This window comes from Pseudomonas sp. 2 (assembly GCF_056627435.1).
This window is the reverse complement of the sequence record NZ_JBWXNG010000002.1, coordinates 1-55,241: the sequence shown is the minus strand read 5'-3', so window position 1 is coordinate 55,241 and position 55,241 is coordinate 1. Positions and strand designations below refer to the sequence as shown.

54 protein-coding genes and 1 riboswitch (1 of these 55 running past the window's edge) are annotated in these 55,241 nt (G+C 62.7%); of the genes, 29 read left to right on the top strand and 25 right to left on the bottom strand.

The window, feature by feature from the left end; translation table 11 throughout:
• Positions 1-173 carry the 5' portion of a Yip1 family protein gene (locus AC1MEK_RS03245; RefSeq protein ID WP_480394832.1) on the bottom strand. It extends 430 nt beyond the left edge of the window, so only the first 173 of its 603 coding nucleotides appear in the window; its start codon is at positions 171-173; the stop codon falls past the left edge of the window.
• Positions 174-591: 418 nt separating this feature from the next.
• On the opposite strand from AC1MEK_RS03245, the gene ttcA reads away from it, so the two are divergent.
• Positions 592-1,416: a tRNA 2-thiocytidine(32) synthetase TtcA gene (ttcA, locus tag AC1MEK_RS03240; protein ID WP_480394831.1), complete on the top strand. Its 825-nt coding sequence runs from the start codon at positions 592-594 to the stop codon at positions 1,414-1,416.
• A 142-nt stretch (positions 1,417-1,558) separates the two neighbouring features.
• Here ttcA and AC1MEK_RS03235 read toward each other — a convergent pair whose 3' ends face one another.
• The 10 genes from AC1MEK_RS03235 to arsC form a co-directional block, all read right to left on the bottom strand.
• Positions 1,559-2,596: a trans-3-hydroxy-L-proline dehydratase gene (locus AC1MEK_RS03235; RefSeq protein WP_480394830.1), complete on the bottom strand. Its 1,038-nt coding sequence runs from the start codon at positions 2,594-2,596 to the stop codon at positions 1,559-1,561.
• A gap of 170 nt (positions 2,597-2,766) precedes the next feature.
• Positions 2,767-3,489 (bottom strand): amino acid ABC transporter ATP-binding protein, encoded by a 723-nt coding sequence (locus AC1MEK_RS03230; RefSeq protein WP_480394829.1) that lies wholly within the window; start codon positions 3,487-3,489, stop codon positions 2,767-2,769.
• The gene (locus AC1MEK_RS03225) at positions 3,482-4,132 is read right to left on the bottom strand and encodes an amino acid ABC transporter permease (protein WP_480394828.1); all 651 of its coding nucleotides are present in this window, start codon (positions 4,130-4,132) and stop codon (positions 3,482-3,484) included. Before AC1MEK_RS03225 ends, AC1MEK_RS03230 begins: the two co-directional genes overlap by 8 nt.
• 10 nt (positions 4,133-4,142) lie before the next feature.
• The gene (locus AC1MEK_RS03220; RefSeq protein WP_480394827.1) at positions 4,143-4,808 is read right to left on the bottom strand and encodes an amino acid ABC transporter permease; all 666 of its coding nucleotides are present in this window, start codon (positions 4,806-4,808) and stop codon (positions 4,143-4,145) included.
• Positions 4,801-6,579 carry a cis-3-hydroxy-L-proline dehydratase gene (gene lhpI / locus AC1MEK_RS03215; protein WP_480394826.1) on the bottom strand — a complete coding sequence of 593 codons (1,779 nt, stop codon included), beginning with the start codon at positions 6,577-6,579 and terminating at the stop codon, positions 4,801-4,803. Before lhpI ends, AC1MEK_RS03220 begins: the two co-directional genes overlap by 8 nt.
• A 159-nt stretch (positions 6,580-6,738) precedes the next feature.
• Complete coding sequence (locus AC1MEK_RS03210; protein WP_480394825.1) at positions 6,739-7,557, bottom strand: ABC transporter substrate-binding protein; 819 nt, start codon at positions 7,555-7,557, stop codon at positions 6,739-6,741.
• A 376-nt stretch (positions 7,558-7,933) separates the two neighbouring features.
• Positions 7,934-8,605: a DNA-3-methyladenine glycosylase I gene (locus AC1MEK_RS03205; RefSeq protein ID WP_480394824.1), complete on the bottom strand. Its 672-nt coding sequence runs from the start codon at positions 8,603-8,605 to the stop codon at positions 7,934-7,936.
• Between the two features lie 113 nt (positions 8,606-8,718).
• Positions 8,719-9,138 (bottom strand): DUF2069 domain-containing protein, encoded by a 420-nt coding sequence (locus tag AC1MEK_RS03200; protein ID WP_480394823.1) that lies wholly within the window; start codon positions 9,136-9,138, stop codon positions 8,719-8,721.
• Positions 9,131-9,736: an NAD(P)H:quinone oxidoreductase gene (gene wrbA / locus AC1MEK_RS03195; RefSeq protein ID WP_480394822.1), complete on the bottom strand. Its 606-nt coding sequence runs from the start codon at positions 9,734-9,736 to the stop codon at positions 9,131-9,133. Before wrbA ends, AC1MEK_RS03200 begins: the two co-directional genes overlap by 8 nt.
• Complete coding sequence (gene arsC / locus AC1MEK_RS03190) at positions 9,733-10,086, bottom strand: arsenate reductase (glutaredoxin) (protein ID WP_480394821.1); 354 nt, start codon at positions 10,084-10,086, stop codon at positions 9,733-9,735. Before arsC ends, wrbA begins: the two co-directional genes overlap by 4 nt.
• Before the next feature lie 101 nt (positions 10,087-10,187).
• Here arsC and AC1MEK_RS03185 point away from each other — a divergent pair, with 101 nt between their 5' ends.
• The gene (locus AC1MEK_RS03185) at positions 10,188-10,655 is read left to right on the top strand and encodes a TlpA family protein disulfide reductase (protein WP_480394820.1); all 468 of its coding nucleotides are present in this window, start codon (positions 10,188-10,190) and stop codon (positions 10,653-10,655) included.
• Positions 10,656-10,805: 150 nt separating this feature from the next.
• Here AC1MEK_RS03185 and AC1MEK_RS03180 read toward each other — a convergent pair whose 3' ends face one another.
• The 4 genes from AC1MEK_RS03180 to AC1MEK_RS03165 form a co-directional block, all read right to left on the bottom strand.
• The gene (locus AC1MEK_RS03180; RefSeq protein ID WP_480394819.1) at positions 10,806-11,213 is read right to left on the bottom strand and encodes an META domain-containing protein; all 408 of its coding nucleotides are present in this window, start codon (positions 11,211-11,213) and stop codon (positions 10,806-10,808) included.
• Positions 11,210-11,647, bottom strand: coding sequence for a hypothetical protein (locus tag AC1MEK_RS03175; protein ID WP_480394818.1), 438 nt, complete (start codon positions 11,645-11,647; stop codon positions 11,210-11,212). Before AC1MEK_RS03175 ends, AC1MEK_RS03180 begins: the two co-directional genes overlap by 4 nt.
• Positions 11,648-11,850: 203 nt before the next feature.
• On the bottom strand, positions 11,851-12,834 hold the full coding sequence (locus AC1MEK_RS03170; RefSeq protein ID WP_480394817.1) for a 2-hydroxyacid dehydrogenase: 984 nt from the start codon (positions 12,832-12,834) through the stop codon (positions 11,851-11,853).
• Between the two features lie 179 nt (positions 12,835-13,013).
• A complete protein-coding gene (locus AC1MEK_RS03165; RefSeq protein WP_480394816.1) occupies positions 13,014-15,767 on the bottom strand; it encodes a response regulator in 2,754 nt (917 codons plus the stop codon).
• 247 nt (positions 15,768-16,014) lie between these two features.
• Here AC1MEK_RS03165 and AC1MEK_RS03160 point away from each other — a divergent pair, with 247 nt between their 5' ends.
• From AC1MEK_RS03160 to AC1MEK_RS03130, 7 genes are all read left to right on the top strand, one after another.
• A complete protein-coding gene (locus AC1MEK_RS03160) occupies positions 16,015-16,746 on the top strand; it encodes a response regulator transcription factor (protein ID WP_480394815.1) in 732 nt (243 codons plus the stop codon).
• Positions 16,739-18,118 (top strand): histidine kinase sensor domain-containing protein, encoded by a 1,380-nt coding sequence (locus AC1MEK_RS03155; protein WP_480394814.1) that lies wholly within the window; start codon positions 16,739-16,741, stop codon positions 18,116-18,118. Before AC1MEK_RS03160 ends, AC1MEK_RS03155 begins: the two co-directional genes overlap by 8 nt.
• A gap of 243 nt (positions 18,119-18,361) precedes the next feature.
• Positions 18,362-19,264 carry a cysteine synthase CysM gene (cysM, locus tag AC1MEK_RS03150; protein ID WP_480394813.1) on the top strand — a complete coding sequence of 301 codons (903 nt, stop codon included), beginning with the start codon at positions 18,362-18,364 and terminating at the stop codon, positions 19,262-19,264.
• Positions 19,264-20,619 (top strand): 23S rRNA (uracil(1939)-C(5))-methyltransferase RlmD, encoded by a 1,356-nt coding sequence (gene rlmD / locus AC1MEK_RS03145; RefSeq protein ID WP_480394812.1) that lies wholly within the window; start codon positions 19,264-19,266, stop codon positions 20,617-20,619. Before cysM ends, rlmD begins: the two co-directional genes overlap by 1 nt.
• A gap of 160 nt (positions 20,620-20,779) precedes the next feature.
• The gene (relA, locus tag AC1MEK_RS03140; protein ID WP_480394811.1) at positions 20,780-23,023 is read left to right on the top strand and encodes a GTP diphosphokinase; all 2,244 of its coding nucleotides are present in this window, start codon (positions 20,780-20,782) and stop codon (positions 23,021-23,023) included.
• A gap of 124 nt (positions 23,024-23,147) precedes the next feature.
• Positions 23,148-23,981, top strand: a complete 834-nt coding sequence (gene mazG / locus AC1MEK_RS03135) for a nucleoside triphosphate pyrophosphohydrolase (protein WP_480394810.1) — start codon at positions 23,148-23,150, stop codon at positions 23,979-23,981.
• Positions 23,982-24,013: 32 nt separating this feature from the next.
• Positions 24,014-24,556: a DUF2058 domain-containing protein gene (locus AC1MEK_RS03130; protein ID WP_480394809.1), complete on the top strand. Its 543-nt coding sequence runs from the start codon at positions 24,014-24,016 to the stop codon at positions 24,554-24,556.
• A 189-nt stretch (positions 24,557-24,745) separates the two neighbouring features.
• Here the strand turns inward: AC1MEK_RS03130 and AC1MEK_RS03125 are convergent, their stop codons facing one another.
• The 4 genes from AC1MEK_RS03125 to purM all read right to left on the bottom strand — a co-directional run bounded on the left by AC1MEK_RS03125 (position 24,746) and on the right by purM (position 27,820).
• Complete coding sequence (locus AC1MEK_RS03125; protein WP_480394808.1) at positions 24,746-24,937, bottom strand: hypothetical protein; 192 nt, start codon at positions 24,935-24,937, stop codon at positions 24,746-24,748.
• Positions 24,938-25,348: 411 nt separating this feature from the next.
• Positions 25,349-26,065 carry a DUF3108 domain-containing protein gene (locus AC1MEK_RS03120; RefSeq protein WP_480394807.1) on the bottom strand — a complete coding sequence of 239 codons (717 nt, stop codon included), beginning with the start codon at positions 26,063-26,065 and terminating at the stop codon, positions 25,349-25,351.
• 34 nt (positions 26,066-26,099) lie between these two features.
• Entirely contained in the window at positions 26,100-26,753 is a 654-nt protein-coding gene (purN, locus tag AC1MEK_RS03115; RefSeq protein ID WP_480394806.1) for a phosphoribosylglycinamide formyltransferase, read from the bottom strand.
• Positions 26,754-26,761: 8 nt separating this feature from the next.
• A complete protein-coding gene (gene purM / locus AC1MEK_RS03110) occupies positions 26,762-27,820 on the bottom strand; it encodes a phosphoribosylformylglycinamidine cyclo-ligase (protein ID WP_480394805.1) in 1,059 nt (352 codons plus the stop codon).
• Between the two features lie 312 nt (positions 27,821-28,132).
• Between purM and AC1MEK_RS03105 the strand changes: the two genes are divergently transcribed.
• The 6 genes from AC1MEK_RS03105 (at position 28,133) to AC1MEK_RS03080 (ending at position 33,472) form a co-directional block, all read left to right on the top strand.
• Positions 28,133-29,194 (top strand): DUF2066 domain-containing protein, encoded by a 1,062-nt coding sequence (locus AC1MEK_RS03105; protein ID WP_480394804.1) that lies wholly within the window; start codon positions 28,133-28,135, stop codon positions 29,192-29,194.
• 55 nt (positions 29,195-29,249) lie between these two features.
• A complete protein-coding gene (locus AC1MEK_RS03100) occupies positions 29,250-30,323 on the top strand; it encodes an AI-2E family transporter (protein ID WP_480394803.1) in 1,074 nt (357 codons plus the stop codon).
• A 272-nt stretch (positions 30,324-30,595) separates the two neighbouring features.
• Complete coding sequence (gene hda / locus AC1MEK_RS03095) at positions 30,596-31,300, top strand: DnaA regulatory inactivator Hda (RefSeq protein WP_274135360.1); 705 nt, start codon at positions 30,596-30,598, stop codon at positions 31,298-31,300.
• 2 nt (positions 31,301-31,302) lie between these two features.
• Positions 31,303-32,082 carry an NAD-dependent protein deacylase gene (locus AC1MEK_RS03090; RefSeq protein WP_480395258.1) on the top strand — a complete coding sequence of 260 codons (780 nt, stop codon included), beginning with the start codon at positions 31,303-31,305 and terminating at the stop codon, positions 32,080-32,082.
• A 66-nt stretch (positions 32,083-32,148) separates the two neighbouring features.
• Positions 32,149-32,841 carry a C40 family peptidase gene (locus tag AC1MEK_RS03085; protein ID WP_480394802.1) on the top strand — a complete coding sequence of 231 codons (693 nt, stop codon included), beginning with the start codon at positions 32,149-32,151 and terminating at the stop codon, positions 32,839-32,841.
• Positions 32,842-32,935: 94 nt separating this feature from the next.
• The gene (locus AC1MEK_RS03080; protein WP_480394801.1) at positions 32,936-33,472 is read left to right on the top strand and encodes a C40 family peptidase; all 537 of its coding nucleotides are present in this window, start codon (positions 32,936-32,938) and stop codon (positions 33,470-33,472) included.
• 193 nt (positions 33,473-33,665) lie between these two features.
• On the opposite strand, the gene AC1MEK_RS03075 is transcribed toward AC1MEK_RS03080, so the two are convergent.
• Positions 33,666-35,003, bottom strand: coding sequence for a PQQ-dependent sugar dehydrogenase (locus AC1MEK_RS03075; RefSeq protein WP_480394800.1), 1,338 nt, complete (start codon positions 35,001-35,003; stop codon positions 33,666-33,668).
• A 124-nt stretch (positions 35,004-35,127) separates the two neighbouring features.
• Positions 35,128-35,344, top strand: a riboswitch (cobalamin riboswitch).
• Between the two features lie 108 nt (positions 35,345-35,452).
• On the opposite strand from AC1MEK_RS03075, the gene cobO reads away from it, so the two are divergent.
• The 11 genes from cobO (at position 35,453) to AC1MEK_RS03020 (ending at position 45,151) form a co-directional block, all read left to right on the top strand.
• A complete protein-coding gene (gene cobO, locus AC1MEK_RS03070; protein WP_480394799.1) occupies positions 35,453-36,064 on the top strand; it encodes a cob(I)yrinic acid a,c-diamide adenosyltransferase in 612 nt (203 codons plus the stop codon).
• On the top strand, positions 36,061-37,356 hold the full coding sequence (locus tag AC1MEK_RS03065; protein ID WP_480394798.1) for a cobyrinic acid a,c-diamide synthase CobB: 1,296 nt from the start codon (positions 36,061-36,063) through the stop codon (positions 37,354-37,356). The genes cobO and AC1MEK_RS03065 overlap by 4 nt, the downstream gene beginning before the upstream one ends.
• 171 nt (positions 37,357-37,527) lie before the next feature.
• Entirely contained in the window at positions 37,528-38,178 is a 651-nt protein-coding gene (gene bluB / locus AC1MEK_RS03060; RefSeq protein WP_480394797.1) for a 5,6-dimethylbenzimidazole synthase, read from the top strand.
• A 10-nt stretch (positions 38,179-38,188) separates the two neighbouring features.
• On the top strand, positions 38,189-39,097 hold the full coding sequence (gene cbiB, locus AC1MEK_RS03055) for an adenosylcobinamide-phosphate synthase CbiB (protein ID WP_480394796.1): 909 nt from the start codon (positions 38,189-38,191) through the stop codon (positions 39,095-39,097).
• Entirely contained in the window at positions 39,090-40,082 is a 993-nt protein-coding gene (gene cobD / locus AC1MEK_RS03050) for a threonine-phosphate decarboxylase CobD (protein ID WP_480394795.1), read from the top strand. Before cbiB ends, cobD begins: the two co-directional genes overlap by 8 nt.
• The gene (locus AC1MEK_RS03045) at positions 40,079-41,551 is read left to right on the top strand and encodes a cobyric acid synthase (protein ID WP_480394794.1); all 1,473 of its coding nucleotides are present in this window, start codon (positions 40,079-40,081) and stop codon (positions 41,549-41,551) included. Before cobD ends, AC1MEK_RS03045 begins: the two co-directional genes overlap by 4 nt.
• On the top strand, positions 41,551-42,072 hold the full coding sequence (gene cobU / locus AC1MEK_RS03040) for a bifunctional adenosylcobinamide kinase/adenosylcobinamide-phosphate guanylyltransferase (RefSeq protein WP_480394793.1): 522 nt from the start codon (positions 41,551-41,553) through the stop codon (positions 42,070-42,072). The genes AC1MEK_RS03045 and cobU overlap by 1 nt, the downstream gene beginning before the upstream one ends.
• Positions 42,069-43,121 (top strand): nicotinate-nucleotide--dimethylbenzimidazole phosphoribosyltransferase, encoded by a 1,053-nt coding sequence (cobT, locus tag AC1MEK_RS03035; protein WP_480394792.1) that lies wholly within the window; start codon positions 42,069-42,071, stop codon positions 43,119-43,121. Before cobU ends, cobT begins: the two co-directional genes overlap by 4 nt.
• Positions 43,118-43,699, top strand: a complete 582-nt coding sequence (cobC, locus tag AC1MEK_RS03030) for an alpha-ribazole phosphatase family protein (protein ID WP_480394791.1) — start codon at positions 43,118-43,120, stop codon at positions 43,697-43,699. The genes cobT and cobC overlap by 4 nt, the downstream gene beginning before the upstream one ends.
• Positions 43,700-44,431, top strand: coding sequence for an adenosylcobinamide-GDP ribazoletransferase (locus tag AC1MEK_RS03025; protein ID WP_480394790.1), 732 nt, complete (start codon positions 43,700-43,702; stop codon positions 44,429-44,431).
• A gap of 168 nt (positions 44,432-44,599) precedes the next feature.
• The gene (locus AC1MEK_RS03020; RefSeq protein WP_480394789.1) at positions 44,600-45,151 is read left to right on the top strand and encodes a glutathione peroxidase; all 552 of its coding nucleotides are present in this window, start codon (positions 44,600-44,602) and stop codon (positions 45,149-45,151) included.
• Positions 45,152-46,038: 887 nt separating this feature from the next.
• Here the strand turns inward: AC1MEK_RS03020 and AC1MEK_RS03015 are convergent.
• From AC1MEK_RS03015 to AC1MEK_RS03005, 3 genes are all read right to left on the bottom strand, one after another.
• Positions 46,039-47,331 carry an OmpP1/FadL family transporter gene (locus tag AC1MEK_RS03015; RefSeq protein ID WP_480394788.1) on the bottom strand — a complete coding sequence of 431 codons (1,293 nt, stop codon included), beginning with the start codon at positions 47,329-47,331 and terminating at the stop codon, positions 46,039-46,041.
• A gap of 140 nt (positions 47,332-47,471) precedes the next feature.
• A complete protein-coding gene (locus AC1MEK_RS03010; RefSeq protein ID WP_480394787.1) occupies positions 47,472-47,963 on the bottom strand; it encodes a hypothetical protein in 492 nt (163 codons plus the stop codon).
• 277 nt (positions 47,964-48,240) lie between these two features.
• Entirely contained in the window at positions 48,241-48,465 is a 225-nt protein-coding gene (locus AC1MEK_RS03005; protein ID WP_480394786.1) for a hypothetical protein, read from the bottom strand.
• A gap of 1,109 nt (positions 48,466-49,574) precedes the next feature.
• Here AC1MEK_RS03005 and AC1MEK_RS03000 point away from each other — a divergent pair.
• The 3 genes from AC1MEK_RS03000 to AC1MEK_RS02990 all read left to right on the top strand — a co-directional run bounded on the left by AC1MEK_RS03000 (position 49,575) and on the right by AC1MEK_RS02990 (position 53,081).
• Positions 49,575-50,939: a DNA recombination protein RmuC gene (locus tag AC1MEK_RS03000; protein WP_480395257.1), complete on the top strand. Its 1,365-nt coding sequence runs from the start codon at positions 49,575-49,577 to the stop codon at positions 50,937-50,939.
• 371 nt (positions 50,940-51,310) lie between these two features.
• Positions 51,311-52,762: an NCS1 family nucleobase:cation symporter-1 gene (locus tag AC1MEK_RS02995; protein ID WP_480394785.1), complete on the top strand. Its 1,452-nt coding sequence runs from the start codon at positions 51,311-51,313 to the stop codon at positions 52,760-52,762.
• Between the two features lie 193 nt (positions 52,763-52,955).
• Positions 52,956-53,081, top strand: coding sequence for a PA1414 family protein (locus tag AC1MEK_RS02990; RefSeq protein ID WP_256601618.1), 126 nt, complete (start codon positions 52,956-52,958; stop codon positions 53,079-53,081).
• A gap of 174 nt (positions 53,082-53,255) precedes the next feature.
• Here the strand turns inward: AC1MEK_RS02990 and AC1MEK_RS02985 are convergent, their stop codons facing one another.
• Positions 53,256-53,546 (bottom strand): hypothetical protein, encoded by a 291-nt coding sequence (locus AC1MEK_RS02985; protein WP_480394784.1) that lies wholly within the window; start codon positions 53,544-53,546, stop codon positions 53,256-53,258.
• A gap of 255 nt (positions 53,547-53,801) precedes the next feature.
• Complete coding sequence (locus AC1MEK_RS02980; protein ID WP_480394783.1) at positions 53,802-55,181, bottom strand: sodium:solute symporter family protein; 1,380 nt, start codon at positions 55,179-55,181, stop codon at positions 53,802-53,804.
• Between the last annotated feature and the right edge of the window lie 60 nt (positions 55,182-55,241).

The following is a 55,241-nucleotide window of genomic DNA, read 5'->3' as shown; positions in this document are numbered from 1 at the left end:
CCGATGACCCAGCCGACCTGCGTGGTGCCGATGTAGGCGGAAATCGCCGGTATCGCCGCCAGGACCAGCGTGTGGGTGAGGTACATGTGGCCGATGGTTTCTTCCTTATCGCCACGTATCTGTTGCCATTCCTGATCGGGGTGCGTGAACAACCCCCAAACGTGATGGATCATGCCCGTAACTCCTCATGGTGGACCGTCGCACCTGACCGGCCGCATGCCGCCAGGGCAAGGCCACAATCTCAACAGGAAAACGGCTGCGACCTCAATCGCAGTATAGAAAGCCACAAGCCCCGAAAACCGTGGCCTTTAGAGTAATTGGGTCATTCAGAGGGGCTGTTAATAGCCGTTGGCGATCAGCACGTGTTTCAGGCGGATGAACGGCACATTTCAACTGTGGGAGTGAGCTTGCTCACGAATGCGGCATGTCAGATACGCAGATGGGTCAGGCACACCGCATTCGCGAGCAAGCTCACTCCCACAGCGATGGCGGTTATCTCAAACCACGCGATCAGCAGCCATTACCACTGGCAAGGTTTATGCGTAAAATACCGCCCCTTTCCTCAAGTTACAGCGAGCGGACACCAGCGCCATGGGCACCCTTTCAGTCAATCAGAACAAACTGCAGAAGCGTCTGCGCAGGCTCGCGGGCGAAGCGGTGGCCGATTTCAACATGATTGAAGAGGGCGACAAGGTCATGGTCTGCCTGTCCGGCGGCAAGGACAGCTACACCATGCTCGACGTGCTGCTGCACCTGCAGAAGGTCGCGCCGATCAAGTTCGACATTGTCGCCGTGAACATGGACCAGAAGCAGCCGGGCTTCCCCGAGCACGTGCTGCCGGCCTACCTGAAGGAACTGGGCGTCGAGTACCACATCGTCGAGAAAGACACCTACTCGGTGGTCAAGGAACTGATTCCGGAGGGCAAGACCACCTGCTCGCTGTGCTCGCGCCTGCGTCGCGGCACGCTGTACACCTTCGCCGACGAAATCGGCGCGACCAAGATGGCCCTTGGGCACCATCGCGACGACATCGTCGAAACCTTCTTCCTCAATATGTTCTTCAACGGCACGATCAAGGCCATGCCACCCAAACTGCGCGCCGACGACGGCCGTAACGTGGTGATTCGCCCGCTGGCCTACTGCGCCGAGAAAGACATCCAGGCCTATTCGGACATGAAGCAGTTCCCGATCATTCCGTGCAACCTGTGCGGCTCGCAGGAAAACCTGCAGCGTCAGGTGGTCAAGGACATGCTCCAGGAATGGGACCGCAAGACCCCGGGCCGTTCCGAGATGATCTTCCGCGCCTTGCAGAACGTGGTGCCGTCGCAACTGGCCGACCGCAACCTGTTCGACTTCGCAAGCCTGACCATCGACGAAACCGCCGCTTCGCGGTTTGTGAATGTGGTGAATCTCTAAAGCGGTCGCTGATCGGGTGGGAGTGAGCTTGCTCACGAAAAGGCCTGTACGTGCGCACGATCTCCAGCGGTGGATATGCGCATTCGTGAGCAAGCTCACTCCCACGGTTAATGGGGGTCGCGTTCCCGTATCAACTTCAAATCTACAACTGCAACCCGATCGGCCAGGTATCGGTCAGCTTGTAGCCTTCCGGCCACGGATCGCTCGGATCGAGCATGTGCTGGTGGGTGCCGGTGATCCAAGCCCGCCCGCGCAGGCTCGGTACGATCGCCTTGCGCCCGGCGATCTCGGTCTCGCGCTGGATCTGGCAGTGGAACTCGGAGCCGATGATCGAGCGCCCGATAAACCGGTCGCCCACCTTCAGCACACCCTTGGCATGCAACACCGCAAGCCTGGCCGAACAGCCGGTGCCGCAGGGTGAGCGGTCGATCTTGCCCGGGCGGATCACCACAGCGTTGGCGGCATTGGCCACGCCACCGTCGAAGTTCACCGGCGCAGCGATCTGGCAGAACGAGATGTGATTCCAGTCCTTGTTCTGCGGATGGCTGAAGCCCAGTTGTTCGTTGGCGGCCTGGGTGATTTTCAGGCCGGTTTCCACCAGATCCTTCGCTTCGTCGGCCTTCAGGGAAAAGCCCAGTTTGGTCGAGTCGACGATGGCAAAGCTGTCGCCGCCGTAGGCGGTGTCCACCTGAATCGAGCCGATCCCCGGTACTTCGATCCACATGTCCAGCTGGTCGGCAAAAGAGGGGTGGTTATGCACTTCGACGCTTTGCACCTTGCCGTCGCGGCATTGGGCGATGGCTTCGATCAGGCCACCCGGGGCTTCGAGCACCAGCCGGGTTTCCGGCTCGGTCATGGGCAGGATGCCGCTGTCGAGCAGCACCGTGGCCACGCACAGGGAGTTGGAGCCGGACATCGGCGGCACGTCGGCCGGTTCCATGATGATCCAGCCCATCTGCGCCTTGGGGTTCTTCGGCGGCACCAGCAGGTTGACGTGGCGGAACACCCCGCCGCGCGGTTCGTTGAGCACGAAGTTGCGCAGCACGTTGTCTTTCTCGATCCAGCGCGACTGCTCCCAGATCGTCTCGCCCGGCGGCGGCGCGACCCCGCCGACGATCACATCGCCGACCTCGCCTTCGGCGTGGCAGCTGACCACATGAATCACTTTCGATGAGCGCATGGTGCAAAGTCCTCCTGTCTGAATATCTGCCAACGGTGCTCTGACGGGCGACGCATGATCCGTGGGAGTGAGCTTGCTCACGAAGAAATCTCAGCATCTGCAGAATTATCAGCGGCATTCGTGAGCAAGCTCACTCCCACAGGTCTGTGGTGGGTGTCGCCCCGCCACCGCTATTTAATGGATTTCAGAAAATCCGCCGTCTCCGGCCGCTGCGGGTTGCCGATGACCTGGTCGGGCGAGCCGATTTCGTGGACCAGGCCGTTGCGAAAGAACGCCACGCGGTCGGACACGTCGCGGGCGAAGCGGATTTCGTGGGTCACCAGGATCATGGTCATGCCGTCTTCGGCGAGCATGCGCATGGTGTCCAGCACTTCGCCCACCAGTTGTGGGTCCAGCGCCGAGGTGGCTTCGTCGAACAGCATGTAGTTGGGCGACATGGCCAGCGCCCGGGCAATCGCCATGCGCTGTTGCTGGCCGCCCGAGAGCTTGCCGGGGAACACCTTGAGCTTGTCGCCGAGGCCCACGTGGGTCAGCTGCTTGACCGCGATCGCCTCGGCTTCCTCCTTGCTTTTGCCGAGCACCGTGCGCGGGGCGAGCATGACGTTTTCCAGCACGGTCAGGTGCGGGAAGGCGTTCCACTGCTGGAACACGATGCCGATCTTCTGCCGCAGCTTGTTGATGTCGGTGCCCTTGGCGTGCACTTCGGTGCCGTCGACGCGGATGCTGCCGCTCTTGATCGACTCAAGGCCATTGATGCACATCAGCAGGGTCGACTTGCCCGAGCCCGAACCGCCGATGATCGACACCACTTCGCCTTTTTCCACCTGCAGGCTGACGCCCTTGATCACTTCAAGCTCGCCAAATGATTTGTGTACGTTGTCGATCTCAATCATTTTCTTGCCACCTTGTTTCCAGCCGGGCGCCGATACGGGCGATGACCAGGCTCATGACGTAGTAAATGGCGCCTGCGATGCACAGCACCAGCAGCGGTTCCTGAATGCGCGTGACGATGGTCTGCGAGGCGCGCAGCAACTCGACGATGCCGATCCACATCACCAGCGCGGTGTCCTTCATCACCCCCAGCAGCAGGTTGACCCAGCCGGGGAAGGCCACGCGGGTGGCCATCGGCAGGACGATCTGGCGGATGTCCTGCCAGTAGCTCAGGCCCAAGGAGCGGCTGGCCCGGCGCAAGCTCATGGGCACCGACAGCACGCCGCTGCGCACAATCTCCGTACCGTACGCCGTCACATACAGCCCCAACACGATGCAGGCCACGGTGAACGCGCTCCAGTTCAGGCCCGCGATGCTTTTCAGGGCGTTGAACAGCACGAACTGAATCAGCAGCGGCACGCTGCGAAACACGTCCAGAATCCACGCCAGCGGGATCGTGCTGCGCGGCAGCAGCGCCCGGGCGAAGCCGCAGATCACCCCGGCGATGGTGCCGATGAACATCGAGATGACGGTTAAAAGAATGGTGACCCAGGCGCCTTGCAGCATGAACTGCAGGTCGTTCCAACTGAAGCTGCTCTCGAACATGCTCGACTCCTCAGTACCGGAACAGGCGCCAGGACAGCAGGCGTGCAAGGCCCACGATCAGCTTGGCGATCAGGTAATAGAGCACCGCCGCGATGGCGAAGAACTCGAAGGTGCGGAAGGTCATGACGTTGTAGTTCTGCGTCACGCCGGTGAGGTCGTTGTTCAGGCCCACGACCACGCCCATGGAGGTCATCAGCACGGCCCAGACCATCTGGTTGGTCATCGGGTAGAAGACGATGCGCAGCAATTGCGGGATGACGATCAGCCGATAGGCCTGCGGCGCGCTCATGCCCAGCGAGCGGGCGGCGCGCAGTTGGGTATCGGGCACCGCCTTCAGCCCTCCGCGAAAGTTCTCCGCCAGATACCCCGCGTTGTTGATGGTGATCCCCGCCAGCAGCGCCAGCCACGAATTGACGTGAATGCCGAACGAGCCCAGGCCGAAGTAGAGGATGTACACCTGGAACAGCGAAGGGGTGTTGCGCGCAATCGAGATCCAGGTGGCGGCGAAGCCTTTGAGGATCAGGTTCTTGCCCTGGCGCATGAACACCAGAAACAGCGCGATGATCACGCCCAAGATCATCGACAGCGCGGCGGTTTCGAACGTCACCCAGGCGCCTTGCAGCATGTCCGGCAGCGCCTTGAACGCGGCGCGCCATTGGAAGGTGTAATCAAACATGAGCCAGTGCCTCTTGTTTTGCTGCCGCTTGTAACCACACCGGCAAGCGCCCGCTGGCAAGCCCGGTGCAGGCGCTGTCCACGCATTCGGCCAGGCTTGCGAAATGCACGCGCCGCCCGACCAGGCCCGGCGCGTAGTGGGCGTACTTGCCGGAGTTGGTCATCAGGGTTTGCGCGGTCTGCGGGATCACCGGTTCCGTGAGCATGCACCAGCAGGTGTCGGTGACGAACTGCACGCCGAAGGCCTCAAGGGTCGCGACGTAGCCGGCCGCTTGCGCAGCTTCCAGGGTCGCCCGGCCGCAGGTGATCACCACCGCGACCTTTTCATGCTTGCGCAGGCCATGGCAGAGCTGGGCCAGGCTGGCGCATTCGCTCAGGGAAAAGTGTGGATTGCCCAAGGTCACGGCATCCACTTGCGGGGTTTGTGCGCTGTTGAGTTCGCGCCAGCTGTGCAGCAGATCGATGGCCTCGATGCGCAGGGTCTTCGCTGGTGGACGCCCGCCCAGGGCCAGTTCGGCGCTGGTGGCTTCCGGCGTCACCCCGGCGATGTGAAACATGGGCGCGGCCGAGGTGGTTGCGAACGCCGCACCGAAAGCCTTGAGGTCATCCAGCGTTGGCGCCTTGTTTTCCAGGCCGCAGACCACGGGAATGTCGGCGGTGCACAACAGCCCGACGTGATAACCCAGCAGCGGATAGAAGCTGTCGTCCAGAGCGTCCAGCACAGGCGTTTCGATGCGCAGGGTCGCGTGGCGCTCGGGCTCCAGATGGCAGCCGATCTTCGGCGCGCGGCCGGTGAGGGCGATGCAGATATCCAGGTAATCGGGGTACTTCAAGGTGCGCGCGCCGATCACGCTGTTGGCGTAGACCACGGCGTTGGATTCGGCCCAGACGATCTGCTCGCCCAGTTCTGGCGCGCTGTCGAGCAGGTAAGGCGCGCAGGTGAAGCTGACCCGGGCGCCCATGTCCAGATACGCATCGCCCAACTGGCTGGCCGGCTCGCCCAGCGCCGGGTCCACGCCCAGTTCGCGCCAGCGGCGTTTGTCCACGGAAATCGAATTGAGGGTGGTCGGCACTCGCACTCTGGCGCCCCAGTCCACCAGTTGCCGGGCGAAGCGCAGGCTCGCGGGGCCGGTGTAGATGCAGCCGTCGATGTGCGCCTGGGTGATGTCCAGCAGTTCGGTCGCGCCTTGCAGCTCGGCCATGCGCAGGATGATGCCCATGGCCACTTGCGCGGCCTTGCCATAGGCGCCATCGAGAAAGCCGCGATCCAGTTCGCTCAGGGTGATGCGGGTCTGGATGGCGGTGGTCGAGCGGGTCGGGCTGATGGTGGTGTGAAGCGCAGGTGGCGGGCTGTCGAAACAGCTGACGCGATTGTCTTCGACGCGCGCGTAGGGCACGTTGCGCAATGCGGCAAACCCGGCTTCGCCCAGGCTGATCACCGGAATCGAGTGGCCGAACATCTGCTCGGCGATCAGCACGCCGAGGGTGAGGATGTCTTCGACCCGCTCGAACACCAGCGCCGCCGGGGCGTGGCCGTTGAGGATCAGTTCCAGCAACACGCTGCTGCCGGTGCACGAGCCGCGCCCGCTGGGGATCGCCAGCACGCGGCCGGTAATGATCTGGCCACTCAAGGGGTGATGGCGGTCGATGACTTCACCGGTAAACGGCTCGACCCCGCCCCAGAAACTCAGGCCCATATCGGCATAGAGCAGTTGGCCCTGGGCGCTGCCCGCGACCAGGCAACGCCCGTTCAACGAAACTTCAGACATCATGGGCTCCTGCGAGACTCTGCCCGGTGCGCACTCATGGATAGCGCAGATCCCCCGTAGCAGCACGGCTTGCCGGCGGGGCGGTGTATCTGTGACGAATATGTCGACTGACACACCGCCCCGCCGGCAAGCCGTGCTGCTACGAAGCGTTCGTCATCAATCTCAGTAGTAAACCCCCGGCACCGTCAGGTTGGCCGGTGGAATCTCGTCGCCGACCCACTTCTTCCACAGCTCGTCATAGCGACCCGAGCGCACCTGCTGGTTGACGAACAGATTCAGGTAATGGATCAGGCCGTACTCGTTGCGCTTGGCGGCCAGGGACACGTAGTCGATGACGTACGGCGCGTTGCCGGCGACTTTCAGGCCCTTGTATTTGCCGGACTTGATCGAGGCGGCGGCCACGGTGTTGGTCACCACAGAGGCTTCGATCTGGCCTTGGGCGACGGCCAGGATGGTGTCGTTCTGGGTCTGGTAGGCGCGGAAGCTGCCGCTGCCCCATTTCTTCTGGTCTTTCTCCAGGGCGATGGCTTCATAGGTGCCGCTGGTGTTGCCGACGTTCTTGCCCTTGAGGTCCTCGTACTTGGTGATGCCAGTCTTGTCAGTGGTCAGCACCACCATCTGGAAGGCGAAGTAGGGGATGGTCATCGCCACGGTCTTGGCGCGTTCGAGGGTGTCGGAGGTGGAGGCGACGATCACGTCGGCGCGGCCGGACATCAGCGCCGGAATGCGGTCAGGGAACGGGGTTTCCACCACTTCGGCGGTCACGCCCAGCACTTTTGCCAGGTCGTTGCAGTAATCGACGTCGAATCCGACCGGGTTGTTCTTGTCATCACGCGAGCCCATCGGCGGGAAGTCCAGGGTCACTGCGCAGCGCAGCTTGCCGGAACCGATGATGTCATCGAGCTTGTCGGCAAAGGCCGTACTGATGAAAGAAGTACTCATTACAGCGAGGAGGGCTACAGCAATGCCATGCTTTTTCATAAGAGCCTCTAATGGTGCAAGTAATGGAACAGTCGGATAGCTTCTCGTGTGCGATTTTTTATAAGCGTGTTAAGTGCCTGCATTGCCACTATAGCTGCAGGACGACGGGGCGGCGGGCTTCAAGGTTTTCCCGGGCCTGAGGGACCGGGCGGTGATGCGCAATGGGGCGGATCGGTCTGGAGTGCTTCATGGATGCACGTCTTCTAATTAGGCGATGCGCCATCATTGGCGCTGCGTCAGAGTGGCAGCAAAGAGGGGGGCGGGTCTTGACCGATTTCGCCGCGAGGGATGACGAAATCGGCACAGTCGACGAAGGCACGCTTCGCGAGGCGAAGCGTTGGGCAGGCGGGCTGCGGCCGTGAGGCGGGTGGAAGGCTCAGTGATTGACGGTGTAGGACAGCATCATCGAGATCTGGCACAGCGGCCGGCCGCTTTCGGCGTGCCACTGGTTGAACGCCTCTTGCACGGCCGCCTGATCGCGCTGGCTGCTGGGCACCTTGTCGACGATGTTCTGCGCGTTGAGCGCGGCGACTACGTCGTGGCTGGGGATGAAGGTATCTTTGCCGACCATGCGCAGGAAACGCGGCGCTGAGAGGCCGCCCAGCTGGTTGCCGTGCTTGGCCAGATAGCGCCACAGGCCGACGATGTCGGTGACCGGCCACTCGGCGATGAAATTGCCGAAACTGCCGTGCTCCTTGGAAATATCCAGAATCAATTGCGCATTGCGCGGCACGCTCTTGAGTTTGCCCAGATGGCGAATGATCCGCGCGTCCTGCATCAGCCGTTCAAGGTGATCGGCGCCCATGAGCACGACCTTTTCCGGATCGAAACCGAAGAACACCTGCTCGAACGCCGGCCACTTGGCGTCCACCAGGCTGTGCTTGAGGCCGGCACGAAACACCCGCAGGGCCAGGGTCGAGAGGTAGCGGTCGTCGCTGATCGATTTGAGCTGGTTCGGTGACGCGGGTATTGGCAGATGTGCTTCAAGGGCAGCGGCTGAGCCAAAGCGGTTGAGACAGTATTCATTGAGCCATTTGTAGTCTTGCATGCCCTCTCCAAAAAAATATGCACATTTCCTGTAGGAGCGCGCTTGCCCGCGATGGCGATATGTCTGGTACTTAATCTGTGACTGACACTACGCAATCGCGGGCAAGCGCGCTCCTACACGGCCGGTGGTGTTTCGGATAATTTGCGGTTGTACTGAAACCGCCAGCGCACATACAGCAGCGCACTGGTGAACACGGCCAGGCTGGCCAGCATTTCCAGCACACCGAACAGCGAACGACTCGGGTCGTAGGCCGCCAGTGCGCCCTTGATGAAATACAGGTTCACCACAAAGCAGGTCCAGGAATGCCCGCGGGCGCTGCCCATGACCATGCCGGGTGCCAGCAACAGCAACGGCACCAGCTCGATGGCCAGGATCACCCAGGGCCGGGCGCCGTGCAGGTCGGCGAAGATCAGGTAATAGATCGACAGCAGGCCGATCAGGCCCGCGAAACACGCCAGGGCGGCCACCCGGCTCCAGCGAACCCGAGGTTCCAGCCAGTTCAACGCGGGCAGCACCTTGGGCTTTCTAGCCACGGGAAGGCTCCAGCAGCAGCGCGGTTTTCGCCAGGCGCTGACCCAGTGCGCGGCACAGCGTGGTTTCGTGCGGGTCCAGCGGCCGCTTGCCGTCGGCACCGGCGTGGTGGCTGGCGCCGTAAGGCGTACCGCCGCCGCTGGTTTCGATCAGCGCCGCCTCGCTGTAAGGCAGGCCGGTGACCAGCATGCCGTGGTGCAACAACGGCAGCAGCATCGACATCAGCGTGGTTTCCTGGCCGCCGTGCAGGCTGGCGGTGGAGGTGAACACGCTGGCCGGCTTGCCCACCAGCGCGCCGGTCAGCCACAGGTTGCTGGTGCCGTCGAGGAAGTACTTGAGCGGTGCGGCCATGTTGCCGAAGCGGGTCGGGCTGCCCAGGGCCAGGCCTGCGCAGTTCTTCAGGTCATCCAGCGTCGCGTACAGCGCGCCGGTTTCCGGGATGCTCGGCGCTACCGCTTCGCATTCGGTGGAAATCGCCGGGACGGTGCGCAGACGCGCTTCCATGCCGCCCATCTCGATGCCGCGGGCGATCTGCCGGGCCATCTCGCTGGTTGAGCCGTTGCGGCTGTAGAACAGCACCAGAATGTACGGTGCGTTCACGGCAGAATCTCCAGGACTTTCTCCGGCGGACGACCGATTACGGCCTTGTCGCCAGCGATCAGGATCGGGCGTTCGATCAGCTTGGGATGGGCGACCATGGCGGCGATCAACTGCTCGTCGGAGAGGTTCGCATCGGCCAGGTTCAGCGCCTTGTATTCGTCTTCGCCGGTGCGCAGCAGGGCGCGGGCGCCGATGCCCAGTTTGCCCAGCAACGCCTGCAACTGGGCGGCGGTGGGCGGGGTTTCCAGGTAGCGCACGATGGTCGGTGCCAGGCCGCGCGCTTCCAGCAGTTCCAGCGCGCCACGGGATTTGGAGCAGCGAGGGTTGTGATAAAGCGTCAGATCGGTCATTTGCAGGTCGCATCTTTCATGAGGTGGCGGCTATTCTACAGCGGTGACGACAAAGGCCAAGATGGGCCCCAGTCGCGTTTTCTCTGAAAGGAACAAGCATCATGGCAAGGCGGTTGGCAGCAGCGGTAGCACTTATCGGTAGCATGTTGCTCAGCGGATGCGGGGTCGATCTGGGCACCGATCAAAATGGCCAGAAGGTGGCCAGTGACAGGGTCGACAAGCACTGGCTGGTGGTCAATTACTGGGCCGAGTGGTGCGGCCCGTGTCGCACGGAAATCCCGGAACTGAACAAACTGTCCGAGCAGATGAGCGGGCAGAAGGTCAGCGTGTTCGGGGTCAACTTCGACAACCTGCAGGGTGACGAGCTGAAAAATGCCAGCAACGCGCTGGGCATCAAGTTCACCGTGCTGGCCAACGACCCGGCCGATCAATACGACCTGCCCAAGAGCGAAGCGCTGCCGGTGACCTACATCATCGACGACAAGGGCAAGGTACGCGAACAGCTGATGGGCGAACAGACCGCCGCGGGCGTGGCGCAGAAGCTGGCGGAGTTGAAGGGCAAGGGCTGAAGCACGCGCTATGCGTTCCACTGCCGATTACGTGTGGGAGCCGGCTTGCTGGCGAATGCGGTGTGTCATTCAAAATAGCGTTGCCTGACACCCTGAATTCGCCAGCAAGCCGGCTCCCACGCCTTCGGCAGAAGCAGTTGGATGTTAGTTTCAGCTTTCTTCCGGCCAGAACCGCAACGGCAGGCCTTGCGCCGGCCACAGCTCCAGTTGCTGCACATCCGACACATCCCAGTGCTCGACCTTGCCCATGGCCTCCAGGAACCGGTGCTCCTGTTCCATCAAGGCCGGGGCGCACATTTTGCGGGTGCTGCCCACGGGGCCGAAGCTGATGTCGTCGCCGTCCAGTTTGTAGGAGGCAAACCAGTGGTTGCAGCCGGCGTTGCCGTAGGCGCGGCCATCCTCGCCCAGGGTCATGGTCAGATGGCTGTTGTCGATCAGCGGACGTTCGCCGATCCATTCCAGCACGTAGGCGCGGTCACGCTGCAGGGCACCGGTGTCGCTGGCGCAGCCGCTCAAGAGCGTGGTGACGGCGAGCAGGGGCAGGGCAAGACGTTTCATGCGGCGTTCTTCGCGCAGGCCGGGCACAGGTGATTTTCGCCAACGACTTTCCAGCCCAGTTCTTCGATGCGCGCGGTGGCGGCCGGTTTCAGGGCCTTTTTGCCTTCCTTGCCGTCGACCATGAACTCGATGTCCTGCTCCTTGCCGCAGCCGTTGCAGTTGACCTTCCACTGATGAATCGCCAGCTCCGTGAACGCCGGACCGTTGGCCACCGCGACCCACTGGCCGGGCGGGTTGATCAGGTGGCGGACCTTTTCCACGTTCAGGCGCATGTAGAGGTCTTTGCTGCCTTTGACGGTGACCAGCAGCACGTCGTCGTGCTTGATCGAGCCACCGTTGCCGGTCACTTGATAGCGACCGACCGCCAGGCTGCGGCATTCGATCAGGGTGTGGTGCGGGGTGAGCATGCTGTAGCGAAAATCGTGTTCGGCCATGGGGGTCTCCAAATAGGCGCGCATGCTAACACTTTAGAAGAGGGCTGCCCGCTTGCGGTCGACGACCTGACGATGAACCGTCGGCCCACCGCGATCTCATTGTGGGAGCCGGCTTGCTGGCGAATGCGGTGTGTCATTCAACGCAGAGTTGTCTGGTCTGACGCATTCGCCAGCAAACCGGCTCCCACAAGAGGTAATCGGTGTCAGACGATGTTTTGTGGCGTACCGGCGGCCCACTGGCTGATGTTATCGAGGGTCGTCTGCGCAATCGCACCCAGCGCTTCCTTGGTCAGGAACGCCTGATGCGCGGTGATCACCACGTTGGGGAAGGTCAGCAGCCGGGCCAGCACGTCGTCCTGCAAGGGCTGGTCCGAGCGGTCTTCGAAAAACAGCTGGGCTTCCTCTTCATACACGTCCAGCCCCAGGTACCCGAGCTGGCCGCCTTTGAGCGCCTCAATCAGCGCGGGAGTGTCCACCAGCGCGCCGCGGCCGGTGTTGATCAGCATCGCTCCGCGTTGCATGCGCGCAAGCGATGCTGTGTTGATCAGATGCCGGGTGTGCTCGTTCAGCGGGCAGTGCAGGCTGATGATCTGCGCCTGTGCCAGCAGTTGATCCAGCGGCAGATAGCGCGCGCCCAGGGCTTGGACCTCTGGGTTGGGGAACGGGTCGTACGCCAGCAACTGGCAGCCGAACCCCGCCATGATCCGCGCGAACGCGGCGCCGATCTGCCCGGTGCCCACCACACCGACGGTCTTGCCCACCAAGTCGAACCCGGTCAGGCCGTGCAGGGTGAAGTCGCCGTCGCGGGTGCGGTTGTATGCGCGGTGCAGATGGCGGTTGAGCGAGAGAATCAGCGCCACTGCATGCTCGGCGACAGCGTGGGGCGAGTAGGCCGGAACCCGAACCACCTCGATGCCCAGGCGCTTGGCGGTGGGCAAGTCGACGTGGTTAAAGCCAGCCGAGCGCAATGCGATCAACTTCGTGCCGCCTGCGGCCAGACGCTCCAGCACTGCAGCGCTCAGGTCATCGTTGATGAAGGCGCAGACTACGGGGTAGCCGTCCGCCAGGGCGACGGTGTCTAGGGTCAGGCGCGCGGGCTGGAAATGCAGGTCGATACCCGACGGGTTTGCTGCGGCCAGGAAGCTGTCGCGGTCGTAGGTCTGGGCGCTGAAGAGCAGGGTGCGCATGGGGGGGGCTCCTTGTATAACGGTCTCAGACATCTATTGTGGGAGCCGGCTTGCTGGCGAATACGGTGGGTCATTCAACCTTGTAGCGTCTGACCCGACGCATTCGCCAGCAAGCCGGCTCCCACGGCCTTCGGCCAGAAACATGTTAGCCAGCGCGTTTAACAACTCCGTGACCCACATCAAGCACTCACCCGCGCCTCCACCTCCAGCCTGGCGATCGCCGTTTCCAGATCGTCCAGCGCCTTGTCGCTGTCGGGGGAATCCTGTTTGAGCAGGGTCTCGCTGCGCTGGCAGGCGGCGCGCAGCTGGGGGACGCCGCAGTAGCGGGTGGCGCCGTGCAGGCGGTGGACGCGCTCGATCAGCGCGACCTGATCCTGCGCTTCCCGGGCAGCGCGGATGGCATCGCGGTCGGTGTCCAGCGACGCCAGCAGCATCGCCAGCATGTCGGCGGCCAGGTCGGCCTTGCCGGCGGCCAGGCGCAAGCCTTCTTCATGATCCAGCACGCTCAGGTTGCCGGCGCCATGGCTGATTTCGTGGTGCCGGTCCGGCGCCTGATTGCGCAGGGCCAGGCCGGTCCACTTGAGCACCACCTGCGCCAGTTGCCGTTCGCTGATCGGCTTGGTCAGGTAGTCATCCATGCCGCTTTGCAGCAGCGCGCGTTTTTCGTTGGCCATGGCGTGGGCGGTGAGGGCGACGATCGGCAGCGAAGTCGACTGGCGCTCGGTTTCCCAGCTGCGAATCGCTTCGGTGGCCTGGCGTCCGTCCATGCCCGGCATCTGCACGTCCATCAGCACCAGGTCGAAGGGTTCATCCTGTACCGCCTGAACCGCCGCATAACCACTGTCGACCGCCAGCACCCGGGCGCCCATGTCTTCGAGCAGCGTCTGCACCAGCAACAGGTTGGCCGGGTTGTCGTCCACGCAGAGGATGCGCGGCGGCCGGCTGGACACCGGCTCCGGCAGCTCGTTGCGCAATTGCTTGGGGTTGATCAGTTCCGACAGGCTGCGCCGCAGCTTGCGTGTACACGCAGGCTTGGCCTGCAGCTGGGTGTAGGCGTCCGGCACCGAGGCCTGGTACAGCGCCTGCTCGGTAGTCGGGCATAGCACCAGCACCTTGCAGTCGAGGTTTTCCAGATCCCAGATCTGCTGGCGCAGGCGTTCGGGCGGCAACTGGTGGGCGGTGACGCCGAGCACGGCCATGTCGATGGCGTGGGGCGTCTGGTGCACCACGGTGACGCCGTTGATCAGGTTTTCCAGGTTGTTGAACACCATCGGCTGCAAGCCGCAGTCTTCCAGCTGGTGCTCCAGCGCCTGGCGCGCCAGGTCGTGATGTTCCAGCACCGCCACGCGGCGGCCCATCAGCGGCGGGGCGGGGAGGTCTTCCAGATCGTCGCGGGTCTTGGGCAGGGTCAGGCTGATCCAGAACACCGAACCTTCGCCGGGGTTGCTCTCCACGCCGATCTCGCCGCCCATCTGCTCGATCAGGCGCTTGGAAATCACCAGCCCCAGCCCCGTGCCGCCGGAATGCCGGGACAGCGAGTTGTCGGCCTGGCTGAAGGCCTGGAACAGCGCGCGCACATCCTGGGCGGACAGGCCGATGCCGGTGTCCTGCACGCTGATGCGCAGCTGCACCTGATCTTCTTCCTCTTCCTCGAGCATGGCCCGGGCGACGATGGTGCCCTCGCGGGTGAACTTGATCGCGTTGCTCACCAGGTTGGTGAGAATCTGCTTGAGCCGCAGGGGGTCGCCCACCAGCGACAGCGGCGTGTCGCGGTAGACCAGGCTGACCAGTTCCAGCTGCTTGGCGTGGGCGGCCGGGGCGAGGATGGTCAGGGTGTCCTGCAGCAGGTCGCGCAGGTTGAACGGGATGGCGTCGAGCACCAGCTTGCCGGCCTCGATCTTCGAGAAGTCGAGAATCTCGTTGATGATGCTCAGCAGGTTGTCGGCGGACTTCTCGATGGTGCCCAGGTAGTCGTGTTGGCGCGGGGTCATCTCGCTTTTCTGCAGCAGATGGGTGAAGCCGAGAATGCCGTTGAGCGGGGTGCGGATTTCATGGCTCATGTTGGCCAGAAACTCCGACTTGATGCGGCTGGCTTCCAGTGCCTCCTTGCGCGCCAGGTCCAGCTCGATGTTCTGGATCTCGATGGTTTCCAGGTTCTGGCGCACGTCTTCGGTGGCCTGCTCGATGCTGTGCTGCAGTTCTTCCTGGGCGTTCTGCAGGGTGGCGGCCATGCGGTTGATGCCCGAGCCGAGTTCGTCCAGCTCGTGACTGCCCATGGGCGGCAGGCGCGCCTCCAGATTGCCGTCCTTGAGCTGCGCGACCACCTGTTTGATCTGGCTGATCGGCCCGTTGATGGTGCGGCTCATGCGCAGCGCCAGCATGGCGGTCAGGCCCAGCCCGGCGGCAATCAGCAGAAGGCTGGCGAACAGGCTGCGATAGCCGCGCAGCAGCGTGCCGCTGTGGGACAGTTCCAATTCGACCCAGCCCAGCAGGCGGTCGGCCTCGGCAGGAATGATGTCGCCGGTCAGATGCCGATTGCGCCCGAACACCGGCAGCAGGTAGCGCGTGGCGTCGTTCTCCGAGCGTTGCAGCATGTGCGTGCTGTTGCCGATCGGCGCCTGGTTGATCATGGACGGGCCCGCGTGAGCCAGTGGATTGCGGTTGGCGTCCAGAAACGCCACGGCGCGCACGTCGGCCTGTTCCAGCACTTGCCCGGCAATGCGGTCCAGTTGCTCCTTGTCGTTGTTGGCCAGCGCCGTGGCCGACAGCGGCGCCAGCTCATTGGCGATCATCTCGCCGCGCTTGAGCAGTTGGGTCTGCAGCTCGGAAAGCTGCATCCAGGTGAAATAACCGCCCAGCAGCCCCGCCATCAGGCAGGCCGGGAGCAGGGTCAGCAGTAGTACGCGGCCTTTGATGCCCAGTTTGTTCAGCACACTTTTTTCTCCGGCAATCTCGTGCGCCTGGTCGCGCCCTTATAAAGAAGCGGCAAGACTCGGGCCATGGTTGCCTGTAATCGGACGTGAAGCACCTTTGGTTTGCGCAGTGTAGCCACTTGCGTCAGGGGAATCCCGGCTTAATGCGCGATCGGAAAATGCCTACGCCAGACTCCGATCAATCGCCATTGCCGACCCTTGCGCAATCTTGAATAATCGCCGCCTTGAGAATTGATCGCAGACGCCAATGAATCCCGCCATCATTCAACGCCCCAGCATACTCGCCATCGAGGACGATCCGGTGCTCGGCGCCTTTGTCCACGACCAGCTGGACCGCTGTGGCTTTCACGTCACCTGGTGCCAGAACGGCAGCGAAGGCCTTGCCCGCGCGCAGCAGCAGCCGTTCGACGTGGTGCTGATGGACATCCTGCTGCCCGGCATGAACGGGCTGGACATCCTCATCCACCTGCGTCGCCAGCATTCGATGCCGATCATCCTGATGTCGGCGCTGGGTGCGGAGGCGGATCGCATTACCGGTTTTCGCAACGGTGCCGACGATTACCTGCCCAAGCCGTTCAGCGTCGACGAGCTGAAAGTGCGGATCGAGGCGATTCTGCGCCGGGTCGAGCTGGAGAGGCGGTTCAACACCGTGGCGACGCCCGCCACGCTGTCGTTCCAGGACGAGCTGACCTTCGATGAGGGCCTGTGCGACGTGGCGTTCGCCGGCAAGTCCGCGCAACTGACCCGCAGCGAATATCGCCTGCTGGAAACCCTGTGGCGCAGCGCCGAGGACGTGCTGAGCAAGCCGTTCCTTTATCAGCATGTGTTGCAGCGCGGCTATTCCCAGCATGACCGCAGCCTGGACATGCACGTCAGCCAGATCCGCCGCAAGCTCAAGGCCATCGGTTACGAGGCCAGGCAAGTGCGCACGGTGTGGGGCAAGGGCTACGTGCTGACGGCGGCGGACGTGGATGGCTGAGCAACGTTTTCGTCTGCCCGGCAGGCATTCGCTGTTCTGGCGCCTGGCCATTTTGCTGGTGGGCTTCTGCCTGCTGATGATCTGGCTGAGCTGGTACTGGGGCCGCTACATCGAAACCCAGAACGCCTTTCTTGCGCCCGAGGCACGCCGCGTGCTCAACAGCTATGCGGCCGAGGCCGAGCAGGCCTGGAACGTGGGCAAGGAGCAGGGCATCGACGACTGGCTGCGCGAGGTGCGCCGCCACGAACCCGGCTGGGTCGGGGTGATCGGCAGCGACCTGCAGTCGCTGAGCAGCCTGCCGCTCAGCGACAGCCAGATGCAGCGCCTGACCTTCATGCGCGGTGTCGACTGGCCCATGAGCCGCCGCCAGAAGACTGCGCCCTGGCTGAAAATCCCGTTTCCCGAAGACCCCAGCATCGGCAGCCTGATCATCGAGCTGCCCGAGCGCTTCAAGCCCGGGCGGCATGCGCTGATCTGGCAGATGCTGACCAACGTGATCATCCCGGCGCTGTTCACGCTATTGCTGTGCGTGGGGCTGTACCGGCTGTTGATCCGCCCGCTCAACCAGTTGCGCGAGCAAGCCAATGCCTGGCGCGCCGATCGCCTGTCCAACAGGCTGTCGCCGCAGATGACCGCGCGTCAGGACGAACTGGGCGAGCTCAACCGCGCTTTCGATCACATGGCCACGCGGCTGCAGACCACGGTGAAGATCCAGCAGCAACTGTTGCGCGATCTGTCCCACGAACTGCGCACGCCCTTGAGCCGCCTGCGCGTGGCCTGCGACACCGAGCAGAGCCTGCCCGAACTGCGCGAGCGCCTGAGCCGGGAAGTCGACGGCATGCGCCGGCTGGTGGACGACACCCTGCACCTGGCCTGGCTCGACGCCGAGCGCGAGAAACTGCCGGACGAAGACATTCAGGTGCTGGCGCTGTGGGACATGCTGGTGGACAACGCCTGTTTCGAAAGCTGCTGGCCGTCGCGGCAACTGGTCTGCGATCTGGACAGCGAGTGCTGGGTGCGCGGGCACCTCAATACCCTGGCTCAGGCGCTGGAAAATATTTTGCGCAACGCGATCCGTCATTCACCGGACGACGGCATCGTCCGCCTGGGCGGGCGGCGCGATGGCGAGGACTGGCTGCTGTGGCTGGAAGACCAGGGCGGCGGGGTGGACGACAGCGACCTTGAACACATCTTCGCGCCGTTCATTCGTCTGGACGGCGCCCGGCCGGGGGACGGCGGCTTCGGCCTGGGCCTGAGCATTGCGCGCAATTCCCTGCGTTTGCAGGGCGGCGACATGTGGGCCGAGAATACTGCGCAGGGGTTGCGGATGATCATGCGTTTGCCTGCGCGCGAGGTTGAAGTCATCGCATGACCTGTGGGAGCCGGCTTGCTGGCGAATACGTCAGATCAGACACCACAACGTTGAATGATACATCGCATTCGCCAGCAAGCCGGCTCCCACGGCCTTCGGCCAGAAGCAAATCGGCGTGGTGGGATGTCTCCCTCAACACGGCTTATTCCATTTCGCCATATCAAGCTCACTTTGCGTGATATGGGCTTGCGGCGATTGCCGGTATGATAGGCGACCCCCGCACGTCTGGATCGCGAACACGCCATGACCCTGCAGTATCCAACCATCGCCGATTGCATCGGCAACACCCCGCTGGTGCGTCTGCAACGCATGGCCGGGAATACCAGCAACACGTTGCTGCTCAAGCTCGAAGGCAATAACCCGGCCGGTTCCGTGAAGGACCGTCCGGCGCTGTCGATGATCACCCGCGCCGAACTGCGCGGGCAGATCCACCAGGGCGATACCCTGATCGAAGCCACCTCCGGCAACACCGGCATCGCCCTGGCCATGGCCGCGGCGATCAAGGGTTACCGCATGATCCTGATCATGCCGGACAACTCCAGCGCCGAGCGCAAGGCCGCCATGACCGCCTATGGCGCCGAGCTGATCCTGGTCAGCAAGGAAGAGGGCATGGAAGGCGCCCGCGATCTGGCTGACCGCATGCAGGCCGAAGGCCGTGGCAAGGTGCTGGACCAGTTCGCCAACGGCGACAACCCTGAAGCGCATTACACTGGCACCGGCCCGGAAATCTGGCGCCAGACCGGCGGCACCATCACTCATTTCGTCAGCTCCATGGGCACCACCGGCACCATCATGGGCACCTCGCGCTACCTCAAGGAGCAGAATCCCGAGATCCAGATCGTCGGCCTGCAACCGATGGACGGCGCGTCGATTCCCGGCATCCGCCGCTGGCCGCAGGAATACCTGCCGAAGATCTACCAGGCCGACCGCGTCGACCGCATCGTCGACATGGCCCAGGCCGAGGCCGAAGACGTCATGCGTCGTCTGGCCCGCGAAGAAGGCATCTTCTGCGGCGTGTCCTCGGGCGGCGCCGTGGCCGGGATGCTGCGCATCTCGCAGGAAGTCGAGAACGCGGTCATCGTGGCGATCATCTGCGACCGGGGCGACCGCTACCTGTCGACCGGCATTTACGATGCACCCAACTGATGGCCAAGCGTGATTCAGGCCTGCGCTTCCAGCCCAGTGGCGGCACCCGGACCGCGCAGGTCCCTACCGGTAAGAAACAACGCTTGAAGATCGAGCGGCTGTCCAACGACGGCCGCGGCATCGCTTTCATCGAGGGACGCACCTGGTTCGTCGCCGGCAGCCTGGCGGGCGAAGAGGTCGAAGCCCGAGTGCTGGGCGCCCACGGCAAGGTGGTTGAAGCCCGCACCGAGCGGGTGTTTCAGCCCAGCAGCCGGCGTCGCCCGGCGCCGTGTGCGCACTTCGGTCGTTGCGGCGGCTGCAGCGTGCAGCAGATGCCCCACGACGAACAGCTTGCCCTCAAACAGCGCATGCTCGCCGAGCAGTTGAGCCGGGTGGCGGGTGTCGAGCCCGAAGAATGGGCGGCGCCGTTGACCGGTGACGAATACGCCTACCGCCGCCGCGCCCGCATCGCCGTGCGCTGGGACGCCAAGGCCAAGCGCCTGGACGTCGGCTTTCGCGCAGCTTCCAGCCAGGACATCATCGCCATCGACCAATGCCCGGTGCTGGTACAGGCCTTGCAGCCGATCATGACAGCGTTGCCGGCGGTGCTCGGCAGTTTGAGCAAACCTCAGGCGCTGGGGCATGTCGAATTGTTCAGCGGCTCGGCCAACGCGGTGTTGCTGCGCCACACCGCGCCGCTTGCTGAAAAAGACGTGGCAACGCTCAAGGCATTTTGCGAGACCCATGACGCGCAGCTGTGGTTGCACGGCGAAGGCGAGCCTGAGCCAGTGGACCCTTCGGCCGAGCTGGGTTACCGCCTGGAGCCGTGGAATCTGCAACTGGCGTATCGCCCCGGCGACTTTGTGCAGGTCAATGCCCAGGTCAACACCGCGATGATCGAGCAGGCCCTGGCCTGGCTGGCACCGGCTGCAGACGAACGAGTACTGGACTTGTTCTGCGGGCTTGGTAACTTCGCTCTACCGCTGGCCCAGCGTGTGCGTGAAGTGGTGGCCGTGGAGGGTGTCGATACCATGGTTCAGCGTGCAACCGGCAACGCACTGAGCAATGATTTGCATAACGTGAAATTTTATCGGGCGGATCTGTCGCAGCCGCTGGACAAGGCGGCCTGGGTGGCGGATGGTTTCAGCGCGGTCCTGCTCGATCCTCCCCGTGACGGGGCGTTCGAGGTGGTCGGCAAGCTCAAGTCACTGGGCGCTAAACGATTGGTGTATGTGTCGTGCAACCCGGCAACCCTGGCGCGCGACACGGTGGAGTTGATCAGGCAGGGCTACCGTTTAAAACGTGCCGGAATCCTCGACATGTTCCCGCAGACAGCGCATGTCGAGGCGATGGCGTTATTTGAAGCGAGTAAGTGAGGCGCGGTTTCAAGGAGTTGAGTCAGCGCCTCACACGGAAGTCTCGTTTAATCCGACTGGCCCGCGTACGTGAACCTTGCATGGCCCGCAAGGCACGTATGCTTTTATAAGGCCGGCGACTGAAGGCGCATTTCATCGCGCCGTAGGGAAGGTAAGCAACATGGTACAGGTGAGAGCACACCAGCCGATAAACACAGACGGCAGTATCAATCTCGACGCATGGCTGGATCATGTGGTCAGCGTCGACCTCGCAGTGGACCGCCAGGCGTTGAAGGAAGCCTGCGAATTTGCCCGGCAGGCCGAGCAGCAGGACAACGCTGCCAAGAACCTCTGGGCCGAAGGCACGTCGAGTTTTCAGACGGGCCTGGAAATCGCCGAAATCCTGGCCGACCTCAAGCTCGACCAGGACTCATTGATCGCCGCCGTGATCTATCGCGGCGTGCGTGAAGGCAAGATTCCGTTGCCGGACGTCAGCCAGCGTTTCGGTCCCACCGTGACCAAGCTGATCGATGGCGTGCTGCGCATGGCGGCGATCAGCGCCAGTCTCAGCCCGCGCCAGTCGCTGGTGCTGGGCAGCCAGGTGCAGGTGGAGAACCTGCGCAAGATGCTGGTGGCCATGGTCGACGACGTGCGTGTGGCGCTGATCAAGCTCGCCGAGCGTACCTGCGCCATTCGTGCGGTGAAAAACGCCAGCGACGAAAAGCGCAACCGGGTAGCCCGGGAAGTCTTCGACATCTACGCGCCGCTGGCCCACCGCCTGGGTATCGGCCATATCAAATGGGAGCTGGAGGACCTGTCCTTCCGTTACCTGGAGCCTGAGCAGTACAAGCAGATCGCCAAGTTGCTGCACGAGCGCCGCCTGGATCGCGAGCGCTTCATCACCGACGTGATGTCGCAACTGGAAAACGAACTGCTGGCCACCGGCGTCACCGCCGACATCAGTGGCCGGGCCAAACACATCTATTCGATCTGGCGCAAAATGCAGCGCAAGGGTCTGGAATTCAGCCAGATCTACGACGTGCGTGCGGTGCGCGTGCTGGTTCCGGAAATGCGCGACTGCTACACCGCGCTGGGGATCGTCCACACCCTGTGGCGGCACATTCCCAAGGAGTTCGACGACTACATTGCCAACCCCAAGGAAAACGGCTACCGCTCGCTGCACACCGCGGTGATCGGCCCCGAGGGCAAGGTGCTGGAAGTGCAGATCCGCACCCACGCCATGCACGAAGAGGCCGAGCTTGGCGTCTGCGCCCACTGGAAGTACAAGGGCACCGACGTCAAATCCAGCTCCAACCATTACGAAGAGAAAATCTCCTGGCTGCGTCAGGTGCTCGAATGGCACGAGGAACTGGGTGACATCGGCGGCCTGGCCGAACAGCTGCGGGTCGACATCGAACCGGACCGGGTCTACGTGTTCACCCCCGACGGCCACGCCATCGACCTGCCCAAGGGCGCGACCCCGCTGGACTTCGCCTACCGCGTGCACACCGAGATCGGCCACAACTGCCGGGGCGCCAAGATCAACGGCCGCATCGTGCCGCTCAACTACAGCCTGCAGACCGGCGAGCAGGTCGAGATCATCACCAGCAAGCACGGCACGCCAAGCCGCGACTGGCTGAACTCGAACCTGGGTTACATCACCACCTCCCGCGCCCGGGCGAAGATCGTCCATTGGTTCAAGCTCCAGGCCCGCGATCAGAACGTCGCGGCGGGCAAGGTCCTGCTCGAACGCGAGCTGCTGCGCCTGGCGTTGCCGCAGGTGGACTTCGACCGGCTTGCTGAGAAAGCCAACATGAGGACCAGCGAGGACATGTTCGCCTCGCTGGGCGCCGGTGACTTGCGTCTGGCGCAACTGGTGAATCTGGCGCAAGCGCTGGTCGAGCCGGAGCGTGGCAACGAACAGCTGGAGCTGATCCCCCGCAAGGCGTCCGGTTACAAGCCGGGCAAGCGCGGCGACATCCAGATCCAGGGCGTCGGCAACCTGATGACGCAGATGGCCGGCTGCTGCCAGCCGTTGCCGGGCGATGCCATCGTCGGTTACATCACCCTCGGACGCGGCGTGAGTATTCACCGTCAGGACTGCGCCTCGGTGCTGCAGCTGGGCGGGCGCGAGCCGGAGCGGATCATCCAGGTCAGCTGGGGTCCGGTGCCGGTGCTCACCTACCCGGTGGACATCATCATCCGTGCCTACGACCGTTCCGGCCTGCTGCGCGACGTCTCGCAGGTGCTGCTCAACGAGCGCATCAACGTGCTGGCGGTCAACACCCGCTCGAACAAGGAAGACAACACCGCGCTGATGTCCCTGACCATCGAGATCCCCGGGCTGGACGCGCTGGGCCGCTTGCTGGGGCGCATCTCGCAGTTGCCGAACATCATCGAGACGCGGCGTAATCGCACACCATGACTTCGGCAGGCGACACATAGCGACGTAGCAGCACGGCTTGCCGGCGGGAGCGATCTTGAGGACGTCCCCGCCGGCAAGCCGTGCTGCTACGGGGCGGTGTCGTCTCAGGCAGGATCGGAACCTTATGTACCAACTTCAAGACCTCATCAACCTCATGGCCCGCCTGCGCGACCCGCAATACGGCTGCCCGTGGGACGTGAAGCAGAATTACGCGACCATCGTGCCGCACACCCTCGAAGAGGCCTACGAAGTGGCCGATGCCATCGAGCGCGGGGACTTCGATGACCTGCGCGGCGAACTGGGCGATCTGCTGTTTCAGGTGGTGTATTACTGCCAGCTGGCGCGGGAGGAGGGGCGATTCGAGTTCGACGGCGTGGTCGATGGCATCACCCGCAAACTGATTCGTCGTCACCCCCATGTGTTTCCCACCGGCGATCTCTATGCGCCGCTGGAAACGCCGCGCCTGAGCGAAGATCAGGTCAAGCATCGTTGGGAAGAGATCAAGGCCGAGGAACGCGCCGAGAAGGCCCATGTGCCTGAACAGTTGTCGTTGCTTGACGACGTGCCCGCCGTGTTGCCGGCGCTGTCCCGTGCGGCCAAGTTGCAGAAGCGCGCCGCCCAGGTCGGTTTCGACTGGCCCGAAGCGCTGCCGGTGATCGACAAGGTGCGCGAGGAGCTCGATGAGGTCCTCGAAGCCATGGCCGACAATGACCATGCGGCGATCAGCGAAGAAGTCGGCGACCTGCTGTTTGTCGTGGTCAATCTGGCCCGGCATCTGAAGGTCGACCCGGAGAATGCCCTGCGCGCCGCCAACGGCAAGTTTGAGCGACGCTTCCGATTTATCGAACAGGCCTTGCGCGAAGCCCGCCGCCCCATCGAAGATTGCAGCCTCGACGAGATGGACGCGCTCTGGGGCGAAGCCAAGCGCCAGGAAAAACACTCGCCCGACTGCGGCTGAGTTGACGTATCAGGCAAAGAGAGAGAAGACAGATGGCGGGTATTTCCCTTCGTGACCAGTTGCTCAAGGCAGGTCTGGTCAACGAGAAACAGGCCAAGCAGGTCGCCAAGAGCAAGCAGAAAGAACAGCGTCTGGTGCACAAGGGCCAGGCCGTGGCCGACGACACCAGCCAGCGTGCTGCCCAGGAAGCCATGGCCGAGAAGGCCAAGCGCGACCAGGAGTTGAACCGCCAGCAGCAGGAAAAGGCCGAGCAGAAGGCCCGTGCCGCCCAGGTCAAGCAGTTGATCGAAGCCACGCGCCTGCCCAAGCTGACCACCGAGGATTACTACAACTTCGTCGACGACAAGAAGGTCAAGCGCCTGTCGGTCAATGCGCTGATGCGCAGCAAGCTAAGCAGCGGCGCGCTGGCCATCGTCCACCACGGCGGCACCTACGAGGTGATCCCGCGCGAGGCTGCGCTCAAGGTCCAGGAACGCGACCCGCGCCGCATCGTGCTGCTCAGCGAGCCGACCGAAGAGCCGGATGGCGACGATCCGTATGCCGCGTACAAGATCCCTGACGATCTGATGTGGTAACGCCAGTCGGAATTTGATTCTGGCCGAAGGCCGTGGGAGCCGGCTTGCTGGCGAATGCGGTGGGTCATTCAATGTTGTGGTGTCTGACCTGACGCTTTCGCCAGCAAGCCGGCTCCCACAGAAAGCTGTCAGCATCTGACAAAACGACAAAACCCGCCTGATGGCGGGTTTTGTTTTGTTGCGATTCCGTTATTGCGATGGGCTCGCTGCCTTCTTGGCTTCCAGTTCCGCGAGCTCCGCTGCGTAACGCTGAGCGTCCGATTCGTGGTGGAACATCCCGACCAATTGGTCTTGTTGGCGTACATCCCAGATCTGAATGCCATCCGCGATGCTTTCATGGGATTTGTGCGCTTCGTCGCGTTCAGTAACCGTTACCGTCATATTGAAAACTCCTGACTCTTTGATATCTGCGGCAGGACGTCGCAGTGGCTTCTTTATAAAATTGGGTAGCTTGCTAAGTAAACCAACGGTTTTGGTAAAGGTTTTTTTCCGAAACGGAAAGAGTCGGCAAGTGCCTGTTTTTAATGGGGCTGTGGCGTTTTGTCGCAGCCTGGGCGCAGGGGTGAAGAATGTTTCATGTTGGATCGGGGAACAACCAGCGCCGCGAAATTGGCGGACGCAGACGATGAAGATTCCCTGTAGGAGCGAATTTATTCGCGAATGGCCATTCCACCCGACACATCTTCATCGCCTGAACGATCATTCGCTCCTACAGGGGTTCGATGTTTCCGTCCGGACATGAAAAAACCCCGCCAAGGGGCGGGGTTCTTGTGCAGCGCAGGATCAGGGCAATCAGCTGCCCTTGACCGCTTTGCCGTTCACCGTGCCGTCCTGCAGCATGATGTTGTATTCCTTGCCGTCGGTTTCGACCTGTTGCAGGCGCACCAGCAGGTAGTCGAAGTCCTTGGCGAACCACATCACGGTGATGCGCTTGTTCTGCGTCGGGTCACGCACGCGCTCGACCTTGATCGCGTCGACCGAGCCGACCTTGGTGTCGACCTTTTCCGAACCCAGCACGCGGAAGTCATAAGTGTCGACTTCGTCGCCGTCGACCACCTGATAGCTCATGCTCTTCTTGCCCGCGGCCACGTCGTGCTGCAGGGCGAGCTGGTAGGTGGATTTGTCGAGCACGCCAGTGTTGAGCGGGATCTTGATCGCATCGTTGCGATCCTTGCCGGTGATGAACTTGGTCGACCAGTCGAAATCCAGGTCAACGGTCTTGCTCTTGCCCAGGCCGCCACGTTCGAAGTGATAGGTCTGGGGCAGCAGGGTGTCTTTCTCGGATTTCAGGGTGCTGACTTCCGTCAGGCTGGCGATCATCATCGACGCCTTGAAGCTCAGGGTCCAGCTGCCGTTGGCGTTCTTTTCCAGGCTGCGGGTGGCGCTGCCGCCGCCGACGGGCAGTTGCTTGAAGTCAGCGGTGTAGCTGGCGGAGAACGGTTGAAGGTCTGCCGCGTTGACCGCAGGGAGTGCGAACAGGGCGAAAGCGAAGAGCAAAGCGCGACGCATAGAATCTCCTGGTTTCAATAGTAAAAGGCCCGAATCAGCTGGCCCGTATCAGGTGTCCAGTGGGTCCCAGTGGCTGGCCGTCCAGCAAGGCGCCCTGTGCGTCCAGGGCCAGACGGCCCTCGGCGAACCAGCGGATGGCCTTTGGGTAAATCAGGTGCTCCTGGCTGTGAACCCGCTGCGCCAGAGACGCTGGCGTGTCGTGCAACTCTACCGAAATAACAGCTTGTACGACCAGAGGCCCCCCATCGAGTTCCTCGGTGACGAAGTGCACGCTGCAGCCGTGCTCGACGTCGCCAGCCTCCAGCACGCGCTGGTGGGTGTGCAGGCCTTTATACCGCGGAAGCAATGACGGATGTATGTTCAGCAGGCGGCCGTGGTAATGACGCACGAAACCGGGAGTGAGAATGCGCATGAAGCCGGCGAGTACCACCAGCTTCGGCGCGAAGGCATCGATCGCCTCGATCAGCGCCGCGTCGAAGGCTTCGCGACCCTCGTATACGGTGTGATCGAGCACGCAGGTATCGATACCCGCGTTTCTGGCACGCTCGAGCCCGTAGGCATCGGCGCGGTTGGAAATCACCGCGCGGATGCGAGCCGGGCCCGCGTTGTCCTGAAAGCTGTCGATCATCGCCTGCAGGTTGCCACCGGTGCCGGACAGCAGCACCACTACATCACAAGGTTCACGCATGTCAGGCATCAGTGCGCCTTGACGTTCTTCAGCTCGACTTGTGCAGCGCCTTCGGCAGCAACGCCGATCTCGCCGATGACCCAAGGCTGCTCGCCCGCGTCACGCAGGACGTTCAGGGACGCCTCGACGTGCTCTTGGGCAACGCAGATGACCATGCCGACGCCGCAGTTCAGGACGCGGTGCATTTCGTGCTCGTCGACGTTGCCTTTCTCTTGCAGCCAGTCGAACACGGCAGGGCGGGTCCAGCTCGCCACGTCGACCACGGCTTGCGCGCCTTCTGGCAGCACGCGCGGGATGTTGTCCAGCAGGCCGCCGCCGGTGATGTGGGCCATGGCCTTCACCGCGCCGGTTTCCTTGATCAGCTTGAGCAGTTGCTTGACGTAGATGCGGGTCGGCGCCATCAGCAGGTCGGTCAGCGGCTTGCCGTCCAGCTGGACGTTCTCGATGTCGGCACCGGAGACTTCGATGATCTTGCGGATCAGCGAGTAGCCGTTGGAGTGCGGGCCCGAGGATGGCAGGGCGATCAGGGCGTCACCGGCAACGACTTTCGAGCCGTCGATGATCTCGGCCTTTTCCACCACGCCGACGCAGAAGCCGGCCAGGTCATAGTCTTCGCCTTCGTACATGCCTGGCATTTCAGCGGTTTCGCCGCCTACCAGCGAGCAGCCGGCCAGTTCGCAGCCAGCGCCGATGCCGGTCACCACTTGAGCGGCGGTGTCGACGTTCAGCTTGCCGGTGGCGTAGTAGTCCAGGAAGAACAGCGGCTCGGCGCCGCAGACCACCAGGTCGTTCACGCACATGGCGACCAGGTCGATGCCGATGCTGTCGTGCTTGTTCAGGTTCAGGGCCAGGCGCAGCTTGGTGCCGACGCCGTCGGTGCCGCTGACCAGGACCGGTTGCTTGTAGCCGGCCGGGATTTCGCACAGAGCGCCGAAGCCCCCCAGGCCGCCCATCACTTCCGGGCGCTTGGTGCGCTTGGCGACGCTCTTGATGCGTTCGACCAATGCTTCACCGGCGTCGATGTCTACACCGGCGTCTTTGTAGCTCAGGGAGGGTTGCTTGCTCATGATCCAGGCCTTTAGGGGGGGATTCGGGGTAACGACCGAGGTCGACGGCGCGGGGCCGTGTCATCGCCGGTCTGCGAAGGCGCGCGATTTTATCAGGGTTGGGCCCAAGCGGCCATCCTTGGGCCGACGGGCAGGGCCATGATGAAGAAAAAATAACCCGGTTTCTCGGGCCTGGCCGTTCGTCGGCAGGCAAATTAGGTGTAACTTCGCCCCGACAGGTGAGCGATTCGCACCGCGCGCGGTCAGAGTCGAGCCAGCCATTTTTTATGCAGCTATTTATAAGCATTTATATTCATCGCTTGGGGATTTTGTATGCGCCTGAAAAACTGCCTGTTCGCAGGCTGTCTGTCCCTCATGAGCCTCCCGGCCCTGGCCGAGACGGTGAACAATCTGTATCAGGTGCGCGAGCCGGTCAGCGGGCAAACGCCGGACGAAAGAACCCGCGCCACCCAGGCCGCGCTGGAAACCCTGGTCATCCGCCTGACCGGCGATGCGAAAGCCGCGCAGGGCCCGGGCCTGGCCGAGGTGCGCAAGGACCCGCAGCAGATCATCAGCCAATATGGCTATGACGCCGGCCCGCCCGAGTCGCTGCAGGTGGATTTCGACCCGGCGAGTACCGAGCGCGCGCTGCGTCAGGCCGGGCTTTCGCTGTGGGGCTCCAATCGCCCGGTGATCATGGCCTGGTGGCTGAATGACGCAACCGACGGCGCCAACCTGGTGGGCGACGGTCAGCCATCGGCCGAGCCACTGCGCCGCGCTGCGCAACACCGTGGCCTGCCGTTGCGTCTGCCGCTGGCCGACCTGAGCGAGCAGGGCATCGGCAACGCCAAGACCCTGGACGGCAACGACGTCACGCCTTTGAAACAAGCCTCCGAACGCTATGGCTCCGACGCGATTCTGGCCGTGCACGCGCAGGAGAACGGCGGCCAGTGGCAGGGCAAATGGCACCTGTGGCTGGGCGATAAATCCGAGCAGGGCAGCGCCAGCGGTGCCAGCCAGGCGGAGCTGGCCGATTCAGTGCTGCTGGCCGTGAGTCAGCGCCTGGCGCCGCGCTTCGTGGTCAAGCCCGGCGCGTCGTCGAGCATGGCGCTGGAAGTGTCGGGCATGAGCCTTGAACGTTACGCGCAATTGGGCCGTCTGCTGGAGCCCTTCGGTGGCCGGTTGAAGTCGGTCGACGCTGATCGCGTGGTGTTCGATGTCAGCGGCAGCCCGGATCAGCTGCGCTCGCAGCTGTCGCTGGCCAAATTGCAGGAAGTGCCGGCCGGTGAAGTGGCTCAGGCGCCGGTCGATGCCGCTCAGGTGCCTGCCGCGCCGAGTGCCGCACCGGCTCCTGCGCCAGCACCGGCTACGCAGACACTGCACTTTCGCTGGTAAGCGGGATCAGAGCGACGTTGCATGAAGCATATCCATTGGGTTTCGAGGGGCGGTAATGACTGATACGCGTCGTTGGTTCTGGATCGGCGGGGTACTCCTGCTGTGTCTGTTCGTCTGGCTGCTGCATGCGATTCTGTCGCCGTTTCTGGTGGCGCTGCTGCTGGCCTACATGGGCGACCCGCTGGCGGACCGCCTGGAAAAGCTCAAGATGTCGCGCACCTGGGCGGTGGTCACGGTGTTCCTGTTTTTCACCCTGATCTTCATGGGCCTGCTGCTGGTGCTGGTGCCGATGCTGGCCAAACAGCTGTACCGGCTGTACGAGCTGGCGCCGCAGATGCTCGACTGGCTGCAGCACACCGCGTTCCCGTGGGCGCAGGCCAAGCTCGGGCTGGCAGAAGGGTTCTGGAAGTTCGACAAGGTCAAGGCGGCGATTTCCGAGCACATGGGCCAGACGGGCGACATCGTTGGCATCGTGCTGTCCCAGGCCACCACCTCGACCCTGGCGCTGATCGGCTGGCTGACCAACCTGGTGCTGATCCCGGTGGTGTGCTTCTACCTGCTGCGCGACTGGGACGTGATGATGGCCAAGGTGCGCAGCCTGCTGCCGCGTCATCGCGAGAAGAAAATCGTCGCGCTGGCCGATGAGTGCCACGAAGTGCTTGGGGCGTTCATTCGCGGGCAGTTGCTGGTGATGGTCGCCCTGGGCGTGATCTACGCGGCGGGCCTGATGCTGGTGGGGCTGGAACTGGGCCTGTTGATCGGCGTGATCGCGGGCCTTGCGGCCATCGTGCCTTATATGGGTTTTGTGATCGGCATCGGCTCGGCGATTCTGGCGGGCTTCTTCCAGTTCGGCGGTGACCTGTATCCGATGCTGGGCATCGTCGCGGTGTTCATGGTCGGGCAGGCGCTGGAAGGCATGGTGCTGACGCCGCTGCTGGTGGGCGACCGCATCGGCCTGCACCCGGTGGCGGTGATCTTCGCGATCCTGGCCGGCGGCGAGCTGTTCGGCTTTACCGGGATTCTGCTGGCCCTGCCGGTGGCGGCGGTGATCATGGTTCTGGTGCGGCATGTGCACGATCTGTACAAGGATTCGGATATCTACGGCGGGATGGAGGATCCGGATTTGTGACGTCGCAAACGGATCTTTCTGTAGGAGCGAATTCATTCGCGATTGGCCGGTGCATCCGATGCACCTTTGGCGTCTGACCCAATTTCGCGAATGAATTCGCTCCTACAGCGGATTGTCGAAATCCGGGCAATCCGCGTCTTGGCACGGGCTAGACGCAACCCTTTGATTTTGCAGGCCGTCTGACACATTGTGTGACCCGCCGCGCAGGTATAAACTTTGCACACTTTACCCAGAGGCCCCTTGGCGGTTCGTTCGCGGATCGTTTAGCCAGCATGAAACCAGTTCAGCTGCCCCTGAGTGTGCGTCTGCGCGACGACGCCACCTTCATCAATTACTACCCGGGCGCCAACGCCGCTGCACTCGGCTATGTCGAGCGTCTGTGCGAGGCCGACGCCGGGTGGACTGAAAGCCTGATCTATCTGTGGGGCAAGAACGGGGTAGGGCGCACGCATCTGTTGCAGGCGGCCTGCCTGCGTCTGACGCAACTGGGCGAGCCCGCCGTTTACCTGCCCATGGCCGAGCTGCTCGAAGAAGGCGTCGAGCTGTTCGACCACCTGGAGCAATACGAACTGGTGTGCCTGGACGACCTGCAAGCCGTCGTCGGCAAGCCGGAGTGGGAAGAGGCACTGTTCCATCTGTTCAATCGCCTGCGTGACAGCGGCCGTCGCCTGCTGATCGCCGCGTCCTGCTCGCCTCGCGAATTGCCGGTCAAGCTGGCTGACCTCAAGTCCCGCCTGACCATGGCCCTGGTGTTCCAGATGCGCCTGCTGTCCGACGAGGAAAAACTCCGAGCCCTGCAATTGCGCGCATCCCGTCGCGGCCTGCACCTGACCGATGAAGTCGGCCATTTCATCCTGACCCGCGGCAAGCGCAGCATGAGCGCCTTGTTCGATTTGCTCGAACAGCTCGACCAGGCCTCGTTGCAGGCCCAGCGCAAGCTGACCATTCCTTTCCTTAAAGAGACGCTGGGCTGGTGAGCCTGCCAGCGGTCGATCCAGCCATCGTGCTGCAGACGGCCGCTGCACTGCGTCGTGCCAGGCGTATCCTGATCATCACCGGTGCCGGGTTGTCCGCCGATTCGGGTTTGCCGACCTACCGCGGCGTCGGCGGCTTGTACAACGGCCACACCGACGACGGCCTGCCGATCGAAATGGCGCTGTCCGGGCCGATGCTGCGCCGCGACCCGGCGCTGTGCTGGAAATACATTGCCCAATTAGGCAGCGCGTGCCTGGGCGGACGGCCCAATGCGGCGCATTACGCGATCGCCCAGTTGCAGCGGCACAAGCCCGAATGCTGGGTGCTGACGCAGAATGTCGACGGTTATCATCGCGCGGCGGGCAGCCCGCCGGAGCGGCTGATCGAGATTCACGGCAACCTCGCGCCGCTCTATTGCCAGTCCTGCGGCGCACAAGACCCTCAATTGAGTGAACACCTCACCCGGCCATTGCCGCCCTTGTGCAGGCAATGCCAAGGCGTATTGCGCCCGCCGGTGGTGCTGTTCGAGGAAATGTTGCCAGAGCTGGCATTGAATGTGCTGTACGAGGAGATGGCGAAAGGCTTCGATGCTGTGCTCAGTATTGGTACCACCGCCAGCTTCCCGTATATTCACGAGCCGATGCTGCGCACGCGGGTCACGGGAGGCTTTACCGCCGAGATAAATCCCTCGTCGACCGACCACTCCGTGCACATGGACGCCTTTCTGAGGTGTCGGGCCTTAGATGTCATGGAGTCACTGGTAAGTCACATTTGTGTCGATTGAATTTGCAAATGATGACGATAGAGGGCATAGTCTCGCCTTCTTTACAAAATTGCCACGGTCGTGCCCATGCTGAATCGCTTCGCACCCCTCGTGCCTCTCGCACTCGTTACGCTGCTGTTCGGCTGCGCGGCCCAGATGCCAGCGTCGCAACAACAGTCGCAGAATCCTCAGATGAAGGATTCGGTTACCGCTCAAAGCGCTGCCAAGCGTGCCGATTACTCGGGTTCCGTACTGGACGACGAGATCGCCACCGAAGACGAACTGGCCCAGTTTGAAGGCAACAAGCCTTACCAACTGCCGGTTCTGGCTGACAGCATCCTGGAACGTGGCAAGTCGCTGATCGGTACCCGCTACCGTTTCGGTGGTACCTCCACCACTTCGGGCTTCGATTGCAGCGGTTTCATCGGTTTCCTGTTCCGCGAAGAGGCTGGCATGAGCCTGCCGCGTTCCTCGCGTGAAATGATCAACATCGATGCCCCACTGGTCAAACGCAACGACCTCAAGCCAGGCGATCTGCTGTTCTTCAGCACCGCAGGCCGCGGCCGCGTCAGCCACGCCGGTATCTACCTGGGCGATGATCAGTTCATCCACTCCAGCAGCCGCCGCAGCGGTGGTGTGCGCGTCGATAGCCTCGACGACGCCTACTGGGCCCGTACTTTCATCGAAGCCAAGCGCGCGCTGGCCATGGCACCTTCCAAGGTTCCGGAAACAACGACTGCGATGACTTCGACTACAATCAAGCGCCAACACCGCAAGTAACCGTTTTACCGGGTGTGCAATCAGGGAAAGCCTGATTGCACGCAGTCCTGGCTCCCGGCAGAGTTCGCCGCATCCTAGAAAGGTTGTTGTGTTTATGTCGTTTACGGTTCGCCTGGCTGTCGTATCACTGGCTACATTGCTGGCTGCTTGTTCCAGCACTCCACCGCCAGCCCCTCCCAAGGTCGTTTCCAGGCCTGTGGTTTCCGCTCCTCCCCAGTTTTCTTCCCCGCTCGCCGATGACGTGCTGTTGCGTGCCATCGGGCTGGTCGGCACGCCCTATCGCTGGGGCGGCAACACGCCGGATTCAGGGTTCGATTGCAGTGGCCTGATCGGCTATGTCTACCAGGGCGCCGCCGGTATCAGCCTGCCGCGCTCGACACGCGAGATGATCAACCTGCGCGGCCCGGACATCGACCGCAGCCAGTTGCAGACCGGTGATCTGGTGTTCTTTGCCACCAACGGCGGCTCCAACGTCAGCCACGCCGGGATCTACGTCGGCGAAGGGCGTTTCGTGCATGCACCGGCCACCGGCGGCACGGTCAAGCTCGACAGCCTCGACAAGCCGTATTGGCAGAAAGCCTGGCTCAATGCCAAGCGGGTGATTCAGCCGTCGAATCTTGCCAGGCAGTAAGCAGGACTGCCTCTGGCCGAAGGCCGTAGGAGCCCGACTTGTCGGCGATCTGGCGCGAAGCGGCAGCAAAACACTTCACCCCGCCGTGTCAGACACACTGGATGCACAGGGTTTACTGCCGGTTCCCGGCAGATCGCCTGCAAGCAGGGCTCCTACGCCCTCCGGGCAGAAGCGGATCGTGCAACGGCTTTCATCAGTTAGCCGCCTGCACCGTCCGCGCCGCCGTCACTCGCCAGATCTTGTTGCCGACGTCATCGGCCACCAGCACGCCGCCCTTGTTGTCGTTGACCACGCCCACCGGCCGGCCCTGGGCCTTTTCATCGGCGTTGAGGAAGCCAGTCAACAGATCCACCGGTGTACCGCTCGGCTTGCCATCCTTGAACGGCACGAACAGCACCTTGTAGCCGCTGTGGGGTTTGCGGTTCCAGGAGCCGTGCTGGCCCACGAACAACCCCTCGTTGAACGGTGCTGGCAGTGATTTGCCATCGGCGAAGGCCAGGCCCAGCGAGGCGGTGTGCGGGCCCACGGCAAAGTCAGGAGCGATGGCTTTCTGTACCAGCTCGGGGTTCTGCGGGGACACACGAACATCCACATGCTGGCCGTAATAGCTGAACGGCCAGCCGTAAAAACCGCCGTCCTTCACCGAGGTCACATAGTCGGGCACCAGATCGCTGCCGATTTCGTCGCGCTCGTTCACCGCCGTCCACAATTTGCCAGTCACCGGGTCCCAGTCCATGCCGTTGGGGTTGCGCAGGCCTGAAGCGAAGATCCGGTGGTTGCCGGTGGCGGCGTCCACTTCCCAGATCGCGGCGCGTTCTTTTTCGGCATCCAGCCCGTTCTCGCCAACGTTGCTGTTCGAACCCACGGTCACGTAGAGCTTCTTGCCGTCCCGGCTGGCGATGACGTTCTTGGTCCAGTGGTGGTTGAGCGTGCCGCCGGGCAAGTCAGTGACTTTCAGCGGCTCGCCCTTGATCGAGGTCTCGCCCGGCACATAGTTGAAGCGCAGCAGGCGATCGGTGTCGGCGACGTAAAAGTTGTTACCCACCAGCGCCATGCCGAAGGGCGAATTGAGGTGGTCGATAAAGACCGTGCGGGTTTCCGCGACGCCGTCGTGGTCCTTGTCGCGCAGCAGGGTGATGCGGTTCGGACTGGGCACGCCCGCGCCCGCGCGGCCCATGACTTTCTTCATGACCCAGCCGCGAATGCCCTTGCCGTCGTCGGGTTTGGGCGGTGCGTTGGTTTCGGCCACCAGCACGTCGCCATTGGGCAACACGTACAGCCAGCGCGGGTGGTCGAGGTTTTCGGCGAAGGCCGCCACCTGGGTGCCCGGCGCTGCGACCGGCCTGGCGCCGGCCGGCCAGCCCACGGCCGGGGCGATGTTCACAGTGGGGATCAGGGTCTTGTTCGGCTCGGGCAACTGGGGCGAGGGGCCCATGCCGTCGGCCACCTGCAACCTGGAGGATTCACCGCAGGCCGAAAGGCCCGCCGCTACCAACAGCAACATCACAACCTGGGGTTTGCGCGTGAGCATCTTCGATCTCCCTTTCCTGGCAGTCATGCAATGGCATGTGTATGAAATAGAGACGCAGTGCGGTAAGGGGTTCAACCGCAGAACAAACGCCTGTTCGATTGACGCTCCGGGGTCAACCCTCTAACCTTCGCCGATTGTTTCAGGTGCCCGCGACCGCGACCGGTCGACAGGGTGAAACAGGGAAGCCGGTGCGAGCGTTCGCGATCTATCCCGGCACTGCCTCCGCAACGGTAAATGAGTCAAGGCTGCGCACGATGCCACTGTGTCCATGGGCATGGGAAGGCGCGCGGCCGGCAGCATCGCTCATGAGTCCGGAGACCGGCCTGATCCACCCGAACGGCATCACGGAGGGCGATGCTCTGCGCAGGCCCGGACTGTTCCGGTGCCTGCTGTCAGTCCTTGCCTGCGTCCTTCGTCTGTCCTGTCTGCCCCTCAAGCGGAGAGCCGAGATGAGCGAATCCCCCGAACGTGACGAACGCCACCTGGCGCGCATGCAGCGCAAGAAAGCGATCATCGATGAGCGCATTGCCAGCGCACCCAACGAATGCGGCCTGCTGGTGGTACTGACCGGCAACGGCAAAGGCAAGAGCAGCTCGGCCTTCGGCATGCTCGCCCGGGCCATGGGCCACGGCATGCAGTGCGGCGTGGTGCAGTTCATCAAGGGGCGTAATGCCACCGGCGAGGAGCTGTTCTTCCGCCGCTTCCCCGAGCAGGTGCGCTACCACGTCATGGGCGAAGGCTTCACCTGGGAAACCCAGGACCGCCAGCGTGATATCGCCGCCGCCGAGGCCGCCTGGGCGGTCACCCGGCAGATGCTGCGCGATCCGGAGATCGGCCTGGTGATCCTCGATGAGCTGAACATCGCCCTCAAGCACGGCTATCTGGATCTTGATCAGGTCCTTGGCGACCTGCAGGCCCGCCCGCCGATGCAGCATGTGGTGATCACCGGCCGTGGCGCCAAGCAGGAACTGATCGACCTGTCCGACACCGTTTCCGAGATCGCCGTGGTCAAGCACGCGTTCCAGGCCGGTATCAAGGCGCAGAAGGGCATCGAGCTGTGAGTGAGCCGCGCACCTGTCCCGCGGTGCTGATCGCCGCGCCTGCTTCCGGGCAGGGCAAGACCACCGTCACCGCCGCGCTGGCCCGCCTGCATCGCAATCAGGGGCGCAAGGTGCGGGTGTTCAAATGCGGGCCGGATTTTCTCGACCCGATGATTCTGGAGCGCGCCAGCGGCCATCCGGTCTATCAGCTCGACATGTGGATGGTGGGTGAAGACGAGAGCCGGCGCCTGCTCTGGGAAGCGGCGGGCGAGGCCGACCTGATCCTGATCGAAGGCGTGATGGGGCTGTTCGACGGCACGCCGTCCAGCGCTGACCTGGCGCGGCACTTCGGCGTGCCGGTGCTCGGCGTGATCGACGGCACCGCCATGGCTCAGACCTTTGGCGCCCTGGCGCTGGGCCTTGCGCGTTATCAGCCGGACCTGCCTTTTGCCGGGGTGCTGGCCAATCGCGTGGGCACAGTGCGCCATGCGCAATTGCTCGAAGGCAGCCTCACGGAAGGCCTGCGCTGGTACGGCGCGCTCTCCCGGGAAACCGGGATCGAGCTGCCGAGCCGCCATCTGGGCCTGGTTCAGGCCAGCGAGCTGAACGATCTGGACGTTCGCCTGGACGCCGCCGCTGCCGCGTTGGCCAGCACCTGCGATTCAGCCCTGCCGCCTGCGGTGACCTTTGCCGCGCCGCAGATCGTGCCGGTCGAACCGTGGCTTGCCGGTGTGCGCATCGCCGTGGCCCATGACGAAGCCTTCGCCTTTACCTACGGCGCCAGCCTCGACTTGCTGCGGGCGATGGGCGCCACGCTCAAGTTTTTCTCGCCGATCCGCGACCGGCAGTTGCCCGACGCGGACAGCCTGTACCTGCCCGGTGGCTACCCGGAATTGCACCATGTGGCGCTGGGGCAAAACGTCTCGATGCTCGACGCCATTCGCGCTCACCACGCCGCTGGCAAACCGCTGCTGGCCGAGTGTGGCGGCATGCTGTACCTGCTCAACGCCCTGACCGATGTCGATGGCCAGCGCGCCGAACTGGTGGGCCTGCTCGATGGCGAGGCGGTGATGCAGAAGCGTCTGGCGGCCCTGGCGTTGCAGGCTGTCGACTTGCCCGAAGGCACCTTGCGCGGGCACACCTATCACCATTCGCTGACCAGCACCGAACTGACCCCGATTGCCCGGGGCGTGAGCCCCAATGGCGGCCGTGGCGCCGAAGCGGTGTACCGCGAAGGGCGGATGACCGCCTCGTACGTGCATTTTTATTTCCCGTCCAACCCCAAGGCGATGGCGGCGCTGCTCAAGCCATGACGGTGTCTTCGCACATGCTGCGCCCGTTGCCTGTGGGAGTGAGCTTGCTCACGAATCAGAGCTGGCTGACGCCGCTGCATTTCCCGCAAAGCGCGTTCGTGAGCAAGCTCACTCCCACAGGTTGTTTGTCGATTCGGGCGTTGGTGGCAGGTGTGAAATTCGGAGTAAGCCATGACTGACCACGCCTTCAGCGCTGATGAACGGGCTGCGGTCTACCGCGCCATCGCCGAGCGCCGCGACATGCGCCATTTCTGCGGCGGGTCGGTGGCGCCCGAGTTGCTGGCGCGTTTGCTGGAAGCGGCGCATCAGGCGCCCAGCGTCGGCCTGATGCAGCCTTGGCGGTTTATCCGCATCAGTGACCGGGCTTTGCGCGGGCAAATTCAGGCGCAGGTCGAGGCTGAGCGTGTGCGCACCGCCGAAGCCCTGGGTGAGCGTTCCGATGACTTCATGAAGCTCAAGGTCGAGGGCATCAACGATTGCGCCGAAGTGCTGGTGGCCGCATTGATGGATGATCGCGAGAAACACATCTTCGGCCGCCGGACGCTGCCGGAAATGGACATGGCGTCTTTGTCCTGCGCGATCCAGAATCTGTGGCTGGCTGCCCGCGCCGAAGGGCTGGGCATGGGCTGGGTGTCGCTGTTCGAGCCACAGGCGCTGGCCGATCTGCTGCACATGCCTGAAGGCTCCAAGCCCTTGGCGATTCTGTGTCTGGGGCCGGTCGAAGGCTTTTACCCGGCGCCGATGCTGGTGCTCGAAGGCTGGGCCCAGGCACGCCCGTTGCAAGAACTGGTTTTTGAGAACACATGGGGAGTGGCGACATGAGTGGGGCGGTATGAGCGTGGCGTTGTTGAGTGTCGCCGGGGTGGCGCTGGATGCGCTGCTGGGCGAGCCGAAACGAAACCACCCGCTGGTGGCGTTCGGCGGTTTTGCCGAGCGTATAGAGCAGCGTTTCAACGCGGGCGGCCGTGGCTGGCGCAGCCATGGCGTCACGGCCTGGTTCATCGCCGTCGTGCCGCTGACCCTGCTGGCGACCCTGCTGAGCTGGTTGCCCTACGTCGGCTGGCTGGTCGAAGTGCTGGCGCTGTACTGCGCGCTGGGTCTGCGCAGCCTGGGCGAACACGTCGAACCCGTGGCCCAGGCGCTGCGCGCCAATAATCTGGAACAGGCCCGCCAGCGCGTGGGCTATCTGGTCAGCCGCCAGACCAGCGAACTGGACGCCACCCAGGTCGCCCGCGCGGCCACCGAATCGGTGCTGGAAAACGGCAGTGATGCGGTGTTCGCGGCAATCTTCTGGTTCGCCGTGCTCGGCGCGCCGGGCCTGGTGCTGTATCGCCTGAGCAATACGCTGGACGCCATGTGGGGCTATCGCAACGAGCGCTTCGAGCGCTTTGGCTGGGCCGCGGCGAAGATCGACGACCTGCTCAACTATATTCCTGCTCGCCTGGTGGCGCTGACCTACGCGCTGCTGGGCAAAACCCGCCTGGCGCTGCGCTGCTGGCGCACCCAGGCACCGAAATGGGACAGCCCCAACGCAGGCCCCGTGATGGCGGCCGGCGCCGGAGCGCTGGGCGTCGAGCTGGGCGGGGCGGCGATTTATCACGGCGAGCTGCATCAACGTCCACAACTGGGCGAAGGCGTGCCGGCCGACGCCGATTCCATCGATCGTGGCTGGCAACTGGTGCAGCGCGGCGTTTGGCTGTGGTTGCTGATTCTGTGTCTGGGGACTGAATTCTATGCTTGAGCACGGCGGGCGGTTGCGGGGCGCGATCGCTAAGTACGGGATCGAGGAAGCCGAATGGCTCGACCTGTCCAGCGGCATCTCGCCGTGGTCCTGGCCGATTCCGTCGATCCCTGAGTCGGCCTGGGCGCGGCTGCCGGAAACCGACGACGGGCTGGAGCAGGCGGCGCGTACTTACTACGGCGCCGCAGATGTGCTGCCGGTGGCCGGCTCGCAAGCCGCGATCCAGGCGCTGCCGCGTTTGCGTCAGGCGGGCAAGGTCGGCGTGCTGTCGCCGTGTTATGCCGAACACGCCGAGGCCTGGCGCAGCAACGGCTTTCTGGTGCGTGAAGTGCTGGAGCATGAAATCGAGCTGTTCATCGACGTGCTCGACGTGCTGGTGGTGGTCAACCCGAACAACCCCACGGGCCTGAGCCTGACCCCGACGCGCCTGCTGGAGTGGCACGCGCGGCTGGCCCAGCGCGGTGGCTGGCTGGTGGTGGACGAAGCCTTCATGGACAACACGCCCGCGCAAAGCCTGGCCGCCGAAACCGAGCGCCCGGGGCTGATCGTATTGCGCTCGTTCGGCAAGTTCTTTGGCCTGGCGGGTGTGCGGCTGGGCTTCGTGCTGGCCGAGTCGCGCTTTCTCAAAGTGCTGGCGCGGCAGATCGGCCCGTGGTCGGTCAGTGGGCCGACGCGGATTCTCGGTCAGGCGTGCCTGAACGATGTCGAAGGCCATCGCGCGCAATGCCTGCGCACCGAACAGGCCAGCCAGCGCCTGGCCGAGTTGCTGACTCGCCATGGCCTGGCACCCCATGGCGGCTGCGCGCTGTTTCAGTGGCTGATCACGCCACGCGCCGCCGAGCTGCACGAATTCTGCGCGCAACGGGGCGTTCTGCTGCGCATCTTCACTGCCAACAGCAGCCTGCGTTTTGGTCTGCCTCGCGACGAAGTTCATTGGCAGAAACTGGAGCGGGTGTTGAGCGAATTCCCCCGGGAGGACGCATGACAGCCACTGGCAAAACGCTCATGGTGCAGGGCACGACTTCTGACGCTGGCAAGAGCACGCTGGTGACCGCGCTGTGCCGCTGGCTCACCCGTCAGGGCGTGCGCACCGTGCCGTTCAAGCCGCAGAACATGGCGCTCAACAGCGCAGTCACTGCCGACGGCGGCGAAATCGGCCGCGCCCAGGCGGTTCAGGCGCAGGCCTGCGGGCTGGAACCCCACACCGACATGAACCCGGTGCTGCTCAAGCCCAACAGCGACACGGGCGCGCAGGTGATCATTCACGGCCGCGCGGTCACCACCATGAACGCGGTCGCCTATCACGACTACAAGGCCATCGCCATGCAGGCCGTGCTCGCCTCGCACAAGCGGCTGAGCGAAGGCTGGCCGGTGGTGATGGTCGAAGGCGCGGGCTCGCCGGCGGAAATCAATCTGCGTGCCGGTGACATCGCCAACATGGGCTTCGCCGAAGCGGTGGATTGCCCGGTACTGCTGGTGGCCGACATCAATCGCGGCGGCGTCTTCGCTCATTTGGTAGGCACGCTGGAGCTGCTGTCGCCCAGCGAGCAGGCTCGGGTCAAAGGCTTCATCATCAACCGTTTTCGCGGTGACATCGCCCTGCTGCAGCCGGGCCTGGACTGGCTGGAGCAGCGCACCGGCAAACCGGTGGTCGGCGTGCTCCCTTATGTGATGGACCTGCATCTGGAGGCCGAGGACGGCCTCGATCAGCGCCAGACCGACAAGGCCGAGCGCGTGTTGAACGTGGTGGTGCCGGTGTTGCCGCGCATCAGCAATCACACCGATTTCGATCCGTTGCGCCTGCACCCGCAGGTCAATCTGCAATTCATCGGGCCGGGCCAGGCGATTCCGCCCGCCGACCTGATCATCCTGCCGGGCTCCAAGAGCGTGCGCAGCGACCTCACTTACCTGCGCGCCAATGGCTGGAAAACCGCCATCCAGCGCCACCTGCGCTACGGCGGCAAGGTGCTGGGCATTTGCGGCGGCCTGCAGATGCTCGGCGAACAACTTCACGATCCGCTGGGCCTTGAAGGCGCGGCCGGTTCCAGCCCGGGGCTCGGGCTGCTGGCCATGAGCACGGTGTTGGAGAAGGAAAAACAGCTGCGCAATGTCAGTGGGCGACTGACGCTGGAGGACGCCGACGTGATCGGTTACGAGATTCACGCAGGCGTGACCACCGGACCCGCGCTGGAAAACCCGCTGGTGCAACTGAGCGATGGCCGTTGCGATGGCGCCTGTAGCGCCGATGGCCAGGTGCTGGGCACCTATCTGCACGGCCTGTTCGAAAACCCAGCGTCGAGCAGCGCCCTGTTGCGCTGGGCCGGTCTTGAAGACGTGCAGCAGGTGGATTACCACGCCTTGCGCGAACGCGACATCGAACGGCTGGCCGACCTGGTGGAGAAACACCTGGACGGCAAACTGCTCCGCGAACTCTGCGGGCTGGAGAACGCCTGATGCTGCAATTGATCCTCGGCGGTGCCCGCTCCGGCAAAAGCCGCCTTGCGGAACGGCTGGCCAGCGAAAGCGGGCTGGATGTACTTTACATCGCCACCAGCCAACCGCTGGATGGTGAAATGAACGAACGGGTGGCGCAGCACCGCGCGCGTCGCCCGGACAGTTGGGCGCTGGTCGAAGAACCGGTGGAGCTGGCCCGCGTGTTGAAGCAAAACGCGGCAGAAGGCCGCTGCCTGCTGGTGGACTGCCTGACACTGTGGCTGACCAATCTGCTGATGCTGGATGATCAGCCGCGACTGGCGCAGGAGCGCGATGCATTACTCGAATGCCTGGCGACCTTGCCGGGCGAAATCATCTTCGTCAGCAACGAAACCGGGCTGGGCGTGGTGCCCCTCGGCGAGCTGACCCGTCGTTATGTCGATGAAGCCGGCTGGCTGCATCAGGCGCTGGCCGAACGCTGCCAGCGCGTGGTGTTCACGGTCGCCGGCCTGCCCATGACTCTCAAAGGATCCGCACTATGAGCAATGCCTGGTGGCTCGCGCCTGCCCAAGCAATCAACCCTGACATCAGCGAACAAGCGCTGGCCCGTCAGCAGCAACTGACCAAACCTGCCGGGTCGTTGGGCCAGCTGGAAGCGGTCGCGGTGCAACTGGCGGCGCTGCAAGGGCAAGTCAAACCCAAGGTCGACAAGGTCTGGATTTCGATCTTCGCCGGCGACCATGGCGTGGTCGAAGAGGGCGTCTCAGCCTACCCGCAGGCGGTCACCGGGCAGATGTTGCACAACTTCATCATGGGCGGCGCGGCGATCAGCGTGCTGGCCCGACAGTTGTCGGCGCAACTGGATGTGGTCGACCTGGGCACCGTGGCGCCGCTGAACTTGCCGGGTGTGCGCCATCTGAGCCTGGGCGCTGGCACCGCCAACTTCGCCAAGGGCGAGGCGATGACCGATGAGCAGCTGCAAGGCGCACTGGCAGGCGGGCGCGACAGCGTATTGCGGGCCAAGGCCGCTGGCACCGAGCTGTTTATCGGCGGTGAGATGGGCATCGGCAACACCACGGCGGCCAGCGCGGTGGCGTGCTCGCTGCTCGGCTGCCCGGCGCCGCTGCTGGTCGGACCGGGCACAGGGCTGGATGCGCAAGGGGTCAATCACAAGGCTCGGGTCATCGAGCAGGCGCTGCAACTGCACGCTGCGCAAAAGGGCGATGCGCTGGGCAGCCTGCGAGCCTTGGGTGGTTTCGAAGTGGCAGCGCTGGTCGGCGCTTATCTGGCCTGCGCACAGGAAGGCATTGCCGTGCTGGTCGACGGCTTCATTTGCACTGTAGCCGCGCTGGTGGCCGTGCGCATCAACCCGTCGTGCCGGCCATGGCTGTTCTTCGGCCATCGCGGCGCCGAGCCGGGCCATCGGCATGTGCTGGAAACCTTGCAGACCGAACCGCTGCTGGAACTGGGCCTGCGCTTGGGTGAGGGCAGCGGTGCGGCGCTGGCGGTGCCGTTGCTGCGTCTGGCCTGTGAGTTGCACAACGGCATGGCGACCTTCGCCGAAGCCGCTGTGGCGGATCGCCCGGCATGACACTGCGTCTGGACCTGCTGCGCCATGGCGAGACCGAGTTCGGTGGTGGCCTGCGCGGCAGCCTCGACGACGCCCTGACCGACATCGGCTGGCAGCAGATGCGTGCGGCGGTGGCCGAGCTGGCTCTTGAATCGCCGTGGGAGCGGATTGTCAGTTCGCCTTTGCAGCGCTGTGCGCGGTTTGCCGAGGAACTCGCTTCGGGCCTGTCGCTGCCATTGCAACTGGAGTCGGATCTTCAGGAGCTGCATTTCGGCCACTGGGAAGGCATTGGCACCGCGCAATTGATGGAGACCGACGCCGAAGGTCTGGGTCGTTTCTGGGAGGATCCCTACGCGTTCACCCCGCCTAACGGCGAGCCGGTGCTGGCCTTTGCGTCGCGGGTGCTGGGGGCGGTCGAACGCCTGCAGCAGGCTCACGACGGCGAACGAATCCTGCTGATCAGCCACGGCGGCGCCATGCGCCTGCTGCTGGCTCAGGCCCGCGGCTTGCCCCGCGAGCAACTGCTGCAAGTGGTGGTCGGCCATGGCGGGTTGTTTGGCCTGACCGTCGCAGCTGATGGTCAACTGACGGAGGTCTGAATGCTGCCGTTCTGGATCGCCCTGCAATTTCTGAGCAGCCTGCCGATACGCCTGCCGGGCATGCCTGCGCCCCAGGCGTTGGGCCGCTCGCTGCTGTTCTATCCGCTGGTGGGCGTGCTGTTCGGCTCGCTGCTGATGGCGCTGAACCTGATTCTTCAGGGCGCGCCGCTGTTTCTGCACGCAGCGCTGCTGCTGGCCGCCTGGGTGCTGCTCAGCGGCGGCTTGCACCTGGACGGCCTGGCCGACAGCGCCGACGCCTGGCTGGGCGGCTTTGGTGACCGCGAACGCACCCTGACCATCATGAAAGATCCGCGCAGCGGACCGATCGCGGTGGTGACGCTGGTCATCGTGCTGCTGCTCAAGTTCACCGCGCTGCTGGCGTTGGTCGAAACTCATCACAGTATCTGGCTGCTGTTGGCGCCAGTGATTGGCCGCGCGGCGCTGCTGGGGTTGTTCATCAATACGCCCTATGTACGCGCTGGTGGCTTGGGGCAGGCACTGGCCGACCACTTGCCGCGCAGCATCGGGGTTCAGGTGCTGGGCGTGACGGCCCTGGGTTGTGTGCTGGTGGCGGGCTGGGCGGGTGTCTGGGCTCTGCTGATGGCCGCACTAGGGTTCTTCTGGCTGCGCCATCTGATGATCCGGCGCCTGGGCGGGACCACCGGTGACACTGCCGGGGCGATGCTGGAGTTGCTGGAGATGTTGGTGCTGGTAGGTCTGGCGTTGATGTAAGTCCCGTAGCAGCACGGCTTGCCGGCGGGGCGTTCTCAGGATCGCTCCCGCTGGCAAGCCATGCTGCTACGTTGGAACGTGGTAACTCTGGATACGCTAGGCATCTGGCGTATCTGGGAGTAGCGTGTGGTTCTGTCCCCCGCTTTCTTGCCTTGAATGGATGCCGCCATGAAAACCCGCTGGATTTGCCTTCCTGTGCTTTTGCTCGGTATGAGCGGGGTGGTGCTCGCTGCCGATTGCCCGCCGCTGTTGCAGGGTGAACTGCCCAAGCTTCGGGCCAAGCAGGATATCGATCTGTGCAAGCAGTTTGCGGGCAAGCCGATGGTGGTGGTGAACACGGCGAGCCACTGTGGTTTCGCGCCGCAGTTCAAGGGGCTGGAGGCGCTCAATCAGCGGTTCAGGGGGCAGGGACTGGAGGTGTTGGGCGTGCCGTCCGATGACTTCAAGCAGGAGGCCGATGACACGGCCGAGACGGCCAAGGTTTGTTATGTGAATTACGGGGTGACCTTCACCATGACTGATCCTCAGCCGGTACGGGGTTCGGATGCGATTCATCTGTTCAAGGTGCTGGCCGAGCAGAGCAATGCGCCGCGGTGGAATTTCTATAAATATGTGGTGGATCGCAAGGGGAACGTGATTGCCAGTTTTTCCAGCATGACCAAGCCGGATGATCCTGAGTTGGTTTCGGCGGTTGAGAGGGCTATTGCTTCGAAGCCCTGATGTTCGTGGGGTTTGTGTTTGTTAACGTGAAAAGCAGATTTTTGTTGGCTCGCGGAGTTGTGGGCATATCCGTTTCTTCGGTCACGGCGGCTTATGGTTCCGCCCTTACGGCGGGTCACTTTCGAAAAGCGCGAAAGTAACCAAAGCGCTTTTGCTCCTGGTTTGGGTCCTCCTTCGTCGGACTTCCTTCATTCCGGTCCCGTTCCGTGGGCCCGGCGCGAATGGGCCATCCATGGCCCCGCGCCTCGCGCGGCATCCTGCCGCTTGGCCCACTCCACGAGACCTCCATTCAGCCTGCACCCAAGTCGCGTTTGGCGGCGCCTGTGAGATTTGCGTACGAAGATCAAAAGCCAGATCAAATGCCAGATCAAAAGCACGACACCCGCCCGTAGCAGCACGGCTTGCCGGCGGGGACGTCCGCAAGATCGCTCCCGCCGGCAAGCCGTGCTGCTACGGGGAGGATGTGGTGTTTGCGTACACAAATCTTACAGACACCACAAATTGCGACTTTGGGAGGCCGAGTGGAGGCGTTGCGCAGTGGGCCAAGCGGCAGGATGCCGCGCGAGGCGCGGGGCCATGGATAGCCCATTCGCGCCGGGCCCACGGAGCAATGCCGGAAGGAGGGAACCCGGCGAAGCCGGGCCGGACAGGGAGCGTAGACCCTTGGTTACTTGGGGTCATCAAGTAACTCGACGAAGTCGAAACAGGTCTGGCGTTAGCCGGAACGCACTTGATCTTGAATCTGGCGTTAGCCAGAACCAGAGAAAGCCGCCACCCCACAGGAAATGGATCAATCCCCGTTCGAAAAAAGAAAAACCCCGCATCCATCGCTGTCTGCGGGGCTCTCTGGTATGGCGAACCGGTGTCGGCCGGTTCCGCCAACGGCATCAGAAGCGGTAGGTCAGGCCCAGGCCGAAACCGTTAGCGCTGTTGTCGTACTTGGACGAGTAACGCTGGCCCAGTGCGTTGGTACGGTTCACCTTGACGGTTTCCTCATCCAGATAGGAGTAGGCAACGTCGATGGTGATGTCGTCAGTCGGACTGTAGCCAGCGCCGATGCTGAAGATCGTACGGTCGCCGGTCGGGATGCGTGGCGAGCGGTCGGTGTTGTTGGCCGGCGACTGATCGAATGTCAGACCGGTACGCAGCACCCACTGCTTGTTCAGCTGGTAGGAAGTACCCAGCGCGTAGGCCCAGGTGTCATGCCAGTTCTGCTCTTCGCTGATGGTGCTGACCAGCGTCGGCGCTGCGGCACCCCCTGCGCGTGTCACGCCGGAGTTACGCACGGTAATGTCCTGCAGACGGCTCCAGCGCGTCCAGGTGGCACCGGCGTAGAGTTTCCAGTCGTCGGTCATGCTCTGAGTGACCGAGAAGTCCACGGATTCCGGTGTATCCAGGCTCAGCTTGCCGTCGTAGCGGCCTGCGCCCAGTACGGTGGCCGGTACGCCAGCACCCGGGGTGACTTCGGTATGACCGTCGAGCTTGTAGGTGACTTTGGAGTGGTAAGTCAGACCCAGGCTGGTGCTGTCGGTGGCCTGTACCAGCACGCCTGCGTTGAAGCCGTAACCCACGTCATCGCCCTTGACCTGCACGCGGCCATCGCCGGTACGGGCGCCCAGCAGCGGGCTCACGTTCAGGGCCGATTCCAGAACGCCGGAGATGCGGTTGATGGTAGGACCGAAACCGATGGAAACCTTGTCGTTGAAGGCGTAGCTGACAGTCGGCTGGAAGGTCACGACCTTGACCATGCTCTTGCTGCCGAAGTTGCGGCCCTGGAAGCTGCTTTCGTAGTCGGTCACCAGGCCGAAAGGCGCGTAGACACCTAGACCGAATGCCCAGTGGTCATCGATCGGGTTGACGTAAAAGCCCATGGGCACGGCAGTGAATGGAACCATGTCGCCTTTGTTGGTACCGGTGGTGGTACCGCTGGCGTCTTTGATGTCAGTCTTGGCGTCGATCGCGGCCACGCCCACAGTCACTTGCTGGCGTTTGAGGCGCGACATGCCTGCCGGGTTGCCGTAGACGGTGCTGGCATCGTCGGCAGAAGACGAACGACCCGCGAAACCGGTCCCCATGCCACTGATGCTCTGCTCGTTCAGAGCAAAACCGGAAGCGAAGATCTGGGTGGAGGCGAGAGTGATGGCGAGACTGAGGCTGGATTTGATCATTGTTTTTTTCATTGTTAGAACTCCTTGTTGATCACCGCGCGAAAATTACCAACATTTTTCATAACGCGCTATAGGCTGGATCACCCGAGATAGAGCAGTTTTTGTAGGACAATCCGGGGAAAACTGTCGCGATCTTCAGCGAAACCGCTGAGTCACAAAATGGCCGGTTCGGCCTGAAATAAAGGGCGAACCGAGGTTTGCCAGGCCGTGGTGAAATCCATCAGACGGCCCTGAGGTTGAAATATCCTGCGCCAAATACGCGCCATCCCCATGACGTCGTTGTCGGCAGGAAGCGAGTAGCGGCTGGCCTCGACCATCATCCAGGCGATGGCCGTGGAATAACGCAGATTGACCGTCAGCTCGATGTCGGGCCCTGTGAGAAAGGCATGCTGGCTGGCCAGGCCGCGAACCAGGCTGGCAAGGTCGGGATCCTTGGCCAGGTAGCCGTCCCAGAGCTGGTAATGCAGCGTATCGGAGATGCCGTAGAGGCCGTGGCCGCGCTGGCTGTCGAGCTCGGCACCCAGTGCCGACTGGCTCGCGGCAACGCCCAGCAGAAAGCTTTCGGCTCCGGGATGGTGGCGGCCGAGATAGATCAGCGTGGGGCGGATCACATAACGGCACAATTCACTGGCAGCGATTCCCATAACACCCTCGGGAAGTTCATGAGCCGGCAGACCCTGGTGCTTGGCAGCGGTGATGGAATCGGGTCCACCGGAAGCGGCTCAGACCGCTTGAGTTGAAGCGTAGTCTCATATTCGCGATGTAAAGGGCTGTTTTTAAAATATTTCCCGATTTCCATTCCTGTCCATATAGCGGGCGGCAATTAGCCCGTACAGATTTTCATAAGGAAAACAGGCACAAAAAAGCCCCGCCTTTTCAGGGCGGGGCCTGGGTGCCTGGGTATTTCGCCGACGAACGGTATCAGGCGGTCAGCGCCTGACGCGTCCGGTCGATCACAGCCTGCAGAGGTTCGGGGCTGGAGTACTGATCGGGATACAGGCGCTCACTGTGACGGGCGATGCCGTGTTCGTTGACGACGGTGAAGCTGAAGCAGCCTTTGCGCGCGGCCATGATCAGGCAGTTCATCGGCGCGAAGGCGTTGGTGAGGGTGCGGATGGCATCCTGGGTCTGAATGTGATTAGTCATGTTTACGGTGTTCCTGAATCGACACGCAATAGAGGCGTGCAAAATAAAATCGTTCCAGATCAACGCGGGCCGATGCTCGAATGCGAGTCAGGGCTGGGCGCAGAACCTGTCTGGAACACAAGCAGCCAGTGTGAGCGCATTTATCGTGTGGCGCTGGGCTAGCTGGTAGGTACTTCGGAGGGCAGGCGACACAACAGGAGCAAAGGTTCGATGCTCAAGGTGAGGATCCTGATCAATTTGCAGGCTGGTTTGAGCAGGCCACATGAGACTCGACGCCTGCAAATAGGGGGCAGTGCGTGAGTGAGTGTCTGGAAACCATCGAGGTGGTCGATCCCTTTTTCTGACCCGTCTGCTCAACCGGCAGACTGTGATCGGGGATTTGTTCGACCAGAATTGACTTTCAGCTTGGTACTAACGGCGCGTATTGTACTTGAATCGTCAGCATTTGCAAGAACGGATTTGCGCCGTTTGTCAATCGGATTTGCGCGCGATCGTCCATTGCAACCGTTCAGCTGTGATTCAGCCCACAGGCCACACAGTAAGTTTGTGGTGCAGGAGATGGCGATTTGCCGGGTTTTCCCGGAACAAGAGCGCAAAACGCATTTTTCCACAGGGCTTTATAGCGATTGGAAATTGACTTGTGCACATTAACGCGATTAGCTGCCATCTCACTGTCACATTCCGTCCTAAGCGCTTGTTTTCAGGTGGCGAAATATTAAGTCAATGAAAATCATCGCTTTTTTTTGTTGGTGAAAAAATCGTCAGTTTGAACGCAGGCCCCATTCTGCCTGCGTTTGCGGGGGTTAAAGCGTCGTTGTCCACTGAGTTATCCACAGCTTCTGTGGATTGTCCCAAGCGCTTGCTCTAGTACGCACCTTTCACCTTTGTACTACGCTTTTTTCCTTCCCTCTCAAACGCGCAATCAGAATCTGACGCCAGCCCAGCTTCTGCGCATAATGCCGCCAGCGCTTTTGTGAGTTGAGTTGGGGAAATTTATGGCTTTGGACCTCACCAGCCTGTTGCTGGGATTGGGGGCGGCGGCCTTGCCGCTGCTGGGGTTGGCGTGGCAACTGCAACGCCGGGTTGCACAACGGGAGGCCGAGGCCGCGCTGCAGGACGAGCGCCTGAGTAACGCGCAGCTGGCCCAGGACGGCCTCAACGCGCAGCTGGACGCCTGCCGCGACGAAATCAGCGATCTGGGGCAGGCCAACACGATGAAACAGGCCGACCTTGCCGCGCTGCGCCGTGAAGCCGAACTGTTGCGTCACCAGCAGGAGGTTGCACGTCAGGCCCAGGAAGAATGGGGCCAGGAGCGCAGCTACAAAGAGTCGGAACTGCGTCGCCTGGATGCGCAATGCGCCTCGCTTAGCGCCGAGCTGCGCGAGCAGCAGGAAAGTCACCAGCAGCGTCTGAACGATCTGCAAGGCTCTCGCGATGAGCTGCGTGCGCAGTTCGCCGAGCTTGCCGGCAAGATCTTCGACGAGCGTGAGCAACGCTTCGCCGAAACCAGCCAGCAGCAATTGGGGCAGTTGCTCAATCCGCTGAAGGAGCGCATCCAGTCCTTTGAAAAACGCGTGGAAGAAAGCTACCAGCAGGAAGCCCGCGAGCGCTTCTCGCTGGGCAAGGAGCTCGAGCGCCTGCAACAGCTCAATCAGCGTCTGAGCGATGAAGCGACCAACCTGACCCGCGCGCTCAAGGGCCAGAAAACCCAGGGCAACTGGGGTGAGTTGATCCTGGAACGGGTGCTGGAACACGCGGGCTTGGAGAAGGGGCGTGAGTACCAGACCCAGGTCAGCCTCAAGGGCCCGGATGGCGAGCGCTTCCAGCCCGATGTGCTGATCATGCTGCCGGGCGACAAGCAGGTGGTGGTCGACGCCAAGGTCAGCCTGACCGCCTACCAGCAGTTTGTTTCGACCGATGACACGGTGATCGCCCAGGCGGCGCTCAAGCAGCACGTGCATTCGCTGCGCAGCCACGTCAAAGGCTTGTCCGGCAAGGATTACAAGCGCCTGGAAGGGCTGCACAGCCTGGACCTGGTCTTGCTGTTCGTGCCGATCGAGGCGGCGTTTTCCGCAGCGCTTCAGGCTGAGCCTGCGATGTTCCAGGAGGCCTTCGACCGCAATATCGTGATCGTCAGCCCGACCACCTTGCTGGCCACCTTGCGGGTCATCGACAGCCTGTGGAAACAGGAGCGCCAGAGCCAGAACGCCCGGGAAATCGCCGAGCGGGCAGGGTGGCTGTACGACAAGTTCGTGCTGTTCATTCAGGATCTGGACGAGGTCGGCAGCCGCTTGCAGCAGCTGGACAAGGCCTATGGCGCAGCGCGCAACAAGCTGGTCGAGGGACGCGGCAATCTGGTCAGCCGCAGCGAGCAACTCAAGCTGCTGGGCGCGCGGGCCAGCAAGAACCTGCCAACTGATCTGCTCGAACGCGCGATGACCGATGAGGACGGGTTGCTCCAACTGCCGGAATGAGCGGATCAACCTGTAGGAGCGAATTCATTCGCGAAAATCGTCCAGGCGACATCGCTATATCGCCTGGAGCAAAGCATCGCGAATGAATTCGCTCCTACAGCTGTGCACCATTTGTTGTTGTATACATTTTCTAATGCACTGTTCTCAGGCATTGCTGCACTGAGAGCGGGCGTCATTCGGCGCTTTTCCTCTGATTCTTTCCTGTCGTTGTGCTGCTTATGCTCCCCTGAAAGCCGCTATTCAGAGCTATTTTGACGGCGTCTGACGGCTGATGGCACGCATTCTGCCTGTTAGTTCGTATACAACCCATGCAGGTTCCCGTACGCAGTCAGCGATCGGGAGCCGCGTTCGTCCGATCAGGGAGAAATGCGATGACCGAACCTTTGCCCAAGGGATACAGCTCTCGACTCTATAACCAGGACCTGGGGCCGCTGCCGCAGAAGTGGAGCTGGTACAACATTTTCGCGTTCTGGATGAGCGATGTGCACAGCGTGGGTGGCTACGTGTTCGCCGCGAGCCTGTTCGCCCTCGGGCTGGCCAGTTGGCAGGTGTTGATTGCGCTGCTGGTGGGCATTTGCATCATTCAGCTGATTGCCAACCTACTGGCCAAGCCGAGCCAGCAGGCGGCCGTTCCCTATCCGGTGATCTGCCGGCTGGCATTCGGCGTGTTCGGCGCGAACATTCCGGCGGTGATTCGCGGGCTGATTGCGGTCGCTTGGTATGGGGTCCAGACCTATCTCGCATCCAGTGCTTTGATCATCGTGGTCCTGCGATTTTTCCCACAGATGTCGGTTTACGCCGAACCCCATTTCGCCGGTCTGTCCTACCTTGGCTGGTTCGGTTTCCTTGCGTTGTGGCTGGTGCAGGCCGCAGTGTTCTGGACCGGCATGGACTCGATCCGCCGCTTCATCGACTGGGCGGGGCCGGTGGTCTACGCGGTGATGTTTCTCTTGGCCGGCTGGATCGTCTGGAAAGCCGGCTGGGCCAATATCAGCTTCACCCTGTCGGAAAAATCCCTGACCGGCTGGGAAGCGGTGTCCCAGGTGATCATGGCGACGGCGCTGGTGGTGTCGTACTTTTCCGGTCCTACGCTCAACTTCGGCGATTTCAGCCGTTACTGCAGGAGCATGTCCGAAGTGCGTCGCGGCAATTTCTGGGGCTTGCCGGTCAACTTTCTGGCCTTTTCGCTGGTCACCGTGGTGATCGTTTCGGGCACCTTGCCGGTGTTCGGTGAAATGCTCCATGACCCAATCGCCACGGTTGCGCGCATCGACAATGACGTCGCAGTGCTGCTCGGCGCCTTCGCTTTCGTGACCGCGACCATCGGCATCAACATCGTGGCCAATTTCGTCTCGCCAGCCTTCGACTTCGCCAACGTGGCACCGAGCAAGATCAGCTGGCGCGTGGGCGGCATGATCGCCGCAGTGGCCTCGATCTTCATCACGCCATGGAATCTGTTCAACAACCCGCAGGTGATCCACTACACCCTCGATGTGCTGGCCGCCTTCATCGGCCCGCTGTTCGGCATCCTGTTGGTGGACTACTACCTGATCAAGAAGCAGCAGATCGACGTCGACGCGCTGTTCAATGATGGCCCGACGGGGCGTTACTGGTACAGCGGCGGCGTTAACTACACCGCCGTGAAGGCGCTGGTGCTGGCGACCCTGGCGGGCATTGCGATCACCTTTGTTCCAGCGTTGCAGTCGATGGCCAACTTCGCCTGGTTCACCGGTTGTCTGCTGGGCGGCGCGTTCTTCTATCTGTTCGCCCGCCGCAGCCAGGCCCACGAAGGTCTCACGCTGGCGCCAGCGGTTTCGGGCTGAAATCCGCAAGGGAGTGAGCCGCCGTTGGTCGGGTAAATCCACGGTTAATGGCGGTTTGAAATGTCTTTACATAAAGAAGGAAAAAATTTGTGCCGCGACACTCGGTAGCAGGCGTAAAGTGCGACTTAGCACTATGATCTGCGTTAAGCGGACCAGAAGTTGGCTGCCGGCATTTCCCTGAAGGGGGCGTTATATGAACAGCAAATTGCAAGAATGGCTTCACGATGTGGGCGTTGCGCTGGGTTTGATCGAACGGCCGAAGCTGCAACCCATTCCCGTGCGCACCGATGATGACGAGCGTCGTCGCCCTCGTCGCTGAGGATCGCAGCAAGGCTTGACGGCTTTCACCGGATTGAAAGCGCAGTCGTCACTGCAGTAGCAAGTCCAGCGGTGCTATCGCCCGATAGCCCGCTTCGTCTTTTCCCGCCTGTTGCAACCTGCGCAACAGCTTCTTTTCAGTCACTCCCCAGACAGAAATCGAACGCATCTGCGTTCAATGATTCTTGCGTCCTTTCATCTGCACCAGAATCAGGTCCACCAGCCCTTGCAGGGTCAGCTCGTGATAAGCCGAATGCTCTGGCAAATGAGAAATGTCCGATTTGATTCGACTCGGCAGCACGATGTTGAAGTCGCTTTGCAGCTCGGAAAAGAACTGGGCAAAGTCTTCTTCGTCCAGCACCAGCTCACTGAGCATGGCGTCGTCCTTTTCCTGGATGAGGGATTTGTCGACGAGGATTTTCCCGAGTGTATCGAGAACGTGCTGTTTGACTTCAATGCGGTCCATGACAAGCCTCGGCTGTGACGTGTTCGAAAATCACCCCGACTGCGTGAAAACAGAGGATTGTCGTGCGACAGCAGGCCTGCGATTCCCTCCCTGAGAACAACGTCGTAGCGGCCTCATGGCGCGCTGCTGTCCCGATTAAGGCTAGCCCAGTTTTATCTGCGGTGACTGCCCCACGGACGAGGAATATTTGTAACCGGACACAAAAAAGGACGCCCGAAGGCGCCCTTGATCTGTTTCGCAACTGTTACAGCACCATCACGCCACGCTGGTAGTGGGCACGCGCTGTGGCGAGACCAGGCTGACCACCACAAAGCTGATCAGACCGACCGCCAGGCTGTAGTAGATCGGCGTGTTGGCGTCCAGGCCGTCCTTGAACATGAACACCAGCGCGGTGACGAAACCCAGTGCCATGCTGCTGATGGCCCCGGCGGTGGTCGCACGTTTCCAGTAGATCGCGCCAATCAGCGGGATCAGCATGCCGCCCACCAACAGGTTGTACGCCAGGGTCAGGGCGCTGATCACGTCGTTGACCACCAGCGCGATGCCCAGCACCACGATGCCGGTCAAGGCAGTGAACAGGCGGTTGAGGCCCAGGCTCGACTGTTTGCCGCCGCGCAGCTTGGGCAGCAAATCTTCGGTCAGGGTGGTGGAGGCCGCCAGCAGGCCGGCGCTGGCCGTCGACATCATGGCCGCCAGTGCCGCGGCGATGACCAGGCCGCGAATGCCGTCCGGCAAGGCAGCTTTGACGATGGCGGCGAAGGCGGTGTTGGCGTTGCTCAGGTCAGGCAGCAGCACATGCGCGGCCATACCGATCAGTGCGCACACCAGGCCGTAGGCAATGCAGTAGACACCGGCCACGGAACCCGCGTACTTGGCGACTTTTTCGGTGCGCGCGGTAAACACGCGCTGCCAGATGTCTTGGCCGATCAGGATGCCGAAGAAGTAGATCAGGAAGTAGGTGATGATGGTGTCCCAGCCGATGGTGGTCCAGCTGAAGCTCGCCGCCGGCAGCTTGGCCACCAGGGCGTCCCAGCCACCGACGCGGTACATGCAGATTGGCAGCAGGATGAACATCAGGCCCACGGTCTTGATGATGAACTGCACGATGTCGGTCAGGGTCAGCGACCACATGCCGCCGATGGTCGAGTAGATCACCACCACGCCGCCGCCCAGCACCACCGACATCCAGAACGGCAGGTCGAACAGCACCTGCATCACGGTGCCGATGGCCAGGATCGAGGTCACGCCGATCATCAGCGCGTAGGCCAGCATGATCACCGCGCTGGCCTGACGGGCCATCGGGTTGTAACGCTTTTCCAGGATCTGGGTGACGGTGAAGATCCGCAGTTTGAGCAGCGGTTTGGCGAGGAACAGGTTCAGGGCAATGATGCCCACGCCCAGTGCCGCGCAGAGCCAGAAGCCCGAGATGCCGTGCACGTAGCCCAGGCGTACGGTGCCGACGGTGGAAGCGCCGCCCAGCACGGTGGCGGCCATGGTGCCCATGTACAGGCTCGGGCCCAGGTTGCGCCCGGCGACCAGGTAGTCTTCGTGGGTCTTGGCCTTGCGCATGCCGTACCAGCCCAGCACCAGCATGCCGGCCGCGTAGATCAGCACGACGAAAATATCTAAAGCCATGGAGTGTCTCCAATCATTGTTTTTATAAGTGTTGAAACAGGTATTGAGCCGGGCGCCGAT

What these genes read in the sequence shown, in the direction of transcription:
- ttcA (WP_480394831.1), top strand. Translation starts at nt 592, where the DNA reads ATGGGCACCCTTTCAGTCAATCAGAACAAACTGCAGAAGCGTCTGCGC.
- AC1MEK_RS03235 (WP_480394830.1), bottom strand. Translation starts at nt 2,596, where the DNA reads ATGCGCTCATCGAAAGTGATTCATGTGGTCAGCTGCCACGCCGAAGGC.
- AC1MEK_RS03230 (WP_480394829.1), bottom strand. Translation starts at nt 3,489, where the DNA reads ATGATTGAGATCGACAACGTACACAAATCATTTGGCGAGCTTGAAGTG.
- AC1MEK_RS03225 (WP_480394828.1), bottom strand. Translation starts at nt 4,132, where the DNA reads ATGTTCGAGAGCAGCTTCAGTTGGAACGACCTGCAGTTCATGCTGCAA.
- AC1MEK_RS03220 (WP_480394827.1), bottom strand. Translation starts at nt 4,808, where the DNA reads ATGTTTGATTACACCTTCCAATGGCGCGCCGCGTTCAAGGCGCTGCCG.
- lhpI (WP_480394826.1), bottom strand. Translation starts at nt 6,579, where the DNA reads ATGATGTCTGAAGTTTCGTTGAACGGGCGTTGCCTGGTCGCGGGCAGC.
- AC1MEK_RS03210 (WP_480394825.1), bottom strand. Translation starts at nt 7,557, where the DNA reads ATGAAAAAGCATGGCATTGCTGTAGCCCTCCTCGCTGTAATGAGTACT.
- AC1MEK_RS03205 (WP_480394824.1), bottom strand. Translation starts at nt 8,605, where the DNA reads ATGCAAGACTACAAATGGCTCAATGAATACTGTCTCAACCGCTTTGGC.
- arsC (WP_480394821.1), bottom strand. Translation starts at nt 10,086, where the DNA reads ATGACCGATCTGACGCTTTATCACAACCCTCGCTGCTCCAAATCCCGT.
- AC1MEK_RS03185 (WP_480394820.1), top strand. Translation starts at nt 10,188, where the DNA reads ATGGCAAGGCGGTTGGCAGCAGCGGTAGCACTTATCGGTAGCATGTTG.
- AC1MEK_RS03180 (WP_480394819.1), bottom strand. Translation starts at nt 11,213, where the DNA reads ATGAAACGTCTTGCCCTGCCCCTGCTCGCCGTCACCACGCTCTTGAGC.
- AC1MEK_RS03175 (WP_480394818.1), bottom strand. Translation starts at nt 11,647, where the DNA reads ATGGCCGAACACGATTTTCGCTACAGCATGCTCACCCCGCACCACACC.
- AC1MEK_RS03170 (WP_480394817.1), bottom strand. Translation starts at nt 12,834, where the DNA reads ATGCGCACCCTGCTCTTCAGCGCCCAGACCTACGACCGCGACAGCTTC.
- AC1MEK_RS03160 (WP_480394815.1), top strand. Translation starts at nt 16,015, where the DNA reads ATGAATCCCGCCATCATTCAACGCCCCAGCATACTCGCCATCGAGGAC.
- AC1MEK_RS03155 (WP_480394814.1), top strand. Translation starts at nt 16,739, where the DNA reads ATGGCTGAGCAACGTTTTCGTCTGCCCGGCAGGCATTCGCTGTTCTGG.
- cysM (WP_480394813.1), top strand. Translation starts at nt 18,362, where the DNA reads ATGACCCTGCAGTATCCAACCATCGCCGATTGCATCGGCAACACCCCG.
- rlmD (WP_480394812.1), top strand. Translation starts at nt 19,264, where the DNA reads ATGGCCAAGCGTGATTCAGGCCTGCGCTTCCAGCCCAGTGGCGGCACC.
- relA (WP_480394811.1), top strand. Translation starts at nt 20,780, where the DNA reads ATGGTACAGGTGAGAGCACACCAGCCGATAAACACAGACGGCAGTATC.
- mazG (WP_480394810.1), top strand. Translation starts at nt 23,148, where the DNA reads ATGTACCAACTTCAAGACCTCATCAACCTCATGGCCCGCCTGCGCGAC.
- AC1MEK_RS03130 (WP_480394809.1), top strand. Translation starts at nt 24,014, where the DNA reads ATGGCGGGTATTTCCCTTCGTGACCAGTTGCTCAAGGCAGGTCTGGTC.
- AC1MEK_RS03125 (WP_480394808.1), bottom strand. Translation starts at nt 24,937, where the DNA reads ATGACGGTAACGGTTACTGAACGCGACGAAGCGCACAAATCCCATGAA.
- AC1MEK_RS03120 (WP_480394807.1), bottom strand. Translation starts at nt 26,065, where the DNA reads ATGCGTCGCGCTTTGCTCTTCGCTTTCGCCCTGTTCGCACTCCCTGCG.
- purN (WP_480394806.1), bottom strand. Translation starts at nt 26,753, where the DNA reads ATGCGTGAACCTTGTGATGTAGTGGTGCTGCTGTCCGGCACCGGTGGC.
- purM (WP_480394805.1), bottom strand. Translation starts at nt 27,820, where the DNA reads ATGAGCAAGCAACCCTCCCTGAGCTACAAAGACGCCGGTGTAGACATC.
- AC1MEK_RS03105 (WP_480394804.1), top strand. Translation starts at nt 28,133, where the DNA reads ATGCGCCTGAAAAACTGCCTGTTCGCAGGCTGTCTGTCCCTCATGAGC.
- AC1MEK_RS03100 (WP_480394803.1), top strand. Translation starts at nt 29,250, where the DNA reads ATGACTGATACGCGTCGTTGGTTCTGGATCGGCGGGGTACTCCTGCTG.
- hda (WP_274135360.1), top strand. Translation starts at nt 30,596, where the DNA reads ATGAAACCAGTTCAGCTGCCCCTGAGTGTGCGTCTGCGCGACGACGCC.
- AC1MEK_RS03085 (WP_480394802.1), top strand. Translation starts at nt 32,149, where the DNA reads ATGCTGAATCGCTTCGCACCCCTCGTGCCTCTCGCACTCGTTACGCTG.
- AC1MEK_RS03080 (WP_480394801.1), top strand. Translation starts at nt 32,936, where the DNA reads ATGTCGTTTACGGTTCGCCTGGCTGTCGTATCACTGGCTACATTGCTG.
- AC1MEK_RS03075 (WP_480394800.1), bottom strand. Translation starts at nt 35,003, where the DNA reads ATGCTCACGCGCAAACCCCAGGTTGTGATGTTGCTGTTGGTAGCGGCG.
- cobO (WP_480394799.1), top strand. Translation starts at nt 35,453, where the DNA reads ATGAGCGAATCCCCCGAACGTGACGAACGCCACCTGGCGCGCATGCAG.
- bluB (WP_480394797.1), top strand. Translation starts at nt 37,528, where the DNA reads ATGACTGACCACGCCTTCAGCGCTGATGAACGGGCTGCGGTCTACCGC.
- cbiB (WP_480394796.1), top strand. Translation starts at nt 38,189, where the DNA reads ATGAGCGTGGCGTTGTTGAGTGTCGCCGGGGTGGCGCTGGATGCGCTG.
- cobD (WP_480394795.1), top strand. Translation starts at nt 39,090, where the DNA reads ATGCTTGAGCACGGCGGGCGGTTGCGGGGCGCGATCGCTAAGTACGGG.
- AC1MEK_RS03045 (WP_480394794.1), top strand. Translation starts at nt 40,079, where the DNA reads ATGACAGCCACTGGCAAAACGCTCATGGTGCAGGGCACGACTTCTGAC.
- cobU (WP_480394793.1), top strand. Translation starts at nt 41,551, where the DNA reads ATGCTGCAATTGATCCTCGGCGGTGCCCGCTCCGGCAAAAGCCGCCTT.
- cobT (WP_480394792.1), top strand. Translation starts at nt 42,069, where the DNA reads ATGAGCAATGCCTGGTGGCTCGCGCCTGCCCAAGCAATCAACCCTGAC.
- cobC (WP_480394791.1), top strand. Translation starts at nt 43,118, where the DNA reads ATGACACTGCGTCTGGACCTGCTGCGCCATGGCGAGACCGAGTTCGGT.
- AC1MEK_RS03025 (WP_480394790.1), top strand. Translation starts at nt 43,700, where the DNA reads ATGCTGCCGTTCTGGATCGCCCTGCAATTTCTGAGCAGCCTGCCGATA.
- AC1MEK_RS03020 (WP_480394789.1), top strand. Translation starts at nt 44,600, where the DNA reads ATGAAAACCCGCTGGATTTGCCTTCCTGTGCTTTTGCTCGGTATGAGC.
- AC1MEK_RS03015 (WP_480394788.1), bottom strand. Translation starts at nt 47,331, where the DNA reads ATGAAAAAAACAATGATCAAATCCAGCCTCAGTCTCGCCATCACTCTC.
- AC1MEK_RS03010 (WP_480394787.1), bottom strand. Translation starts at nt 47,963, where the DNA reads ATGGGAATCGCTGCCAGTGAATTGTGCCGTTATGTGATCCGCCCCACG.
- AC1MEK_RS03005 (WP_480394786.1), bottom strand. Translation starts at nt 48,465, where the DNA reads ATGACTAATCACATTCAGACCCAGGATGCCATCCGCACCCTCACCAAC.
- AC1MEK_RS02995 (WP_480394785.1), top strand. Translation starts at nt 51,311, where the DNA reads ATGACCGAACCTTTGCCCAAGGGATACAGCTCTCGACTCTATAACCAG.
- AC1MEK_RS02990 (WP_256601618.1), top strand. Translation starts at nt 52,956, where the DNA reads ATGAACAGCAAATTGCAAGAATGGCTTCACGATGTGGGCGTTGCGCTG.
- AC1MEK_RS02985 (WP_480394784.1), bottom strand. Translation starts at nt 53,546, where the DNA reads ATGGACCGCATTGAAGTCAAACAGCACGTTCTCGATACACTCGGGAAA.
- AC1MEK_RS02980 (WP_480394783.1), bottom strand. Translation starts at nt 55,181, where the DNA reads ATGGCTTTAGATATTTTCGTCGTGCTGATCTACGCGGCCGGCATGCTG.